Raw genomic sequence first — 55,572 nt, 5'->3', positions numbered from 1 at the left:
CTCGTCTGGTGCGCGTAGCCTGTCGATAAACTCGCGCACGCTGATAACGTCGGGGTACTTCTTCAGGTCGCTGTCCTCCGATACGAGCACAAGGCCGAGCACCCTCGACACGTACAGGTAGGAGGCGTCGTAGAACGAGAGATTCTCCCTGACGGCCAGGCTGAGTATGCTGCTCCAGTACTCCAGCGGGTCTACCCTCCTAAACTCCCCGAGAATACTGCTGAAAAGCTCTACAACGGGCTCCAGCCTCTTGATCCCGCCAGCCCTATACTCCTTCCACACAGCATTTCCGACTTCGTAGGGGGTCAAGGTGAGGATAGACACTCTGCCAGCCACGTCGAGGACACCCTCCCCCAGGGCCAGAACTAGGGGGTAAAGCGCCGACGAGTCCAGCAGGTACACTGTGCCTCACCTTTCAGCCCTGTCCCCCTCCACCGCCCTCACCCACTCCTCCACGCTTACATCCATTGCCTCAAGAGCCTCCCCCAGAAGCCTCCTAAACTTCTCCCTCTTAACACGCCTAACCTCCTCCTCAATAGCCCTCTCCACAACCTCCCTCAAGTTTATCCCCAGAGCCCTAGCCTCCTCCTTCAACTCCCTCCTCACCCTAACAGATACAACTTCTGTCGGAGCCTCTCTCATCCACACCACCCACTATATCGTGCCTAGAGGTTCTGATAAAGTTTACGCAAATATGTATACAAAAACCAGAATACACCGCAGGAGCCCCCGTTGCGGACACTGCCGGTGAAGCACTAAAGCCCCTTATCCCCGCTAGTACCGATCGAGTACGCTGTAGACCAAGCCGGCTCTAGACAACACTTAAAAGGCAGGTGGCCCACATGAGCAGTCCTCGCGTGCCCGAGCTACAACCCGCTCTTCGGGCGGGTCTACAACCAAAAGCCCTGCTCTCGGGGGTCAGCGTGAAGCTTATTATATAAGCCAAATATCGACTTTCGTAAAGAGGGTGCGATGAGTAGCTCGCTTAAGAAAAAGATGCTCGAGTTGCTGGAGAAGGACGTCGAGTTTAGGTACGCGGTGGCGGGGTACCTCGGCGTACTGGAGGTGCTGAAGAGGCTGGACAGCCTGGGGGAGGAGCAGGCCAAGACGTGGGAAAACCTGAACAAGATATGGGAGAACCTGAACAAACTGTGGGAGAACACGAATAAGCTATGGGAGGAAGTGAAGGCTTTGAGAGAAGACCAAAAGAAGCTCTGGGAGGAGGTTAGGTCGCTTAGGGAGGGACAGGAGGCGTTGAAGGCTGACGTGGACTGGGTTAAGTCTGCTATTAGAGAACTTCAACAGGCTTTGGGTGTTGGGCTTGAGTTCTACACGGCCCGGTGGGTTTCAGAGTACTTTGAGGCGCGGGGCTACACCTGCCAGCCCATAGTACACGCCACTCTGCCTGTAGACGGTTTCAGGGAGGTGGACGTGCTGTGCCTGGAGCCCCTGGCCGTGGCTGAGGTGAAGTCTTCCGTGCCCAGCTTGGAGAAGGCTGAGGAGGCTCTAGCCCAGCTGCTGAAGGCCGTGGAGGCCGCCGAGAAGTTCACCGGCAGGAAGGCCGAGTTAAGGGTACTAGCAGTTCAGACAGCGCCAGAGGAGGTGGCAAGACACCTAGCCAAGAGGGCAAGCGAGCTGGGAGTAACGCTAATACTAGGTAGAGAAACCTAACAACCCCCGAGGACAACCGCCCGGCATTTCTGCAGCAAAGTAGCAACCCCACCAAGCTCCTCACGGGCCACTTTCGCTCTAAACCCCTGAACTGGGGTTCTAACGCCTCCTTCAGCCGAAAGGACAGCGGAGAATAGTCTAGAGCAACGTCTAAACTAGCCCCAGGTGACACCTGAAAAACCACTTTAAGGGTATGCTTTTTTTGTATGAGAAGCCTTTGCTAGATTCGCTGATGCCATTGGTATATTCATCAATAAAAAGTTCTGCACCAGCACTCATGGCACAATCACCCGTATCTCAAGCAATTTTAGCTATATATTTGGTTTCATAGGAAAAAACAATGGCCTATCGCTAGGCGGCAGGCCCATCTGCCCTGGACTTGACTTCGAAGCCCAAGCCTAGCTCTGGGATAACAACGTCGACTTCTATCCGGTTCCTCCAGTACCCAGCCCTGTGAGATCCGTAAAATTTAAATAAAAAATTTTAAAATAAAAAATTAAAGTAATAAAGCGGTGGTGTTTATGTCCCCGTACTGGAGGGAGATACTGTTAATAGTTCTGATTGTCCTGGCGCTTGCAGCAGTGGTAATGCTCGTAGCAGGGCCTCCTATCCTTATCCCGGCCTCTGGGTACTGGGACGCATTGCAGAGAGCATCTGAAATGGCAGCGCGCATCGAGGGCCACGTAAACCTCACCGTAAAGATACTTGGAGAGTACAAGTATGAGGATCGCTACGTTCTCCTGCCTGCCGACACACCCCTAGGCGTCACGCCGTCCGAGGGTTACAGGTTGAGCTACGCAGTTCGAGACAAGCATACAGGCACAATCTACGCAGTGTACATAGGCGCAGGTCTCAACCAAACCAAGCTCGCCATAATCCGGGGGTCAACATGGAAGCTAGTAGACCTCAAGTTCAGGAAGGTTGAGGAGAAGCTCTTGAATGGGACTGTCCGCAGCCTGAAGCTACCCACTGAGAGGGGAGTAGAGGAGATGATAGGCTTCTCGCGGTGCAGGGTCGTCACCTATAAGGGCTACGTGGAGGAGCCCCTCACACAAGAGGTACAGCCACTCGAGGCTGCAAGGGCCTACGTTGACTGTACCTATACGACTAGGCTTGGCGTGTTTGACCTCGCGACTACACACGCACGTGCCTGGATCGAGTATATACCCAATAACGTGATCACGGCTATCTATGACTACTCGTACGAGGAACACAACCCCCTTGTATACAAATGCTCGTTTAACTCGTGGAACTACGGCGTCGGCACGAGGGCTGCGACCGTGCGGGCAGAGGGGAAGTTTATGATATGCTATTTACCCATCATCCCCCCCAACATCGTGTACCCGTCAACTCAGTGGACACAATTCAGCCAGTTCCTGTTCGACGTGTCGGGGCAAGTCCTAAACTGTGATGGCCACCACTCTGCCTCTTACAGCCTATTCTGCAGCTGTTAAAAGGTTCTTTTTTCTTTTTCCCACTCCCACAGTAACTATGGGTTGAAGGCTACCCTTGAAGCCTTGTCCCTGGAGCAGTGTTACAACCCGCCTTCCTGGCTAATGTAACCAATTAGTTCTCCTGGCCTGTCGGAGTACACGAGCAGGAGGGGTAGAGGTATACTCCCCCCTCCGACTCCCCGCAGAGTGGCTGTGTACACGTCTATCTTCCCGAGCCTCTTCGGGTAGCCCCCTGCCCTGGACTTGACTTCGAAGCCCAAGCCTAGCTCTGGGATAACAACGTCGACTTCTATCCGGTTCCTCCAGTACCCAGCCCTGTAGCTGCGGGCTATGTGCTCTGCGACGGTAGCCTCTAGCAGTGCGCTTCTGCTTGGTGGCTGGACGTTAGCCCACTTGGACATCACCCTGTAGAGAAGGGGGTCCACGAAGTGGACTTTCCTCTCCTTCTTTACGTCCTCGACGAGCCTGGCGACGTCTACGTAGAGGAGGCTCCTCGCCAGGAATAGTTTCTCGAAGAGGTCGATGTAGGACAGTACTACCTTGTGCGACCTGAGCTCGTACTCGCGCGCGACACTATTCAGGCTGAAGGCATTGGGCGCCTTCTCGATGATGGCGCGGGCAACCCTCTTCGCGAAGACCTCACTGCGTCTAAGCCTGCTAATGTCAAACACTATGGAATTCAGGAGGTCTCTCTCGAAGTAGGCGTCGACCCTGCCCTCGGACAGGCACGAGACAACGCTCCTCGGGAAACCGCCACAGTCGAGGTACTTCTCGAGGAGCTCACCTAGAACCCCCAGCCAGCCCAGAAGCTTGTCTGGCCCGGAGTCCACTGGTACATCGCTCCTGGCTACACGCACGAAGTCGCGGAAGCTGAGCGGGGCCATCAGGAAGTCGCGCCCGTACCCCCTCCTCCCTGGAAACGCCTCTAACTCCCTCCTGGCGACCATTGAGAGCGATCCCGTAGCGATGACGACGTCACTTGAGAGTAGACCACGGTCAACCAGACTCTTAATAGCCCTAAACCACTCCCGTGGGTATGTCACCTCGTCCAGGAGTATGAGGGCGCTCCTAATACCCCAGCTACTCTTGAGCTTCAAGTACCCTCTAACAACCTCCTCTAGCTCCCTGTAGTCGCTGAGCATGTCACAGCTGTAGTAGAAAATACTCCTCGGACCCCGTCCCCCCTCGACTAACGCCTTAACGAGGAGCTTTAGTAGCGTAGTCTTGCCAACCTGCCTCGGCCCGAAGATGAAGTGCAGGGAAAACGGCCTCAACTCCCCCAGTACGTCCCACAGCAGCCTAGGCGTCCACCTGACAGGGCTCTCCCCCCACTTCTGGAGGTCGTAGTCTTCGCGGAGCCCCCCAACACCCCTCCACCAAGGATTGTACTCCTCCATTCCTGGAATTTCAGATTCCAAGAAGTATATAAACTCTTGGAATCCAGAATTCCAAGGACTGCCGGCCGCCAGCACGAGGCCCTTCAAGGGCTAAACTTATAGCAGTGGCTACCCTAGCCCAGACGTGGCAACGTCTTTTGCCAAGTACGCGGCCATAGTGAAGAACTTGAGGGGCGTCGTCCTGGCGGACTTCTCCGAGGAGCGCGTCGGCGAGGAGGTGGGCTGGCTCACGAAGCGCTTCAGGTACCGCGACCTCGGGGTAGTCCCGTGGGTTCTCGAGAACTTTAAGGACAGGCTCAGGGGCAGGCTGGGAGGGAACCCCTTCCGCGAGCTCTACGCCCCAGTGGACGCGGTAGCAGAGGCCGTTGGCGCCTTCCAGGAGGCCCTCGGCGTCAGCAGGGCCGTGGCAGAGCTCCTCGTGTTCGCCTCCACGTACATATCCCCCGGCATACTCGCTGGCGAGAAGTTCCTCGGGGAACTCCGGGGGCTGGCAGAGGACAGCGTCTATGCGTGCAGGAAGATGGACTTGAACTCCTGGAAGCTGCACCTGAGGGTAGCCGACTACACTGTACTGGACTTCTACGAGGAGAGCGTGGAGGAGGCCATAGCCTCCCGCACGGGCGAGGCGGACGTGGAGGCAGTCCTGAGGAAGAGGAGGTCCAGGATATCCAGGGACAAGAAGAGGTACTGGCGCATAGCCTGCGAGGAGGGCGAGCTCTTCCTGCTATACGTGGACAACCTCGCGCTGGCGTACAGGGAGTCCCTCCTGGGAAAACTGAGGGCAGAGGCGTGCCCGGCGCTGAGCATAGTGCCGGTAGTCTACCTCAACCCCGCACTACTACCCTAGCCCTGCGCCGTCCGTGGGAGCCGGCTGGCGGCAGGCCGCCTCGATTATCTCGCTCTTTATTCCGCCAACTTTAACTCTCACCGAAGCCTGTTTACGGCTGATGGCCTCGCCCTCTACGGCAGGGTGGTGGGGGTGTACAAGGGGCTGGCGATAATATTCGGCTTCCTCCTCCTGGGCGAGTTGACGAGCAACATCCTCGCACTGCCGGTGCCAGGTAGCGTCCTAGGCATGGTATACCTCACGCTAGCCCTCCTGGTAGGGCTCGTGAGGCTTGAAGACGTGGAGAGGGAGGCAGAGTTCCTGGTGAGGAACATGAGTGTAATGTTCATCCCGCCGGGCGTGGGGATAATGCTCTACTGGGGTCTAGTCCAGTCGCAACTAGTACCCCTAGCGCTCGCGCTCGTGGCGAGCTTCCTCGCGACGCTACTACTGACCGGCAAGCTGGTCGAGGCGCTCGGCGGTGAAGGGCCTTGACGGCTCTAGGCGCCTTCTTGACGCTGGCAACGTACTACGCGTACACGAAGCTGTACGAGCGCAGGAGAGCGTTCTACCTCAACCCAGTCCTGCTCTCAATACTCACTATATGCCTCCTCCTACACGCCACGGGGGCCAGCTACTCCAGCTACATGGAGAGCGCCGGGCTGATAAGCTACCTACTCGGCCCCGCAGTCGTGAGCCTGGCAGTACCCCTCTACAAGCAGAGGGCGGTGGTAGCGAGGTACTCCAAGCAGATACTAGCCGGCATAGCAGTCGGGGGCATGGTGGCCATCGTGACAGCCGTGCTCCCCCTACGGCTCTCCGGCTCGCCCAGAGAAGTCGTCCTGAGCACAGCCCCCAAGAGCGTGACGACAGCAATAGCCGTGGGGGTCAGCGAGAAGATAGGCGGGCTACCACCCCTGACAGCAGTCCTAGTCATACTCACAGGCATAATGGGGAACGCCGCCGGAGTAGAGCTACTGGACAAGGCCGGGGTAAAGAGCAAGGTGGCGAGAGGCCTAGCAATGGGCGTCTCCTCCCACGGCCTAGGGACAGCCAGGGTAGTCCTAGAAGACGAGCTCGAGGGGGCCGTAAGCGGCCTCGCAATGGCCCTGAACGGCGTCTACACCTCAGTCGTGCTACCGCTAGTCATAGTCTACCTCGCGCCCTAGCCAGAGAGCCAGCACGGCGACACCCACCGTGCCACCACTTCAAACGTGGAACAGGAAGTAGAGCGCAGGGCGACGGAGAACACGGCGTCTTCAGCTACTCGAGAACCCCTCTACGCACGCCACGCCCCCCACGAGGCAAGCTACCGCGAGCTCGCGTACGCAGTGCCGCGCCCGCGCAAGCCTGGAGGCCAGCGCCCCGGAGCCCTCCAGCGCCGCGGCGCCCCACGCACCGAGAGGCTCCGCAAGGTTATTCTTCACTCCGGAACACTACATAGACTGTATAGTGGCGTGTAGTCGCTAAAAAATGGTAGTATCTGTTTAGAAACAGCACCAAAATAAACAAATCTGGAACCAAAGACAAAACAGGGGGAAAAGTATATAAACGTGTCCCCAGCTATAACGTTGTATGGCGAAGAGACAGGCGATAAGCCCGGTCATAGCCACTGTCATAATCGTCGCGGTCACCATAGCGGTCGCAATAGCAGTAGCCTTCTGGATGACAGGCATAATAGGCCTCTTCACGGGCTTCGAGCAACTCACAATAGACGCCATAAACGCAGTTCCAACAATCCTCCCAGGAGGATTCCCAGGCTGGGAGGTAAGCGTAACGGTCACTAACAGGGGTACAAGCCCGACGAGCATAACGCATATATACATTAACGGCTACCTGGCGTGGGACATCGGTGGTATAATTATTGTAGGGTGTCCTGCTCTATTTGGTGTAGATGTAGATCCACCAGCAGGAGCAGGAGCTATTCCGTTCAATCCGGGTGAGTCCAGGACGATTACTCTGACAATTACAAAAGGTGGAACATGCGGGCCGACAACGCTTAATCCTGGTGGTAGCGTGGAGGTCAAGCTCCACACGTCTGGCGGCAAGGATTACCCGAAGCTCGTAGTCCTGCCCTAAAATACTTTTTCTCTTATCTTCTTCTCTACTAGTGCTAGTACCTCAGCGGCCTCCCTGGCCCTAGTCTGGGGCACCGCGCCGAGGTGCCCGCTGCCCTCCTCTACCCTGAGGTATGCTTCCGCGCCGAGGTCGAGTAGCCTGGCTACGAACTTGAGGGCGTGGGAGGGGTGGACTCTGTCGTCCGCCATGCCCGTGTATGCCAGAACTGTGACGCGCCTCGCCTCGGGCTTAAGGTTGTGGAGCGGCGAGTAGGACTCGAGGATCCTCCTGTCCTCCGGTTTCTCCGGGTCGCCGTACTCCGTGATCCAGAGCCTCCCGAGGTAGAGCTTGTGGAAGCGCAGCATGTCCGTGAGGGGGTAGCCGACGAGCGCGACGTCCACGAGGTCAGGCCTCCTCGCCACGGCCGCCGCCACCAGCAGGCCCCCGTTGCTCCTCCCCGTGGCCACCGTGAAGTAGCCCCTGGACTTGTAGTACTCTAGGAAAGCCTCGAAGTCCTCGAACACTCTGGCCTTGTTCTCCCTCATCCCGGCCCTGTGCCACTCCTCCCCGTACTCGCCCCCGCCCCTGAGGTTCGTCGAGACGAAGGTGGCGCCCTCTTCCAGCAGTACGACTGCCTCCGGGTAGAACCTCGGCTTGATTGGCAGCGCGAAGCCCCCGTATCCGTACACGACTGCCACCCTGGCGTCCCTGGCCCTCCTGCTCCTGACTTCGAAGCCGTGGATACTCGTGCCGTCCCGCGAGGCCACCCACATGTCCCTTACCTCGAGGTCTAGGGGCAGGCTAGACCCCTCCACGAGCCTGGCGCTACGGCCCTCGAGGAGGTAGAGCTTGCTCGGAGTGTCGAAGGACTCGTACCTCACCAGCGCCCTCCCCCACCCCCTGGACAGGACTGTCAGGCTCCCGGGCTTCTCCTCGAGCACCACCTCACCCTCCCTCGCGCCGTCCAGGCTGTAGGCCTCCAGCCTGTCCGCGCCGTCGACCAGCCTGACGGCGAGGATCCCTCTGCGGTGCACTACGGCGTCCCCGATGGGGTGCTTCTCGGCCCCCACCACCACCTCCGGGGACTCGCCGAGCCTCAGGATCTGGCCCAGGCCGTTCTCGTAGCTGAGCAGGTACACGCCCCCCTCCCCCCTGCCGACGGGGTAGGCCCTCGAGTCCCCGGGGTCGTAGAGGAGGCTCCACCCGGAGCCCCTGTACTCGTAGACCCTGGACTTCGTCCACCCGTGCATCGCCACGGCGTAGACGGCGCCGTGCTCGTAGTCGGGGCTCAGGGAGACTATCCAGTTCGTCCCGAGGCCCCCGCCGAACACCATCTCCTCGCCGCCGCCCAGCTCCGCGAGGAAGACCCTGCTGGTCGGCGCCTCCACGCCGTCGGGCGCCCTGCCAGACCTGTAAGTCCTCACGTAGAGGAACCTCCCCTGCCCCAGCCACACGGGCGGGGAGACGTAGCCCTCGGGCCCCCTGAGCCTCTCGCCGCTCTCGGCGTCCAGGATCAGGGTGTGCGTGTAGTCTGAGCCAGCCCTGCTGTAGAGCACTGCCAGTAGCCTGCCGTCCGGAGTAGCGGAGATGGACGTGAGCACCACGTCATCCCCTAATTGTCTGGCCTCCAGGACTGTCTCGGCCACCGTCTCCCCGTACTCGTACCTCTTCACAGTGAAAGTGCCCTTCTCGCGCGTGAGCGTGTAGAAGCCCCCGCTGTAGATTGAGGCGTCCACGGTGAAGGGCATGCTGTAGAGCTCGAGTAGCTTGGGGTACAGCCTGTCCGCCTCGTCCCCGACGTACTCCCTGAACCTCCTGTTCTGCTCCTCTATGAACGCCCTAACGCGCGGGTCGTCAAGGTCTTCGAGCCACTCGTAGCCGCTCGACACGTAAGCCTAGGAGCCCGCCGGCAAATAAAAATTGCGTTTTTGGAACACCAGTACGGCTTGAAGGTGGCTGAATGGATAGCACCCACTACTTAGTTACTTCCAGTGCTCCAGGTGCCTCTCTTCGAGCTCGCTCTCCACAAGCCTCTCGAAATCAGCTCTTTCCCCGTGTTTCTCCTTTGTGACTGAGCAGAACTCTTCTACTGCTTGTCCGGGGTCTCTCCCTTGTTATGACGATTTCCCGTCTCTCGCCTCCATGACTACGGCGTCCCCCTCCTTAATGCCCAGGCTCTCCCTCACGGCCTTCGGTATCATAACCCGGCCCCCAGGCCCGACACGCCTTCTAATCCTCAATCTACCCACCTCACACCTCTAGTGAAAACGCCAACTTATATCTTAAGGTTTGAAGCTCCGGGATGTGGCCCAGTTGCTCGGCCCCCTACTCTGCCAGGAGACAACGTTTTCCGCAAAGGCATGCGGGTTGCCCGCCAGCCCTGTCCCGTGGTATTCCTGCCCTAGCCCGCCGACACTGCCCGGCTTCCCGTGGGCCTCGGGCCGAACCCGACTAGGCGAGGAGCATGGTCACACTCTGCGTGTGCAGGCATGGGGACAGTAGCCTTTTAGCCGTGCTTGAAGAGTAGAGTGGGGTCACTGTCCTCAGAGCCACCTCTCAGGCCTCTCGCTCGCCCTGGGCCTGTCCTCGTCCCTGAACCTCCACAGCCCCTCTCCTGGCTCCTCGATCACTATCTTGAGCCTCCCTATGAGCTTGTCGTTCAGTAGAACCTCGTCGGTGACCTCCGAGACTAGGAAGTCCGCAACCACGCTCTCCGAGGATCTGTCCCCCGCGAGGACGGTGACCGTGCCAGCTCTGGGTATCTTCACGACCCTCATGTAGCCGGAGGCCGAGACGTATGTCTCCGTCCTCGCGTCGCTGGGCGGCGGCCAAAGCCCTAGCCTCTCGGCGGCCCTCAGCGGCAGCAGGATTTCGGCGTCGTCGCTCTCGAAGCCCGTGTTCAGCAGGGCTGTCGTGACGAGCTCCCTGCCCCCGCTCTCAACCCTGACTCTGACCCTCACGGCCATCCTTACCACTCGGCTTTAGGGGCCTGAGGTAGCCTATCCTGCCCGAAGGCCTCAGGGGCCTGAGGTAGCCTATCCTCCTCTCCCCAGCCATCCCTGCGTAGTATCCGGCCTCCAGGCATTTAAGCCTGCCGCCTGCGCGGAGGGGGCATAGCCCGAAACAGCGGAGAAAATATTCGGCGGTGTCTAGGTTTTGCCCGGCTTTGCGCCTTGGTGCCACGTAGTCTCGGTACGTAGCGGGAGTGCGTCAGGAATAAGGCTTTACTCGGTACGAGTACTTGATGACGGCCAGGACTATTGTGGTTGCCGCGCTGGCGTTGCTAGCGGCGCTGGCCACCCTGTATACAGCCCTACAGCTCGCAACAGTGGAGGCGCCCAGGACGGGCGCTGCAAGCCCCTCTGTGCAGGAGAGCGCTGGGGGTCTATTCGAGGTGAAGATACACGTGACGCGGGGCAATGGCTCAACAACGGTCAGGCTTGGGCCTGTCAGCTTCTCGAGGCCCACGGAAGTGGCCTTCAGGGTGCTCGTGAAGGCTGATCCGGACGTGGCGTTTAGGCTCAGCGGGGCCTTGCTCCTCGAGGGGCAGAAGAAGTACTCGGTACTCATGCCGTGTATGGCGGCGCACGGTTTTCCGTGCTACAGAGTCCAGGTCGTGATACCGGGCTACGACCAGCCAGTCCTCGTCATGCCCGGAACCTACAATGCTAGCCTGGACGTCGCCTGGGAGTCCAGCGGGGACGCGACTCTAACGCTAGTCATTGTGGCCGTGAACGAAACTGGTAAGCCACTGCCCACTCAAGGCCAGCCCGAAGCACCGGGCAACGAGACAACCAGCCCGGGTAGCCCCCCAGCTGTCCTGCCGTGCGGGGCGGGTGCGGGAACAGACAGGTTGCCGGAGCCCCCAGGCATGCCTTGGCCAGTCCCGCGGGACGGTAACAGTAGTTGCTTCGTGGCGAGGCTACACATGACCCAGGGTAACGGCTCTGCGAGGCTCAGCCTCGGAGTAGTCAACTTCTCGAGGCCCACAGAAGCCGTCTTCGAGCTCTTCGCGTCTGCGAGCCCAGACGTGGCGTACACTCTCAGCGGGACAGTCTACCTCTACGGGCCTGAGAGATACGTAGTTCACATGCCCTGCGCAGTCTCACACGGCCTACCGTGCTACAGGGTACTGGCCGTAATACCGGGCTACGACGCCCCTATAGTCGTGAGGCCCGGGGTCTACAACGTCAGCCTCCACCTAGCCTGGGAGTCCGCGTGGGACTCAACTCTAACCGTAGCCCTGGTAATAGTCACTGACACCGGCAAGAAGCCCCTCACGGCTACCCCGTAGGGGCCTGCGGGCCAGGCTTCCCCTGGAGCTGAGAGTGCTGGGGGCTGGGTGTGCGCTATAGGTGTCGAGTTTTGTCCGTAAACCTGGGGCTCGTGTGCCGGGTTTAGAGGCTTCTACGGATCACCCAGGCCTAGCCCCTAATCCCAGTATCCGGCGGGCGCAGTGCGGCGTTGTTAAAACATCAGGTTGTTTTTCTTCCCAATAAGGGTTGGAATTCTGAAAAGAAATATTTATCTTGCTAACAAGTTTATTTAAAGTGGCAGAAGTGGTATGAACCTTCTAGAGCAGTGGCTTAGCTACCCTGCGGCGCCCGACAGGGTTCTAAGCACCATCGGCATAGAGATCCACTGGCTGATACTGCAATACGTCCTGGGCTTGCCCCTGCTAATCGCAGTTGCACTGCTAGCCTACAAGAAGAGCGGGGACTCGAGGTGGGAGCGCATGGCTAGGACGATGACCAAGGCTCTAGGCTTAGTCTTCGCAGTGGGGGCAGCGTCGGGGACTGCCAGCGAGTTTGGGCTAGTAGTTGTATGGCCTAACGTGCTGGAGGCCGCCGGCAGGTACCTCTTCTTCCCCCTGTACCTCGAGATATTCGCCTTCCTGACAGAGATAGTCTTCATATACCTCCTGGTCTTCGGGTGGGGTAAGCTCTCAACCAACGCGAAGATAGCGGTCGCCTTCCTGGCAATGTTCGGCGCGTGGTTCAGCGGGGCTATGATCACCAGCGTCAACAGCTATATGGTTGCGCCAACCGGCATCGTGCCGGCATACGACCCGTTCTCGGGGTGGAAGTACGACCAGGGCTACCCCAAGGTGCTCCTCGTCGTCCCGAGGGAGATAGTGGGCGTGCTCGACGTGGGCAAGCTGCAGTCTCTCGGCATGGAAGTCGTGGGCGACACCGGGCAGGGCGTGGCTGTGAAGATGCCGTCGAGGATCGTGGCAAGGCTGGCGGCTGAAGCCTGGGGAGGCGTTAGAGTCAGAGACAGCGTCTTGAAGCTCGTCGTCAAGCCCGAGGCTGTGGGCGCTGTGGGAGACCTCCTCGTAAAGGACGTCGTGGACAGGATCCTACTCCTGACAGTCCAGACAGTGGGCTACACTACCGTGACTTTCCAGTCGCCAGTCTACCCCGGCACCCTACTCCACTCTATCGGCGCAGGCCTCACGGTAACGGCCTTCACAGTCCTGGGCGCGTACTCGCTACTCCTGCTCAGGTCTAGGGACGAGAAGAGTAGGGAGTACTACCTGCTAGGCTTGAAGTTTGGAGCTATCGCCTCGCTCCTGACAGTCTTCCTCCAGGGAGCAGTCTTCGGCCACGTCATGGGCGAGGAGATAGCGAAGTACAACCCCGAGAAGCTCGCCGCCATGGAGGGAACTAGCTCCTCCATACTCAGCATATCCAGGCTCCTAGGCCTGGAGAAGCTCATGGCCTTCATAGCCTACGGGAGCTTCGACGCCAGGCTACCGGGCTACGACGGCATACCCGTTGACTACTGCACTCTCCTCGGAGCGCCGCGCGTCACGGACTGCAGGCCGCCGCTCGTGGTGCACTACCTCTACTACGCCAAGGTAGGGCTGTCCGTGCTCTTGGGCTTGTACGCACTGCTACTGGTACTCCTCCTGTACAGGAGGGCGAACCTCCCAGGCTATCTACTGTGGCTCGGGGCTCTGTCCCCTGTTCTAGCGCAGCTCGTCAGCTTCCTCGGCTGGGCTGTACGCGAGATAGGCAGGAAGCCGTGGACCGTGTACGGCGTCATGACCGTCGACGTAGCCCACACGGCGAACCCCGCAGACCCCCTAGCCTACGTCATCGTGGCCTTGCTGTTCCTGGGCGCGCTGGCAGGGCTGGTGTACGCGTCCTGGAAAGTCCTGTACGAGCCGTCGGTTAAAGGGTGAGGGCTGTGGGCATCTCTATTTTCTTCCTTGCACTCGTCTTCGGGATACACATTGTAGCAGTCAACGTGGGTATTGCCCTTGCAACCCTAGTCCCCATCCTCAAGAGGCGGGCCGAGTCCACGGGAGACTCCCAGCTCGTGGAGGCTAGCAGGGGCCTTTTTAGGATCTACGCGGCGACGTACGCGCTAGCGGGAGTCATGGGGACGGCGTTTACAGTCTTCCTGCTGAGCTTCTACCCAGAGTTCGTGGGGGTTGCGGGCAACATAACGATGGTACCCTTTGGGATCGCGATAGTGGCAATAGTCCTCCACTTCTTCGCCATCGTCGCCTACTGGTACGGCTGGGACGCGTTCGACTCCAGGACGCACTTCTACACGGGCGTCCTGCTAACCGTTACTGCATACTTGATCCCCCTGGGCTTCAGGGCTGTGTTCGCGTTCCTGAACACCCCCATCGGACTAGAATTCGACGGGAAGCCGTCGCTGAACGTGCTACAGGCCCTGGCCAACCCGACGTTCCTGCCCCTGTACCTCAAGAGCGTCGTGGGGGCGCTCGCGCTGGGGGCGCTCTTCGTCTCGGCCGTGTTCGCGTTCAAGGGCCTGAGGAGCGGGGAGCTGTCCGGAGCCGAGGAGAGCCTCTACCTGGACGGCTTGAAGTGGGGCACTGTAGGCCTCTTCGCGATGGCTATACTCGGCGCGTGGTATGCCGTGTCGCTGACGAACACCCCGATAAAGTTTAACAACATATTCTCGTCTCTCGGCTGGGCTATCCAGGGGGTACAGAGGTTCTCGGACTACTCCTGGCTCTTCCTGCTTAAGATGGCTCTCGTAGTGCTACAGGCCTACCTGCTCCTAGAGCTAATGGTGCTCAGACCAGGCGAGGCAGCGACGAAGAGAGGCTACACGTACTCGATTCTGGCGGCTGTCCTCGCAGCCCTAACAGTGCTCACAGGCGAGTACCTTAACGCTTTCAGCCAGTACCCCTACTTCGTCGCAAACCTGCCGCTAGTAGCGTCCAGTGTGCCTGAGCCGTGGAGAACTATACTTGGCAGGTCACTAGACCTCAGGAACACCAGCCCCCTGGCGCTAGACCCTGCACTCTATTCCGTAACAATCCTAGCCCTTGTAGTGCTGTTCGCCGCGGCGGGATACTTCCTTTACGTCGTCTTCTTCAAAAAGGAGTAGCTTTCTTTAACTAGTTTTTACTCCAGGTTCCCAGAATATACTCCGCGTAGAGTTCAACAAGCCTGCCGAGGGCTTCACTGCTAACCCTAGCCCTCGGAGAACAGCCATCTTCACGTGCTGGCGGTCGTGGGGGCTCAGTACGCCGCTTTCACCAGAGCTGGCACGTCAGGCTGGAACCTGTGAGCGTACTCTTCCACGTGTAGCCTGAGCGGCGCCTAGAAACATTTAAAGAAAAAGGTTTTTAGAAGCCTTTTCTAGCTTCTCCCTTTTTGACAAACTGGAGAGTGGCGGCTGACAGGAGTAAGAATGCTATGGAGTATGGCATGAGCGTGGAGTACCCGAGCATGTCTATGAAGAGCCCTGCGATGGGAGGGGCTATTATCGCGGCGCTCTGGGAGGCGAAGTAGTACAGCCCCGTGTATGCTCCGAGCCTCTCGCGCGTAGTCATGTCCACGACCGTCGGGAGGCTGTTGACGTTGACGAGCGCCCAGGCGAAGCCGCCGAGGAAGAACAAGGCCTCTACGAGGGCTACTAGCGAGCCCCCGCTAAGGCTGTGAGCCGCTACGTGGACGCCGGCCAGCAGTGAGACTAGTAGCAGGAGCCCCAGCATCATCGTCCTCCTCCTCCCGAGCCTGGCTCCTATGAAGCCCGCAGGTAGGGAGAATATGAGGAAGCCGAGCGCCACGAAGCCCAGGATGAACGAGCCTGTAGCCTCGTCTATGCCCATGTACCACTTAGCGTAGCTCGTGAAGAAGGTCTCGATCGCATTGTAGCCTACGAACCAGAGGAAGATCGATGAGAGCATGAAGAGCAGGCTCCTATCGGGGTCTGTAACCGCTAGCCTGATGTTGCCTGCAAGCTCGCTGAAGCTCTGCCTGAATGTCTTCCTCAGCACCTCCGAGAAGCTCGGCCCGCTCCTCTCCCTGACTTTGAACTCCTCCGGCTCGTCTACGAGCAGTACAACCAGGAGGCTCGAGAGGAGTAGGACAGCCCCGGAGGCGATGAACGGGTAGGACAGATTCATTCTGTACAGCACAGACCCGGCGAAGAACGCCAGCAGAGACCCCACACCGCCCATGAAGTTTATGATTCCATTCGCCTGGCTCCTCTTCTCGCTCGGCGTGATGTCCGGCATGAAGGCTATGACGGGGGATCTGAACAGGGCCATGGAGAGGTTCATCGCTACTATGACAGCCATCATTGGGAGGAGCTCGCCCCTGAAGAGCGGTATAAGGGCAAAAGTCAGGGCCGCCGGCGGGGCGCCTAGGAGGATGTAGGGCTTCCTCCTGCCGATCTTGGTTCTCGTGACGTCGCTTAAGACGCCTAGGTACGGTAGTAGGACGACTGCGAAGAGGTTGTCTATCGTCATTATGAACCCTACGAGCCACGAGGCTAGCCCGAGCTGCTTCAGGAATATCGGGACGTAGGAGTTGTATATGGACCAGATGATGCTTATGCCGAAGAAGCCGAAGCCCAGGAGAAACACTTTGAAGTAGCTGAACTCTTGCCCTTGTGACACGAGTGCTCTTCTCGCTAGTAGGACTTAAACTTTTTGCACAAAGTTTCCATAGATCTAAACTTCAAGGCCTTAAAATAGTTCCTCAAGAGAGTCAGGCCGTGTTCTTCATCACTCCTCAGGGCTCCAGACCTTCCATCATCCCACTCATAACACCTCGAAACTTGCTAAAAAAGTTCGCCCGTCCCTCTATGGAAAAGCTTAAATAGACATGTATATAGACTGTCTATAGACATATATGCAGAGATCCAGGCTCAAGGCTAGGTTTCGGGGGGCCATGAAGCTACTCACCCTCCACATGCTGAGCGAAGGGCCGAACCACGCTTACGGTGTGATGAGGAGGCTCGGCGAGGTCATGGGCTTCATGCCTAGTAGCGGCGCTTTCTTCCCAGTGCTCAAGAGCTTGGTTCGCAACGGGCTTGTCGAGGTCGAGGAGGTTGAGAGAGACGGTAGGCGAGTGAAGGTCTACCGACTAAGCGAGGGGGGCAGGGCTGTCCTGGAGAGCCATCGCAGGCAGGTTGAAGACGCTCTGAGGCTCGCCAGGTCTTTCAAGAGGTTCAGCGAGTCCGGCCTTTCGCGCGTTTTCCGCGTTGTAGAAGACATCATAGAGAGTATGGGTGGGCTGAGCGACAGGCAGGTCGAGGAGCTCAGGAAAGCTATTCTGGACTTCGAGTATAGGGTTCTCGAGATAATAAGGGGTGGTGGGAGTGGGTGAGGCTATCGTTGTAGAAGACCTCGTTAAGAAGTTCAAGGACGTCACAGCTGTAGACCACGTGAGCTTCAGGGTCAAGAGCGGCGAGATATACGGCCTGCTAGGCCCCAACGGCGCCGGCAAGACCACGACGATCCACATCCTGACGACTCTACTGCGCCCCACTAGCGGCAAGGCCCTGGTGGCGGGCTTCGACGTGGTGAAACAGCCGCACGAGGTTAGGAAGCACATAGGCATCGTCTTCCAGGATCCAAGCCTCGACAACCAGCTCACGGCGTACGACAACATGTACATACACGGGAGGCTCTACGGACTGAGCGGGGAGGAGCTCAAGAGGAGGATCTACGAGCTACTAGACTTCGTCGAGCTTAAACAGTACGCCAACAAGCTCGTGAGGTACTTCTCGGGCGGCATGAGGAGGAGGCTCGAGATCGCCCGCTCGCTTCTCCACGAGCCGGAGATACTCTTCCTCGACGAGCCCACAATAGGCCTTGACCCACAGACCAGGGTGAAGATATGGGACTACATCATGGCTATTAAGAGGGAGCACGGGACGACAATACTCCTGACCACGCACTACATGGACGAGGCTGACCAGCTGTGCGAGCGGATAGCCATAATGGATCACGGCAAGATAAAGGCTGAGGGGCCTCCAGAAGAGCTTAAGTCGAAGCTGGGGGGCGAAGTAATATACCTTAAACTCGACGGCTACCAGGCGCCTGCCCCGTGCATAGAGGCCGACTTCGTCGAGAGCTGTAAGCCTGTGGGGAGAGACACTATCCAGCTTGCAGTGAGGAGCGCGTCCACCGCTCTACCCAGGATATTTGAGCTAGCCAACGTGATGGGCTTGAGAATAGTAGAAGTGACCTACAGGAGGCCGACGCTGAACGAGGTCTTCATAAACCTGACTGGGCGCGAGCTGCGCGACTCCCTTGAAGAGGGTGGCTTTAGGCCCCCGCACAGGAGGTGGTGAGCGTGAGAGGAGTAGTGCCGATGGTATACAGGCAGGTTAAGAGGTTCGTCAACGCGCGCTCCAGGCTGGTTATAACTATAGTCCAGCCTCTAATCTGGATAGTGTTCTTCGGTATGGGGTGGAGCAGGGCCTTCAGCTTCCCGGGGGCCAGGGCCTTATTCGGCGGCCTCGACTACCTCACGTACTTGGCGTCGGGCATGGTCGCCATGACGGTCATGACAGGTTCTTTCATGAGCGGCGTCTCCGTGATATGGGACAAGCAGTTCGGCTTCCTGAAAGAGACTCTAGTGGCTCCAGCCTCGCGCTCGGAAGTTATCCTCGGGCGCGCTCTCGGCGACGCGCTGGTAGTGAACATACAGGCGATGATCGTGCTCGCTCTACTGTTCCTCGTAGCCCCGGGCCTTAACCCTGGAGGCGTGTTACCCGCGTTCCTCTACGGCCTACTGCTCTCCCTGGGCTTCGCCTCTCTCGGGATAGCCCTGTCCGTCAAGATCTCGAGCATGGAGGGCTTCCAGATGGTAGTTAACCTCGTGACAATGCCCCTCCTCTTCATGAGCGGTATCTTCTACCCTATATCCACGATGCCGGAGTGGATGAAAGCTGCAGCCTACTTAAACCCCGCGACGTACGCTGTAGACGGCATGAGGTACTGGCTTACCGGAGTGTCGTACTTCAACCCAGCACTAGACACGGCTCTACTGCTAGCCCTCACGGCAACTCTGCTCTTCGTGGGGACTAGAGCCTTCGAGAAGGCAACTGTAGAAGACTAACATTCGACGACCCACGAAGGCTAGGATTTTTATTTACCCTCCCCTAACACTCAAGTATGGCCAGTGTCTCCGCTAGAGCCCCCGACCTGGGCGGCGGACTACAGTACCACATCAGGTGCAGGCCCGGCGACGTCGCCCCATACGTCCTGATGCCTGGCGACCCGGATCGAGTCTCAGTGATCTCCAGTTTCTGGGAGGAGAGGCGCGAAGTGGCTAGACACCGCGAGTACACGACACATACTGGGAGGTACAGGGGCGCCCCCATCTCCGCCACGTCGACGGGGATCGGCGGGCCAGCGGCCTCAATAGCGCTGGAGGAGCTACTCAGGGTCGGCGCGCACACGTTCATAAGAGTGGGCACTACAGGGGCAATCCAGCGGGACATAAGAGTTGGAGACGTCATAATAGCCACTGGGGCTGTCAGGCTCGACGGGGCTAGCGGGGAGTACGTCAGGGTAGAGTACCCCGCCCTCGCGCACTACGAAGTCGTACTCGCCCTAGTAGAGGCCGCGGAGAGCCTGGGGGCGAGGTACCACGTCGGGGTGGTCGCCTCGACAGACACCTTCTACACTGGGCAGTCCAGGCCCGGCTTCAGGGGCTACCAGCCGAGTTGGTCCCCTAGCATAATGGCAGACTTGCAGGCCGCGGGCGTCCTGAGCTTCGAGATGGAGGCCGCGACGATATTCACCATCTCGGGCGTCTACGGGGCGAGGGCTGGAGCCGTACTAGCAGTCATAGCTAACAGGGTTACAGACGAGTTTGTCCCGGAGGCAGGAGTCGAGACAGCCGTGAGAGTCGCGAACGAGGCGGGCAGGATACTCTACGAGTGGGATCAGGCGAAGCAGAAACGCGGGAAGAAGTTCTTCCACCCGTCACTCATCATCTGAGTACGGTGGGCCTGCATGGGCCCCCTGGACGTTGCACTTGTGAGCCTCTTCGCTGCCCTCACGGCTGTGGGAGCCTACGTGGCCATCCCCCTGCCCTTCAGCCCCGTACCCGTCACGCTGCAGACCCTATTCGTGTACCTCTCCGGGCTCGTAGTCGGGAGTAGGAGGGGGGTTCTGTCCCAGCTCGTCTACCTCCTGCTCGGCACCTCTGGCTTGCCGGTCTTCGCCGGCGGTAGAGGCGGCGTGGGCGTGATCTTCGGGCCGACAGGGGGATACCTCTTAGGCTTTGTCGCTGGAGCGTACATAGCGGGGCTCGTCGCGGAGCGTAGACCCCCCAGCTTCAAGAATTTCCTGGTGGCCTCCCTCCTGGCCACAGCCGCGATCTACGCCCTGGGAGTACTCCAGTTGATGCGCGTCACGGGGATAGGCCTCGAGAAAGCCTTACTCCTGGGGGCAGTCCCGTTCCTGCCAGGCGACTCCGCGAAAGTACTCGTAGCAGTATGGGTGGCACTCAGAGTCCGGAAAGCACTACCCTCCATACGCGGAGTCCCATATGTATGAGAACTCGCCTCCAACCACGCCTCTCCTCTTCAGGTTAGATACCTTCACGGTGGCCCCTTCGCGCCTAGACACGTTGCTTAAGAGCCGGTATGGCTAACCCAAAACCCGTGCCGGGCCCCGTCTACTATAGATGTTGAAAGGCGGAGTAGTGCCCCAAAAGTGCATTGACGGTTCCACGACAAAGGCTGCGCTGGCAGAGCCGCCAGTTACCGCGTGTCCTGGCTGCCGGCTTATCCCTCGTTAGCAATCGGCTCCACCTATCCTCAAAGTTACAAGGTAAGTATTTACCTATTCCGGGCACCCCGAGGGTCAAGGCTTCCGTTTTTACGGCGTGCTCTTGCCCTACCTGGGCCTCGCAATGACTGTCTAGCTTACGGCTTCTTCTGTGGCGGAGCCGGGATTGCGTACGCTGGGGTGAAGGCTATTGTCGATGTAGTGGGCAGACGCCCGAGCTCTCAAACTGCTTCCCCATGGGCTCAGTTGGGCGCAGCCTCCTCACCGCTCGGAGGGCTTTGCCTCATCACCTGCATGTACTCCCCTCCTGGCGGTAAAAATCTCTATGCCCGGGTCTTGAAGAAGAGCCAGCCCTCCTTGAACCTCAGTAGCACGTACGTCCCCTTGAGCCTCGAGCCGTAGAACCTCAAGACGAGCTTGTCGCCGGTGGACTCTAGGATCTCGTACTCCCCCCTGTCCCATACCCTCATAGTCCCGGCCCCGTACCCCTCCTTTATCTCGCCCTCGAAGTCGAGCCACATTAAGTCGTGATCCTCCTGCTGGACGCCGTACCTCTTAACCCCAATTTCGAGTGGCGGCTGCTTCCTGAAGGCCCAGTCCTTCAGCACGCCGCCCATCTCGAGCCTCAAGTCGTAGTGGAGGCCTGCGCGCCTGGCGTCGTGCTCGTGGACTACAAACTTCAGCCTAGGCACGTGTACCATGCTCGGTGCCCGTATTTATTCCTTGGGCGCCGTAGCATTTATATTTGGAGTCTGAGACTTTAGAGTCTGAGACTTATGAGTATGTATTTCATCGACAGAGAGGAAGAGCTTGGAGTCCTAGAAGACGCCCTGAGGAGCGGGAGGCCCGAACTAGTAGTAGTGTACGGTAGGCGCAGGGTCGGCAAGACGTACATGTTGATGCAGCTCCTGAGGGAAGCTGGAGGAGTCTACCTTGTCGTGAACTACACGGATCCCGCACTGGCCCTAAACGACCTGGCGAGGCAGTTTACGAGCCAAGTCGAGCTGCCCTACAAGCCCCTCGTGAGGGACTTCGACGACCTCTACGGGCTGTTCGAGGCCTCGGGAGTCGGCGTCGTGGTGATCGACGAGTTCCAGAGGCTGCACGACACTGGGGCCGTGGCGAAGCTCCAGGCGTTCTGGGATCGTGTGAAGGCCCGCTCGAAGCTGAAGATAGTGCTCTCCGGCTCTGCAGTCGGCATGATGGAGCGCATAGGCCTGTCCCACGAGTCACCCCTCTACGGCAGGGCCTCGAGAGTGCTTAAAGTCGGGCAACTCGGCTACAGGGCTGCGAGGCTATTCGTGGAAGACTACTCCGAGGAGGACAAAGTCAGGGCCTACGCCGTCTTCGGCGGGACTCCAGGGTACCTGGCGCTACTAGACGGCAACGTGGCCCTCCAAGAGAACGTTAGGAAGCTCGTACTCTCGCCTGGCGCCCCCCTGAGAGAGGAGCCGCTCACCCTCCTCTCGATGGAGCTCCGAGAGCCCTCGAGGTACATGGGCGTGCTCGAGGCTATCGCCGGTGGTGCTACTAGGCTCGGCGAGATAGCGGACAGGGCTGGCGTGGGGCACAGTGAAGTCGCCAAGTACGTTAGAGTGCTGGAGCGGGATCTGGACGTCGTGGAGAGGAGGTACCCCCTACTGGAGGAGAAGAGGGGGAGGGCGAGGTACTACCTGAAGGACAACTTCCTTAACTTCTGGTTCAGGTTTGTCTTCCCGAACTACCACCTCCTCGAGATCGGGCTACAGGAGAAACTACTGGAGAATATTAACAGGAGCCTGGACGAGTACACTTCACGGGCCTTCGAGAGTATAGCCATTGAGCACTTCGCGCTCCTGGCGAGGGAGGGGGTCGTGAGCTTCAACAAGGTAGGGGAGTGGTGGAGGGGGGACACCGAGATAGACTTCGTTGCTGTCGACGAGAAGACTAGGACAGCCTACTTCGCGGAAGTCAAGTGGTCGTCCCAGCCTCTAGACAGGAGAGTGCTCTACGAGCTCTCTAGGAAGGCAGAAGAGTTCCCCTGGCACAAGGGCACGCGTAGAGAAGTCTACGTGCTGTACTCGAGGTCAGGCTTCAAGTTCACTGGGGACAGCGACGTGTTACTGTACTCGCTCAGGGACGTGGAAGCCCTCTTCGAGAAGTACAGGCCCACAAAGAGGAGACTACACTAGCACTCAAACACGTAGCGGGGGCTCCTACTGTTGCCCCGGAGTTACTGGGAAGTATCTCCTCAGGAACTGCAACGCGGGGGCTATGACCGCTACTCTGTCCTGGACTCGCGCCACGAAATGGCCTGTGTCCGGCAGGATGTGGGCCTCGAAGACGGCCCCCTTCTCCGCTAGGCGCTGCATGTACCTGAGAACAGGCTTGAGCGGCGTCCTCGTGTCGTTAGCAGGGTGTATGATGCAGAGAGGCGCCGAGACCCTGTCCACGTAGGTTATGGGAGACCTCTCGCGCCACAGATCCCTCCTGCCGGCGAACAACGTGTCTATGAACTTCCTGAAGTATGCGTCGCTCAACTGGTACATCTCCTCCCAGTCGACAACCCCCGCTCCAGCCACGCCAGCCTTCCACACCTCCGGGTGCTTGCCGAGCGCCAGGAACGTGGAGAAGCCGCCGTAGCTGTAACCCATGACCGCCAGAGCGCTAGCCAGCCCCCTCTGTACGGCCCACTTCCCGGCGTGGACAATGTCCTCCAAGTCCCCGCCGCCCGGGTCACCGATGTCTAGGGCTCGGAAGGCCTCCCCGTAGCCCGTAGACCCCCTGAAGTTCGGGGCAACCACGTGGTAGCCGGCTACGACGAGGGACGCGATGAAGGGATCCCACGAGTCCATGACTTCGCTCCAGGGGCCCCCGTGTACGTACACGACTGTAGGGCCTGGGATGCTGTTCCCAGCGCTCTCGACGACGAAGGCCGGGATCCTCCTCCCGTCGAATGACGTGTACCTCACGAAGTAGCTCCTCCTGAATGCGCGCTGTAGGCCCCGTGGCAGAGCGTTGCGGACTACAACGCGGATGGCGCCTGTACTAGGATCTACCTCGAATATCTGGGGAGGCCTAGTGAGAGACGAGGCTGTGACGAAGAACCTCCCGTCTACCTCCGCGAAGCTCGTCGTGACGCCCCTCGGCGTGTTCACTCTACGCCCGTCAACAAAGAGGCTTGTCCTGCCGTCGCGTTTCCCAATAGCCCACACCCTCCCGTCGCCCAGCCACCCGAAGCGGACGTGCTCGACCGGCCGGTAGCCGTCGTAGTCGCGGTGGGTGAAGGCAACAGGCCTCAGCTCGCCGCTGCCGATGTCGTAGACGTAGAGCCTCTTCCTGCCCTCGAAGTCGCTCTCGAATAGCACTTGCTCGCCCCTCAAGACAGGGTTCAGGTTTACTGACCCGCGCCTGGGGGTGTAAGTTGCGAGCCTGCCGCTCTCGACGTCGAATATGAACAGCTCGTAGGCCCGGGGGTCGCCCGAGAGTATCCCGTGCCCTACAGCGTAGCGCCCGTTGAAGTCCGTCAGGAAGGCCACTGCCGTGAAGGTCGTCAGCTTCTCCCAGCCCCCGCTGAAGTCTAGCATGTACAGGTCGACGCTCTCCGCGGTGGCGCCTATGTACACGACTCTGCTCCCATAGAAGGAGATCCCGAGCACACGGGCTGGTGGGACGTCAGCTATCACCCTTTCCTCGGGCTTGTCAACAAAGGCTACATAGGGCTTCTGCAACTCCCTGCCCTTAGATACATCACGAGTGAACACGACTTCCCTGCTCTCTGCCCTCGTGAAGGCAAAGCTGTGAATCGCCTCACGCGTCAGCTTGACTCTCTCGTAGGTCTTGGGGTCTAGCACCCAGATACCCGGAACCCCATCGAGGTTGCTGTAGAAGACGAGCCTGCCGAGAGCCGGCCCGAGCAGGTAGAAGTACGGGCGGGAGGCAATAACTTCAACTACACGGGTTATCCGCGACTGCTCTGACACGTCTAACTCAATACACTCTGTATTTTAAATTCTTTTCATTGGGTAGCAAGCCCGCGTGTCAGGCGCGGTACAGGTGGCATGCTACTTTGTGCCCCGGCTCTACTTCTACTAGAGCCGGCTCCCCCCTCCTACACTTCTCCGTGGCGAACGGACAGCGCGGGGGGCCTTCATGGCGTCGTACATAATCGGGTACACTACTGGCCGCATAACGGGTGCCATTGCCCTCTTTCTGGCATCATACTTCCTTGCCGCGCTGGCAACAGTACAGCTGATTAGGACATCTCTAGACATCTTCCTGGGAACATTCTCAGGGGATCTCGCCGCCCTAGTCGTTGAGAAGAACTTGGCATTCGCCAGCCTCGTCGTAGTTATCCCCCTAAACCTCATATTCCTAGTCATCGGGGTATACCAGGGTGAAACTCTACGGAGAAGAAGTCGGTTGCGCTCCTCCTAGAGGCCATAGCCGCAGCCCTGTCACTCTCCTACGTCTACGGCGTGTATACCAGCTGGTACCGCGAGGTTCGAGCAGTAAAGACGCTGGAAGTGGTGCTAGACAACTGGACTCAGGGGGTTGGCGAGAGGCCCTACGTTAGCGCCAGCTTCAAGTTGTCCTGCCTTGAGCGAGGCGCCCTTAGGGTAAGCTACATAACTGTAGCCCTCTACCAGGGCCCCTCGCTTATACGCGAAGTCACTTTCAGCTACCCCCAAGCCCTAACGATCTCCGACGACTACTCGCTCTCCACGCGCCTCGACCTGCCCCTGAGCGCTGACCCGAACTGCCTGAAGACGCGGGCCTGCTACTTCCGCGTAGAGGTTGGAGTATTGAGCAAGTTTGGGATAGTACCAATAACTTTTACCCTGAAGCCCTAAACCGCGCTGAGTGGTGGACAGGGGTGTCACGAGTACAACTCGAGTACCCCTCAAGCCGCAGAGCTGTAGTGCTCGAGGCCTCCCTATCAGCGGGCACCACGCTCACAACAATATTCCTAGCATCCCGGTCGCCGAGCCACGTGCTAGAGTTCAGCGGAGCCTTTATAACATCCTTCCTGGCCCTCTTTACTACCCTCACCGTATGGAAAATCCTGAAGACAGAGAAGGCACTGGCCATCATATTCTCCAAGGGCGAGTATGAGGAGCTCCGCCGTGGGGGCCTCCAGGAGTTCCTGAGAGGCCTCGCAGTAGTCTACGCCGCGCTAGCGCTCTTTGTAGTCCTACCCCCAGTGGTTGCACTGGGCCTCGTAATGGGTGCCCTAACGGCGAAGGGCTTCGCCGACTCCATCCACTACCTCTACGTCAGAAGGCTTGAGAAAGCCCATGGCACCCGGATGGTAGCCTACATAGAGAGTACTGACCGCGAAGGGTGGTACAAACTATGCATTTCCACGGCGTAGGCGGCGGGGCTGGGCTCACGCCTAAGCTTTAAACTCTCCTGCCGGGTTATTACCCGATGCCAGTTATAGTGGACGAGAGACCCCTCCTATACGCAGTGCCCAGAGCCAGGAGCCTACGGGAGCTCGCCAGGATCGCGGGGGTAGCCGCTACGACTGCTATCAAGTTCTACCAGTCTAGGTCCCGCAGGGGCAGGTTCTTCATAGTGCCCGACGACGCCTACTACGGCCTAGCTAGAGTGGTTTTCATAGCGGAGAGGGCCAGGTGGCCGGGCTCGCTCCCGCACGGCTCCCTCTCGCTGCATGTTCTCAGCTCCCCCTCCGGGGAGCATGCGCTAGTCGTAGGCCTCGTGCCGCGAGTGCTCGCGGATAGGTTCGTAGACGACCTCCACGAGGCCCTGGGAGAGGGGAAGGCTTTCATAGCGCAGGAGGTGCAGCACTGGCTCCCCCTAGAGGAGCTACAGGGCCTCAGGCCCGAGAAGGTTGCAAAGCTACCCGGTATCGTAGACTCTATCATGCCGAAGTTCGAGAAGCCGGAGCCCCTCAAAATGCCCGACTTCTACGACCTCGTCTACCTAACCGGGAAGATGATGCTAGGCCCCTACCCCAGGCCTAAAACTATACTGGAGAAGCTCCAGCACCTACACTGGGCCGGCATCCCGTCGCAGACTGTCATAAGCTACCACTACCGCGTCCACTTCCTCCCGGGCTGGCTCTACACGACCTACCACGAGTACTGCGACCCCGGCAAGACTCCAGTAATAGCCCTAGAGCTGGAGGGCAAGGACGCACCTAGAGTGGCGAAGACCCTGGCCCTCCTGCCGGCGTGGGGCTCCTCCTACATCGCGGGACGCTGGGCCCTCTACGTGGGGCAGGTCGACGGCAGCTTCCTCCCCTCTGTATACGAGTTGCTACACGAGTGGAGGGCCGAGGCCACGAGAGGCCTCATGTTCGCCAAGGCCTCGGTAGAGCTAGGCACGCCCCTACTCTGGAAGTTCCTGAGCGACGACGAGAAGACGTGGGTCTGGGTTGAGGAGAGAGTAAGAGTTCCGAGCCACGCCTAGCCCCAGGCAGACGCTACAGCCGTCGCCACCGTCGCCAGCACTGCCCCGAGCATGTACCTCGGCTCTACCCTCTCGCCCAGCAAGGGGGCCGCCAGCAGTACTGCGAACACGGGGGCCCCGGAGGAGACCACAGCCGGGCCCACAGCGTCAGACATCTTGATGGAGGTGAACAGGGCCAGGGGCCCGAGGCCTATCCCGAGCAGCCCCCCGAGCAACAGCCACCCAAGCCTGGCTTCCCCGAGCCTAGCCCCCTGCTTCGCCAGCACAGGGGCTGTTGCCGCCAGCAGGAACCCAGTCCTGTACAGGTTCAGTTCTACGGGTGAAGCGTACTTGAGGGCGAGGGACGCCAGCGTTATCCCAAGCCCCCAGCCGGCGCCAGCCCCCACGCCGGCCAGGAGCCCTCTAACCGCGAAGCCCCCGCCGTTGCCGTAGACAGCCCACGTGCCGGCCGCCATGAGGGCAGCTGCTACGAGCGAGGCGGGACGCGGGGCTTTCCCGGTGAACAGGAAGCTGAACAACGCGACGAACAGGGGGTACGTGTATGCGACTGGGTACACGACCCCGACAGGCGCCTGCGAGAGGCCGTATATGAAGAGAGAGTCGCCCACGAAGAAGGCTGAAAGCGCCGAGGCCGTAGCGATCGCATAGAACTCGAGCGGCCTGTCGAGGCTCCCACCTGTAGCCAGGAAGGCCAGCAACATCACCATGAAGGCCGGGCCCGCCCTAAGGCCGCTGGCGAGCAGGGGGCTAATACTAGACCCCGATACGCCCTTCCTGTACAAGACACCCGCTAGCGCGAAGAGCAGCGCAGCAGCCAGCGCGAAGAGGCTCCAAAGCATATTTTTTGCACAACTCGAAAAATAATATATTATTTTCGCCCTAGGGAATAGTTATACTAAAAACCCTTCAAGTATCTAGCGTGAATAGATTATAATAAATAATGAGACCAACTATGATTCTACTAATGAGAGGATGAAAAACAGGACTCTCGCTCTAGGAGTAGTGCTCCTAGCACTCTTCTACACGACTTACTCACAGCCAAAGTACAAGAACTTCTTCTCTGGAGCATTTCCATACGAGGGTTCCCTAGGGCCACTTTAACACATTCGTGGTTGGCGCTATAACCCTCGGCATATACTACGACCTTATACAGGCTCCACCTGCCATGTATATTTGGCACAACAATACGTGGATCAAGCCTTCCTAAAACTCTGCTTCAGCTCTTCAGATGCACTTGCATAGAAGCTGTCTAGAGCTATCCACTCGTCACCAATTAAATGTCTCTCTGTAAAGCCGAGTAGGAATCCCTTAAGGTTGTCCGCTATAACTCCCACCCCCAGCTTCTTTCTGCAGTTCAGCACTCTCTCGCTCTCTCCCGTGAGAGCCATCCATGAAAACTCCCACTTCCCATCGCCTTCAGCGTACTCCATCGAGGCGACTAGAAGAGGGTATAGAAGCCTAAAGAAGCATTCCTCACCGTTGTCACCCCAAGCTGTCACCATAAACCCGTGGACTCCTGCTTTCTTCACGGCTTCTAGGAAGTTACTTACATTTTCCAGGACTCTCTCGAAGTTCGGGTAGTACCTGTTCCAGTTCCAGAGACCAGGAGCGACTATCTGAGTGTAGCCTCTACTCTTGAAGTACTCTATTAGCGACGTATAGTAGCTCGCTGGTCGGGGGTAGTAGTACCAGTTCACTATCACTGCCTTCTTCAGAAACTCAGCCTGCGATACACTATGCCAAATCGCGCGCTGTCTCTCCTTGGTGTGCCAAACCTCGAGACATTTAAAGAGGTTCTGCGCTACCTGTTCTTACTGAAGTACAATCACTTCGGCATTTACTTCGAGGATCTTTTCCCGTGGCCACGTCATCCAGACATAGGAGCCACCCGGGGGAGGCTGACCTTAAGTGAGCTCTCACGGATAATTGAGTATGGCCGGTCGCTCGGCATAGAAGTTTTCCCGTCTCTCGAGCTCGTAGGCCACATGGAGAACATACTAAGTCTGCCTAACTACAGGAAGTACAGTGAGTGGTGGTCACCTCGGGAGGGGTGCATTAACCTCTCGGATCCAGATACTCGGCGCCTCGCTCTAGAACTTCCGGCGGAAGCCGCCGACCTTTCCCCCTCGAAGTACATTCTCATAGGTGGAGACGAGACGTAGGCGCTAGGCCGTGGAAAAAGCCTTGAAGGCGACTAGACATTCAAAGGACACCAACTGTACCTGGACTTTTACCGCGAAACTGTAGAGCTTGTAGCTCTCCGTGGCCCCCTGCAGCGATGTCACGCGAAGGCAGGCTCGTGCAGAACATCGGCGGGATAGCGAACTACGACATGCTCATTCTCCCGAGAGTTGACGCCAGCGTCGTGATTCTCAGCGGTGGAGGCGCCAGGAACAAAACCCTTGTAAAGTGGCTCGAGAAGGAGCTCAAGTCAAGGGGGCTGAGGCTCGCCATGAGCGAGGAATACCGACTCTAAGTTCAAGGAGGCGCTAGGCATGGCGGTACTGGCCCACGAGGCGCTAAACTCCACACCCACAAGCGTCCCAGGCGCTACCGGGGCGAAGAAACAAGTAGTACTGGGGTCTATAGCCCCGTGAGCCAGAAGGGCTTAGCGCCGGGCTCAGAGCGGGAGGACGGGCGATGCCCCGAGGGAACCCTCCAGGCTTGGGAGGACGCTGGGAACCACAGGTAGCCCTGCGCGAAACGGTTTTATGCTTCCCCGTTCCTAGGGAGCTGTAGCCATGTACGTTGTCGTCTCCTGCCCGAGGTGCGGCCAGCTCAAGATTGCGAGAGCCGGGACGAAGACCACGCAGTGCCCGCGCTGCGGCTCGAGGTTCAGCGTGGAGAAGAACCTCTACACGAGGCGCGTCTTCGAGAGGCTCGAGGACGCCAGGGAGTTCCTCAGGAGCGTAACTGTCTAGGTATGCTGGCGTGCCCCCGCGTGCCCGGGGCCTAAAGTCTTATACGGCGCGGCGGCGCCGCCGAAGGGGAAACGCGGTGCTGGCGCGATGGAGCCGGACATTGAGAGGGTGGTTCGAGCCCTGAGGGAGGAGGTGGGGAAGCTATCGAGGATGGTGGACGCGCTGTGCGCGATGTACGGGTTGATCAGCGAGGAGGAGTTCCGCGAGGAGATAAGGAGGGCGCTCAGAGAGGAGCACGGGTTGGTGGTTGAGAAGTGGGAGTACTTTGACAGCGAGGGCTACGTGTACTCGGTGCCCTTCCACGTCGAGGTCTACGTCGTGGCGTGCGGCCCAGGGGTAGTGCTCGTGGAGGTTCTACCCCACGCGAGGCGGGGCGACGTGGCGGCGTTCAAGAGGAAGGCTGAGCTCTACGAGAGGGTGACTGGACGCAAGCCGTACAAGCTGGTGATCGCGAGCCCGCACTTCGAGGACAGGGCCATCGAGACTTGCAAGGTGCTAGGCATCGAGCCGTGCACAGGCGCTTAGGCTGGGCTCCCCCGGGCCACCCCCGGCGTGAAGGCCTTTTAGCGGGTGTCGTGGTACTTCCGCGTGGGATAGCCGGGGCAGTGCACGGGGGACAGGAGTAGGCGCGAGCGCGGGAAGGCGCCGGCGCAGTCTCCTCCTCTGTACTACTACGGGCTACTGTGAGTGCCGTAGCTGGGGCAATAGTATTTTAGGCCCGGAGTGTTCTCCTATTGGGCTACATGCTCATATACAGGCTCGCCGACATCGCGCCTGACACCCCCACCCTCCCACGCGACCCCTGCGTCTACGCGGTTCTGTGGTTCAGAGGGGGCAGGCCAGTCCCGATACCCAGGATGCTGGGGGTGGATTACAGGGGTGTACTCTACGTAGAGGCTACGGAGAACCTCAGGAGGAGGGTTGTCTCAGATCTCCTGAGACACCTCAAGGCGGCCAGGAGTGGTGGGAAGCCGCGGGCAAACAGGCACGCCCTGGTAGTAGTCGCAGAGTACTTCGGCCTCCTGGACAAGATCAGGGACGAGGAGCTGTACATCACTTTCAAGGCGTACCCCGACACGCTGACGGCGTGGCGGCACGGGTGGGCCGTGCTCAGAACCTACGCCGAGCACTACGGCGAGCCACCGCCGCTCAACATCTACTTTGACAGGAAGCAACTCCTCGTAGAGCCTGCAGAGCCAGACCCCGAGCTCCTAGAGGCACTGGGGCTCCGCAAAGCCAACAGAGGGCAGGCGCTAGGCGTCGAGTAGCCCGCCAGCCGCCTCACCCCCACAGCACCCGCTGGCTAGCAGGTTTATAAACAACTCTAGCTACTATATCGTGGCAATGCAGGCCGAAGAAGTAGTCAAAGCCATAGTCGAAGACCCCAAAGCCCTCAGGATGCTCGCAGGGGCTATTGTATCAGACCCAGAAGTCAGGCTAGTGCTCCTGCAGGGCGTCATACGCGAGGCCGCCACAAAGCAAGACATAAAGGAGCTCAGAGCCGACCTCGAAGCCAGGATCAGTGAATCAGAGGCTGCCACGAGACAAGAGTTTCAGCGCCTTAGAGCTGAACTAGAGGCTAAGATCAGTGAATCAGAGGCTGCCACGAGACAAGAGTTTCAGCGCCTTAGAGCTGAACTAGAGGCTAAGATCAGTGAATCAGAGGCTGCCACGAGACAAGAGTTTCAGCGCCTTAGAGCTGAACTAGAGGCTAAGATCAGTGAATCAGAGGCTGCCACGAGACAAGAGTTTCAGCGCCTTAGAGCTGAACTAGAGGCTAAGATCAGTGAATCAGAGGCTGCCACGAGACAAGAGTTTCAGCGCCTTAGAGCTGAACTAGAGAATAGAATAGACAGCTTGAAGAGCGACCTCATGCACTACATGGACGCCCACATAGAGGGCATCAACAAGAGCGTTGACCGCCTCACAACCCTAGTCAGTGCAAGCCTCGTAGCTATAGTCGCCACACTGATCACAACTATACTAGTGCCACTCCTCCTAAAAACACTGTCACTCTGGCCCTAAGCCAGCGGCACAGCACACCCGCACAAGCCACAGGCAGACACTAGAAGCCCGCGGAGCGCCAGGTGCGGTGACCCGCAGAGGCTTCTGCTCGCACGCGGAGTAAACAATAAATGATAGCACATACTGTTAACAGTGATGGGCACAGTCACTATAGGCGTCCGCGTACCCAGGAGGCTGAAGGAGGAGCTGAAGGCCCTGGGCATTGACTACGCGAGGGAGATCAGGGAGTACCTGGAGATGCGCGTGCGGCAGGAGAAGGCCAGGAGGCTGGTCGAGGAGATGGAGGGCCTCTCGAGGGAGGTAGGCCCCGTAAGCGGGAACCTGGCCGCGGAGCTCGTGAGGGAGAGCAGAGATGAGGGCTAGCCCGGTAGTGGCGGACGCGAGCGTTGTGCTCAAGTGGTTCATAGAGGAGGACTACTCCAAGCACGCGAGGATGCTGCGAGACGACCACCTCTACGGCAGGGTAACGGTACACGCCCCCAGCACCCTAATGGTGGAAGTCGCCAACGCCCTCCGAAAGTACGTCGCCAGGAGCGTGCTGACGAGGGAGCAGGCCCTGAGGGGCCTACGCGTGCTCTACGAGGCCGGCATAGAGCTGGAGGAGGTGGGCTCGGAGCTACTCCTGGAGGCGCTGGGGTACAGCATCGACAACAACGTCACAGTCTACGACGCGCTCTACGTAGCCCTTGCCAGGAAGCTCGGAACCACAGCCTACACGGCCGACGAGAAGCTACTCGGCGCGCTACGGGGCAGGGACGACGCAGTAGCGCACATACAGTCCTACACTCCCGCGAGGTAGCGCCGCCCAGACTACTTTATAAGCTCCGAGAGTAGATACTACGTGGGGCGCTTAGTGGCCGAGGAGCCCCCCAGGCAGCTGAGAGAGGAGCCCAAATACAGGCGCGAGCTCGCCGAGACAACAGTCTCAGGCCCCGAGGCTAGACTCGTACTCTTACAACTGAAAGCCTCGCCCTTCAGGGCGGGGATGTCGGCGATAGGCTTAAAAGTGCTAGGTAATCATCAATTAATGACGAGATTTGGGAATTGGTGTGTGGCCCACGCTGTGAGTTCCGAGCATGGGCCAACCGTGGTAGGCCAACCACCAATGAATATGTGTGGCGTCCCCATCCCGCTCACTATGCCTACCACGGGATCCATAGCCCCGAGTCCCGTGGGGGATAGGGGTAATGGGCCGGAGACCCGGCCCGGGGCTGAACCCGACGGGGTGTAGCCCCGAACCTCCCTGCCCAAGGAACCCTCGCCCTTTAGGGCAGGGAGGAGGTCAGAGGGCGTTATACGCGGGGTCGCCACTAAACAGGATCTCCAGGACTTGAAGAGGGAACTAGTAGGCTACATCGACGCCCGTATCGGCGATATCAACAAGAGGATAGACGACCTAAACGGGAGAGTCGGCGACCTCTCGGCACTACTCAGGGCGAGCCTACTAGCGATAATAGTGACACTAGCATCAACCATACTAGTACCGCTGGCACTAAAGCTACTAGCGCAGTGAACAGGCCCCCGGAGGCGAAAGAAATTATAGGAGCCGGCCCAGACTATAGCGGGATGGAGAAGCAGTTCATCGGCCTAATAAGAGACCACAAGACGAGGATAGGCCTCATAAGGGCCGGGGCGAGGGAGGCTGGTCGTAAGAGTGAGAGTGAGGGTGAGAGTCGGGGACAGGGCCGAGGAGACACCGGCCCTAGCCAATAGCGGCTACAGCTCCGAGACCCCACAGCTACTAGTACCAGTCGAGCTAGCGAGGAGGCTGGGGCTCTGGCCGCCCGAGAGGGCAGAGGAGACAGTGTTCGAGACAGCGGGAGGCCCTCTAAGGGTCTGGATCCTGCCAGGGGTAGCGAGAGTCACAGTAGCCGAGCCCGACGCAACACCCCCAGAAGTCGTTACAGACATCGTGATCTCACAGCTCGCGGACGAGCCCCTAATCAGCGACGCGCTGATCAGCGAGCTGGGCATAGCGCTCGAAGACCCTAAGCGCGGCCTCTGGAGGTTCAGGTGGGAGCCCCCAGACAAGACCAGGAGGAGTGCCCCGCCGAAGTACTGGCGGGCATAGACCTACTCTGAGTGGATCGGTGCGTGCCCCAGGAACGTGAACTCAGGCCACCTAGCACCGGGGCGCCGCTCGTTGAAGTTAAGCTACTTCCAGACGAGCCTCCTCAGCGGCCTACCAACGGCGTGTTTAGCTATCTCCAGGTTGCAGCTCCTGTGCCGCCTACACCAGGCCTCGCAGCTTTCGGCAAGTTCCCTACTCTCGTACTTGAGGCCACAGTACTCGCAGACCCATAACCCACCTACTTCTTTAACCACAGCCACTACACACGACCCCCCACTAATAAGCTTTCATCGCCGGGAACCCCCGGCAGTCCGAGGCGCCCTGCTCCCGTTTTTCGCTCGAAGAGCCCGCTCTCGTTGCAGTAGGATAGGCTATACTCTGTTGCCACCCCAACCCAAAACACCGCCCACTCGGGCACGGCCAAGCACTTCCCCCGGGGCCCACCCACAGCTACGCCTGTCCCCCACGACTCTTTTAAAGGGGAAGCCCCCGGCGCTGGAGCCTTCAGGCCACCATCCCTGTATACAGCCTTCGCAGCTACGAGCTGCCAGCTACCTACCTTCACGCCTCTCGAAGTGGTCGGGCCGGCGCTGTTAGTGGCGGCGGCCCAGTGGAGTGTCGAGGAAATTCCCGTCAGAGCCTACGCGGTCGCGCCCACTTGATACTCAGCTGTACGTGAGAGGTGAACATATAACTGGGAATACATGCTATTTTTGATACTATGAAGTACCTCAAGGTTATTTCGCGCACATGTCCCAGAGTGCCCCCGGACGCTTACGCCCACCTCGGCTTTCGCCTGCAAGGGGGGAGAGTCGTCCATCTGGTGGCTACCTCCAGGGGAGTAGAGCAAGTATCGTTGTATTGTGACGAGTGCCTGTTCTTCAGGCTGTCTACGTGCGGATACGTCTACAACGTTAAGGTGAGCAGGGGGCTGGTAACCTTCGTGGTGGCGAAGAACAGTGCTGTAAGAAAACTGTTGAGGAACACGCAAGTGCTGAGAGTAGAGGAGGTGTCCCACAAGGACTTGCTACTCACCGAGAAACAGAGGGACGCCCTCCTCCAAGTGGCCATGGGCAGAAAGCTAGGGGATCTGGCCCGGGAGCTCAGCGTAAGCAAAGTAGCAGTACATAAACTAGTTAAGAGGGCACTGAGGAAAGTGGCCCTCCTTATTTAGCCCCGCCGCACTGCGGCCACGCTGGCGCCCACCGAGGCCAGCCATGCCAGCGTGGGGAGTGGACACGGGCACTCGGGTATTACTGCCAGGGCTAAGGGGGAAGGCGCTAGGCTCCAGCCTAGGCCCCCGGTTAACGCCGTTAACCTAAAAGTTAGTATGGAGGATCGACGGTGAATAAGGCGTGACAGCCCTCTGGGTTGCAGGAGTAGTAGGTCTCGCGCTTGGCGGCTACCTGGGGTTTAGAGGGGTTGCGAGGAAGGATCTGGACGACGTGAGCTTTGGTCTAGGCTTGCTCGTGCTGGGGGCTCTATCGCTTGTACTGGCCGTGGCCGGGTACGGGGCCCTCGGCTCTCCAGTAGTGCCGGTCTTGGGCTCCCTGCCCCCGCTGATCCTGTCACTGGGGACTGTACACGCCGTGACCCCCAGGTACTGGAGGTGGTACCTAATCTTCGTGGTCATCGGAGTCATCGTGGCCGCTACGTTTAGGCAGGCGGTCGTGGCGTTCCACTCGGTGGCCGGCCTAATCCTCTTAGTGTTACCTATATACGCCGTAGCTAGAAAGGCGGCACCACCCTACTTTGCCCTCGTCTCAGTAGGCGCGTTGCTCATAGGCATCGGCGGTGTAGCCCTCGCCACAATAGCCGCGGGGCGCCCCCTGCTACCCCTCGACTTAGTATTGACAATACTGCCATACGTGCTCCTCGGAACTATAGTCTTCGTGGGGGCCGGCGCCCTGCTGAGGAGGAAGTAAAGGGTATGTTATCTATGACGAGGGCTGAAAAGGCACTACTAGTCGCCACTTCCCTTGCCATCGCCTTCTTGGCGACGCTCTCGGGCCCGCTAGCCGAGTCCCTCCCAGTTAAAAAGGCAATTCTCTCGCTGGGCCAGGCCAAGGCCACCTTTGAGGACTTCGAGGCAAGGGCGATAATGGCGTACCACGTGGCCGCCGTTGTGGTCATGTCAGCCCTGGCCTACCTGGCTTTGAGGTACGTGGACATGGATCAGTCGTACAAGCCCGGAGTCTCCGAGCTGGTGACTGCAGGCTGGTCTCTCGCGATCCCCTCGGGAATAGTCTTCGCCTACTTCTGGAGGTCGCCGCTCGTCCACACAGTGTGGATAGTCGGCCTGGCGCTGGTGTTCGCGGGCGCCGTGGCGTTGCTGTACGCCATGTCCCCGCTCAAGACCAGCTGGAGGGACAACACCCTTGAGAAAGCCGCGTTCTTCACGACAGGCCTCTGCCTCGTGCTGTCGATCACGCTCGGCGGCGTGTATGCCTCCTACTTCGGCTTCGACAGGGGGGCCAGGCCCGTGCTACTGGAGCACCACTCCACCCTCGAGTACAGGGATCTGGGGCCCGTGGCCACCCCGCTCCAACTAGTCGCTACGGGCCACGCCCACGGCGCAGTGGCGCTCTGGGGAGCGGCGCTCATGCTCATAGGCTTTAAGTGGGTGGGGGCTAGCGGCAGGCTGTACAGGTGGGCCCTGGCGTTCACAACCATCGGCTCGGTGATAACCCTCGCGGGCATCCTGGCAGTAGTGCCCCTGAGGCCTATCGCCCACCAGGTAATATACTTCGGCGTGGCCCCCCTCCACGCGTCGCTCTTCATCCTCTGGCTCTACCTACTCAAGCAGGTGGCGGGAGGCGGGTGGAGGGATTCAGTGAAGTTCGGCTTGTTCCTCTCTCCAGTACTGACAGTGGCCCTCGTGACTTCGACGGGGCCCCTAGTCGCGGCGCAGTTGAGAGACGTGGTGAGAGTCGTGTGGCCCCTGAGAGACGAGATCTCGTACAACGTGGCGCACTGGCACATGCTGGCGCTAATCTTCGCGTACACGACCTTCCTGCTTTACGCGGACGCCCTCCGAGGCCTCCCGAGAAGGCTGATATGGCTCTTCGTGGCCGGCGCCGCAGTCGCGCTAGTGGGAGCCTTCGTGTACGAGCTGTCACCCATGCTCGCCGGGGCCAGGAAGGGGATCCCGCCGGAACTGGCCGCCGCAGTCGCCGACAAGTCGCGGGCGATCAAAGAAGCAGCGCTCGCGCCCATAGAAGTCGGCCTCACCATGCTATTCATCGGCTTCACAGCCGGCCTCGCGGGGCTATTAAGAGCCAAAGAACAATAAAAGTAGAAACTTTCTCCCCCGACGCCGCCGAGCACTCCCGGCTCCAGCCCCCTTCCAGTCAGCTCCGGAGTACTGCGGAGAACACGCCGGCAAGCGTCAAAGGATCCCTCGTGTGAACCGGGATGACGCCCCTCGACCTCAGGGACTTGGCGACCTCCCACACGTCGACTGGAGAGTAGTGGCCCGACACCCTCAGCCTCGCCGTGAGGAAGCCGAAGCCCGAGAGCCACCTACGCAGAGCCGACTCCTCAACCTCGGCCGGAGCCTCCCTGGGCTCGGGATCCGTTAAAAGGACAAGTCCCCGTCCCTCCAGGCACCGTTATTGCCACAGCCGGGTATACACCGGAGAAGCTAGGATACTGTTGAGTACAGAAGGTAAAAAATGGAGAATAAGGCTACAAGCCATGTAGTGGCTTTTTATTCAAGGTACTCCTGTGTAATGTGCAGTCCAGCGAAATAGGGCGTATACAGCCGAGAGAACTTAGAGTGAAGGTGCCTGCAGCTATACTCGTCGGCGAGAACATCTCCTTCTACTCGTATCAATACTCCCTAGTGGTTCACTTGATCGATACCCTGAAGACGGTAGCCGTCTACTACAACACCGGCATAAGAACCAGTGAGAAATTATCACTCATGTGTAACCTGGCGAGCAAGCCCCGCGGCAAATACGTATACTTCAGGTTAAGAGCCGTGGAGAACACGTGGAGCGTTGTCCTAGAGGAAAACGGGACAATACTTGAGTGCCAGGCAGAAGAGCCAATCTACGAGGACGAGCTCGAAAGAAAATACTTCCAGAAAGGCTCCGAGAAATCGGTTCTGACAGCCAGTGACGTGAAAAAGCTACTCCATGGAGTAGTGGAAGACGAGGTCTTAAAGCTCCTTAACTATTCTCCAGCGTGGGTTCTGGAGAGATCAAATTGCCACCAAACCACAGTTCTGAAGATACACTCGGGAAGGATTAGAGTATACCTAGCAGTATAGCGTCTCTTGGAAGCTTAGCCCCTAATACTGAATGACAGGGTATTTAGTGGAAACTCCTCCGGCGACAGCTTGTGCAACCAATCTCTCACTCTCTGCCTCATCTCGACGGCTATCTCAACCACCTGTTTTAATTCTTTCTTATCGAAGGCTTCATCTGGGAAGAGAAGTTTTAGTAAGGCGCTGACGGTCTTCTTGACGGACTTTTCATCCCTCACCGTGATGCTTCCTTGCAATTCCACGTATTTCTCAATTTCTGTGGCATAACTTATTTTCCTCATAGTATGCATTGCTTCTGAAAAGTAGTCTGATGCTATACCATACCCTTTAGATAGGAAGGCTTTCGAGCGACCTATTTTTGGAATTTCCCATCCCGGCAGTACTCCATGAATCCTATCTATGAATGCCGATTCCCTCATAAATTTTGGTAGTTCATAGGTTAGGTCTTCTACAGGCACGTATCCTTCAGGCCTCTTCTCCACCTCGACATTACCCATGAACACTAATGAACAACCCGAAGATCCCTTCTGCCTCCCCCTCTCAAACTGACTGCTCTCCATGTAATCCTTAAGCTTAGCCATCATTTCATCAGGATTTTGAAACCTCACCCTGCTTATCTCATCAAAAACAACACAATCCCTGACGGCTATCTCACCGGGCATGCCTGTCCTCAAGTTGTATATGAGCGCTGCCGGAGATATTAGACCACCAGCTATTATCCTCGTATACGCGCTCACATTCCTGTAAGTATATGTTTTCCCTGTAGCTCTGGGACCGAACTCCATAAGGTTCACATTCTCCTCCACCAGCGGAATAAGCCTCGACAATATCAACAACTTCTGTCTGAGACTGTAGATCTCATGGTTAAGCCCTAAAGTATTCACGAGCACATCAACCCACTCTTCAAAAGTAAAGTATTGCCTAGCCTCCCTGAGAACATTTAAATCTGCTGAAGCTGTCTGAAGAGGCTTAAACTCGGATACGATAATCGGCGATGCCAAAGCCTCCCCCCTCCTGTTCCTTGGGATCTTTGAAGGGTCATAAACCAATGTTAAAAGGCCCCAAGCACCGGTAACCATAGTTATTGGATACGCATTCGCTATCTCCCTAGGAACTACAGCGTCGCTGACGTCTAAAGCCCTTATAATCCCTCTATACTCACCACTCCCAAGCTCCACCCACACCCTCAACTCATCAAGTATCCTAACGACCTTATCCTCGACCAACCTCGACTTTAACAACTCCTTCTCGCCAACATCATAATAATACTCACTTACGAACTCCCGCAACCTCCTTTCCCAATCACCAGGATATTTATGAGAAAAGTACGTAGCAAGATATTCAGCCACAAACCTCGGGAGCTTCGACAACTCTACAACACTAGCTATATTTTTATCCGTAGCATAGTCACCAAAGTACCTCCTAATCTTCGCAAAAAGATCCGAAGACATTAAATATCACCCAAAAATTGCTGAGAAAAACCCCTCTTAGGACTCTTTAGCTCGCCAACGACAATATCGACAGAGCCCTCACCAGAATACTCCCCACAAACCCAACTATACCCTACACTATAATTACCCCTCTCGAGAGGCGGAACCTCAATCTTATGCTCGCCATCAGGCAACACAAGCTCTTTCATACCCCACGGAGCCTTAAGAGAGAGCTTGAGCTTTCCAAGACCTTCAGTAGACACTCTGACAGTTATATAATCCCTCACGCCCGGCCTCACATCAGTTTTAACAAAATAAACGCTTGGACGAGCGAAAACTTCCTCCTCTTCCTCACTCTCTTCCTCAGAGAACTCACCTCTAAGAATGTTGTAAACCCTCTTAATCTCCTCGAGCTCCTCCTCGGTTATACCGTAGAGCTGTGCAACAGCCCTGTCAAGCTCGCTCTCAACTCTTGACAACTCACTTGTTAAATAGTTTCTACCCTTGCCGTAAATCTCCTCAGCAAGTTCATGGGCCTTTTTGCTCAGCTCAGCGATACGTTTCTGAACGTCATCGCCAGCATACTTTGGTATTTTAACGTTCTCTACAATATGTGTTTCCTGTCTCAACTCGTAAGTATATGATGCGATTATGGCTCTAGCGATAGTCGAGTTGAGTACTCCAGCTATATAGTATGCTTCATCAGCATTATCCAACGGTATGAGTATAGTTCCATCGTCAGGTATAACGGGCTTAGGAACATCCAAGATACTTTTAGGCCCCGCTACGGCACAAGCAAACTCTGTAGCTTTCCCAGTTATTGCGCCAGCAATTCTTTTCCAAACAACCTTATATAGAGCAAATGTATAAGCACCAATATCATATACACTATAAAATGGGTTGTCTTTACCCCAAAGCCTATGTATAGAACGATTTTCTAACTCACTTTTGTATGTGTAAAAGTATTCGTATGTTTTTGGACAATTCATTTTAATATTTTCTTCAGGTATCGGCTTGCCTGTCTTCGGATCATGAGGAACGATTGCATATCTATCTTTATAACTTACCCTCCACTTTTTCACGTCTCTCCCTCTAATGAGCGGGTAAACCAGGTCGGGCTCTATTTTGACTGTAACCTGTTTAGCACTCTTTTTCTGCCCAGGCTCTGGCGGATTAGTTATTATTAAGTAACCATCCTTATCTAGCACCTTTACATAATATATTTGGTTAAATGCCGTATAGACACCTGCATGAGCCTCATAAGTCCTGGGTGCCGGATAGTTCAGGACTTTTTCCACAGCTCTTTTAGCTTTCTCCGTAATCTGCATCCATGGTGCGTCTGGAGTTTTACCTAACGGCATCATAACCATCTCTTCTCTCCTTGTTACTTTAAGGACTTCCTCAAGAGGCATGTTTGTGGGTATAGGCCCACCATACTTGTTTATCCATACTACATGTCTAACCTTTAGTTCTCTCGACGGAGTTGTTGGCCTTGATTTTTCAACCACTATGGCTGATGCCCTGTTCACCGCGCCTTCAAATGGATACAGTGTTACCGTATCGTGAATCATATTAATCTTCCACGACGCTATGTAGCTTCTGAAACCTGCACCAGCCTGTGTCTTAAAAACAGTGAATGGTATTAGAAATCCTAAGATACCACCATCTCTTAAGTAGAGGTCAAAGCATCTTGCTAGGAAGAGCATTGCTAGGTCTCTTTTTACTTTTCCAAGTCCTCGTCCTCTACCTAAAAGTCCATATTTTTTCCACAGGAATTCACTTATTTTTCTGTATTCTTCTGGCAGGTTCTCCCAGTTGACCCATGGCGGGTTCCCGACAACGTAGTCGAACTTGCCCTTGACCAGCGGCGCGAAAGTGTTCCTCAGTATTGAGGCCCACACCCTATCCTTGCCCTCCTCCTCCAGTTTCCTAAACGTCCTGTAGAGATCCTTTAGAGCGGAAACTATGTTGCTGTCTTTGCCGAGCTTCCTCCTGAGCCTCGAGGCGAACTCCTCCTCGCTGTACTTGAGCGGAACTGTTTCCTCGATTATGCCTAGAATCTCGTTTAGTAGATTTCCCTCGACTACTTCAACTGGGATCTCGAAGTGGCCGGCCGCTGTCCTCAGCACGTAAACCTGTCCGACGAGCGTGCTCCTGGCCTCAACCATTATGGAGTCAGCTAAGTAAACTGGTAGCTCGTGCTCTCCTTTAACGTGTGCGAGTAGGTCACCTATTGCTAGCAGGTAGTTCGCCCTCGCAGTGAGGACAGCCAGGGGGTTCAGGTCGTAGCCCACGACGTTCTTCAAAGCATACTCGGCAAGCACGTCGAGAAGGAAGTGTTTCTCGGCGTACATTCTCAGCCTTTTCAGATAGGCGATCAAGAAAGTCCCAGAACCGCAGGCAGGATCCAAGACCCTGATGCCTAGCGGCTTCAGGGGGTCGTCTCTTCCCATCTCCTCCAGCTTTTCGTCGGTAAGCCCCACCTCATCTAGGACAAGCTCGGCGAGCCAGTCGGGTGTGTAGTACTCGCCTAGGTGGTGGCGTAGGTCGCCCGGTATGAGGTTCTGGTAGAGCCTCTTGAACAAGTCCCTGGTGAACTCTGGCTCCAGGTGCGGCGTCGCGGGCTCGTAGTTCTCCAGTGTCCTCAAGACCAGCGCTACGGCGTCCGCGAGCTCCTCGTCGAGAACCTCAAGATACCACGCGAAGTAGTCCCCCTCCAGGAAGTTCGTTATCCCCAGGAGTTTCCTGAAGAGGCCTCCCCCCTCGAGCTCTGTCATCATATTCCGTAATGCCTCCGAGCCACCCTGCATGTAGGCGTCTTCGAGCTCAGCTACGTAGGACTTGAGGAACTTCCCCCGGCCATACAGGTACACCACCTCGGCCGCCAGTAGCTTCATGATGAGAGCGAAGTAGGTGTGCACTGAGAAGAGCAACCTGTCATAGTTGACTTTCCCGGCCAGGCTGTAGAGCTCTGCGAGCTCCTTTATCTCTTTGAGCTTCTCGGGGTCGTAGCCGGTAGCTTGCCTAAAGAGCCTGAGCCAGTCCTGGAAGAGAACCTCTACCTTCGCGTGTTTCTTGTCGTTGAGCGCCTCGGAGAGCTTTCTGTAAAGCACCCTGACTACCTGCCTCGCGACGGGGCTTTTAGAGCCGAAGTCCTCGAGCAGGTGGTCGGCGTCCAGGCTCTTCCTTGAGAGGCCCCTGATGGCCTCGATGACCTTGATTAGGGTTTCCCTGGAGATCTCGTATGGGCCGCGCAGTATCCACTGGTTCCTGGGCCTGTCGTACCTCACAAAAGCAATCCTATCGCTTATTATGATCCCCAAGTACCTGCCCCACTCTTCCTTGGAGCGGGCCTCCTTCATTATGTAATTGATTACCTGCTCCTTGGCTCTGGCTATATCTCCCTCTCTTGAAAGCTTTCCCGGCGCCTTGTACTCCACTATGACGTGCCCGTAGAGAGCGTCAGGGCGGACGCCCGAGACGAGAGTGTACTCGTATTTCCCGTAGGTCGTGATCCCGAGAGGCTTTATTATCTTTTCCTCGATACAGGCCGACACACGAACCCTTAAGTCCTCCTCGGTGTGTGCACTGTGCACGGAATCTCGAATACAGTGGATAATGTTATCAATGTCTATGCCTTTAAACGACATAGTCAACATCTTTTTAATATTTTTAGCTATAAATTTTTCACATAAAGAGACTGCGAAAGGAGTCCCATGGTGCACATTCTCGGAGATATTCTCGCACAACAAGCTTGAGTAGCTATTTGGCCCCTGTAGAGATAGACAACTAGAGTCTCTTTTCGGGCTCAATGGACACCTTGACGGAGCAGGCTTATCAGTACTTGCCGTGGTGCTCACTTACGAAGCACATAAGAAAGTCGGGTCTGGTTAGCGACTTCGGTTCTTAGCAGAAGTGAATTCCTAGGGACTCGACTGCCTGCTTTATGCCCGTGTTTCTCTCCGAGAGGCTCTTCAGAGTCCCCAGGCTTTTAGTGCCTTCTTCGAGGGCTTCCAGTGTTTTCCTAGCGGCTTTGAGAATTTCTCCCTGCGTGTCGCGCTTGAGGAGCTTCTCGGGGATCTCTCCTTCATCCGGGTACCTTGTGGCCATGTAGTAGACTTCAACGATGAGGGCGACTGGTATGAGGTTCGCGCAGAGTACATGGGTACTACCTGTGTTAATAGCGGCGCTAACTAGAGTCTTAGTCTTTATACCTTCTTCGTCGAGAGCGAATCCTACTTGTTTTCTCGCCACCTTCATGCATTCCTTAAGGTTAGCGGAAATATCTTCCATGTTCTTTGCTAATGATTGTTTGATGGACTCAACTTCCCTGCTAATTTGAGTAAACCACTGGAGCGTCGAAGACAGCATGTCGTCTATGTCGAGCTTGGGGATAATCTCATCGGCCCCTCTATTCAGCACATCTATCATCTTCTTCCTATCTTCAGGAGAAGAAATCACGGAGTCACGTAGGATAGCCGTATACTCGTCAAAGCTACGTGGAAGGTGCTCGTAGAGCATACTAGTAACTATTTCCAATATACTTTAACACAGGGCCTGAATCGTGGATCATAAGAAGAAAGTTTCTCCAGTTTCATAGTTACGTCCTCTAAGCCTTTGCGTGTTAGGCTCTTCAGGTTTGATTTTTCCCACTCGACATCGAGGAGTTCTATGAGTATTTCTCTCGCCGGTTTATGGCCGAGCTCCCGCAGAACTCTCTTTATCTCTTCGGGGCTCTTGGGGCAGGGTGTCTCGCCGTGTTCGGCTCGGCTTAGCACCCGATTAATGGCGCTGCGTACTTGTGGGAAGTAGAGGAGGTAGTAGGACTTTAGTTCCTTCTCGATGGCCTCTGCTAGTAGGCGTAGGGTGACTCTCGTGTCTACCTGCTCGCTGGAGCTCAGTAGGATTTCTACGGCTTCTAGCTCGCCTCTCGCTTGGTTCAGCAGTTTCTCAGCGTAGCTTATGTACTCGTCGTGTATACATTTACACACATGGGTGTGCTTCTCCATTCTGCTTCGTGATATAAACTGAAAAATAAGAAAATATTGTTAATTTTTCCATGATAAGCCTTATAATAACTAGTAAAATTTAAAAAGACATTAGAAAATATTGCTAGTAATATGTGGCGTCTTGATAGAAGATATGTTACACAACTCTTACTCCACCTCTCACTTTACTGTCTCATTCTTTTATTTCTCATTTTTATATTTCTCCTTTACTATTTCATTTGTTATCTCATTTTTATATTTTTCCCGAAGTGGCCTCTAGAGCTACTTGTGTATTTCGCCGCTAAGCTAAACCCGTGGTGGTTTTCCTACCCCCAATTAGAGATCCTTCGGCAATTATACCCCATTCTACTCGCAGCTCTACTCACAGCTGCGCATCTTACCAGACTGAATCTTTCTGAGTTTAGGTTTGGCGGGAGGCAAACAGCAGGTCTTATACTACAAGTGGTATTCAAGGCATTTAAAACAACGCTGATTAAAGACCTCAGCCTGGTTTTTGTTATTTTCTTCCTTCTGTCGATTGTTCTTATCCCCCTCTTTCTCCAGCCTGTCGACAGTGAGCTGAAAATGTTCATTGCCGAACTAAGGCAGTCTTATGCTCTAACAGACTTCAGGGGAATAGCCCACAAGGTTGCAGGCTTCATCGATACTCACGTAAGAAACTCCTACATGAAGCCAGAGAGCGTGTTTGAATTAGATAACCACTTGTCGTTGCTCGATAACCGCCTACTAAAGAAGTTTGGTTTCAGCAGGGCTCACGTTATAGTTTTCCAGGGCTGGGGCTCCTGTGGCCAGTATGCCGAGGTAGCGTGGTACATTTTCAGCAGTCTTGGGCTCGAGGCCCGCCAGGTCAAGTTTAGGGAGAGGGATCACCGGTGGGCCGAGGTCAGGCTGAACGGGACGTGGTATATATTTGACCCGTGGTATATAGGCCTCCACTATAACGATAAGTATATGGTTCCCGCCAGTGAACTTGCAAAGATACCGAGGTTTTCTGGGAGCTACACTGTTGTCGAGATACGCCCCGAGGGGACAGAGGTAGACGTGTCGCTGGAGCACGGTTACACGAGGGGAGGCTTTGGCGTTATACGCACAGTAGTAGACCTCGCGACGGGTTAAGCAACGTACACGCTAGCTGGTAGAGGCGCGGCATAATGCACTGGCGGGCTCCTAAGTGATCAGCTGCCGGGCGCGGCTCTAGTGAGCTGTCCGGGGACTGTAGGGCTTGCACCGCTTGAGCCGCGTGTAGAGTGTTGCCAGGCCACTGTGGAGGTTGGCTGTGCTTCTCCCAGGTAGTGCTGTCAGGGTGCGTGAGGAAGTCTTTTCCCTCGGGGCGGCTGTGGTGTCGGCATGCAGTTTTGCGCATGCAAAAACGCGTAGAGGAGGGCGGGACGGGTGGGGGTGTATGGGCTATTGAACTTTTTCTTTGTTTTCTTCACGTCTGCTAGTGTGGGAGTTTGGACGGGCTACGGGTTTTGTTTGTCTTTGGGTAATGTTTATTTTGATGTTTCATGCTTTTTCTGTTGATGGGCTTGCTGGGGGAGCTTGCGTCGCTTTTCCGGGATCCGCGCTTCCGCGCCCTGGTGGGGCAGGTTAGGGGTGAGAGGGACTTGAACTCCTTCTTGGCGAACACTGTGGGGGGCTCGGGGAACGCTGTCGTGGGGGGTGCAGGTGGACGTGCACAGGGGGTCTAGCGGGGTCGAGGTAAAAGAAGAATTTGAGAAAGAAGAGGGAATTTCGAGAAGGAGAAAATTAGCACTACTGCTTGTAGGACTATTACTAAGTGGGATAGTTGGGGGAATGTTATGGTTCTATTTTTCTCAAAGAGGAAATCAAACTACAGATCAAACAACTACACAAAACCAGGGGACAAACCAAACAGTTACTGTGCCGCCTAGTGCAACTACACCAGCTGAAGATGCAAAAACTTTACAGCTTTTGAAAATTGGTTTCTCGAAAGAAGAGGCAAACCAATTTAATTCTTTATTTTCAAACTATGCTCAACAAGAATACAATCAAACACACTTAGATTTTGCGAAACATTACCAGAAGAACAAAGATTTGAGCATTGCAGTTTTTAACATAACTGAAAACTTCAGAGACTCAAATTCAGTTTTGAATAAAACTATTGATAAGCCAAATGCCTTGGAGTTTGTTCAAAAATATCCTCCTTTGATAAAAAACTTGAACTTTGAAAACTCTCTATCACTTTATTCAAGAAATTCAACGGTTTTCAACGAGCTTTATAGAAATGTTTTGAATGATCCGAGAGTGACTATGGATAGAGGCAAGCTAACCGAGCTAGCTTCTAAATTGTTTTTGGACTTAGGCTATGGAGACAAAGTAAAAGTCCTTGACCCTAGCAGCGGGAACTACAAAGAAGAACATTTGAAAAAATCTACAATTCAAGCCCTTGGGAATTATAGCGTAGCTATTTATCAGTCGGGCTTGCCAAAACACGACAGAAATTCCTTGTTTTTGCTTGGAAATGCAACTCAAATAAATACCGATATTGTAGATTTTTCGCCTATAGTTTTTAAGAGTGTAGACGGAAAGCACTTCTACTTAACTCCAAATGCTTCGAGAGAAACTTGGCTAACTGCTGAAATGCTTAAAAGGATAAATACTACTGGTTTTAACATTTTAAAACATCCTGAGATGTTTTTAGGGCTAAATGGAAAAATTATAACAAATGCTTACAATTTGTTTGATGAGCCCTATGGGGGTAGCTACTTGGAAAAAAATTAAACAACAGGACCATTTCACCGACTGATGAAGATGTTTTAGATTTGATGATGCTTCAATGGGAAGTATATTCTCGATTTGCTCCTCAGCTTGGCGGAGGGGATAAGCTTTATAATAGAGATTTTCCATGGTACAATTCTACTCAATTGAAAGCACTATATCCTGACAAAAATGAACTGAGAGCTGCTCTATACTTTTTGTTCTATATGCCATTTAGAACTTACCATATAACTGATGAAAGCCGTCCTTTCGATGGAGTATTTATTTATGGGATAGAAGGAGCGAGAGTTGGCTTGCTAGATGGGTTGAAATATTATCAAAAAATTGCTGGTTTATATCCAAATGGAACGATAGGAAAATGGAACGAAGACCCAAGATTAGGGTATTATGGTTGGTTAGATGATAGATTTCATCATAGGGTACATACTATTGTTGGAAAATATCTTGGTTTCTCCGAAGATTTTATAAGGAAACATTTAGTATCTGTGGGGGAGTTGCATAGTTTTCCTGAGTTTTTAGAAGAAGTTAATAAAACATTTGGTATGGATCAATTCCTAACAAGAAACTGGAAGTATTGGGATTTGTTAAAGTTCGTATGTGGATACTGGTATTACACAACTGGTGATAATATTTCGACCGACTTTACAATCCCACAAACTCTCAGAATATTTGGTTTTCCAACCGCTCATATTAATATTGAACCTAGTCCTAAAGGGGCAGGTCCTAGCGACTGGGCTGTTAGTTTGCCTTACCCAATAGCTAAATCTTTACAAGAAGAATTTCCAAACAACAAAATATTGTATGGTCCTGGATATACTTTTGGTTTATTCAATTGTAGCGAAGAAGGATTGATTAAAGATGGTATTAAAAAAGTTTATGTTTTTTACTTTGGAGATGTACCTGTTTACCTCATGAAAAAATCTTAAACAAGTTTGAGAAAAAGTTGTAAATTACATTAAAAACATCTTGAGGTTGGGATTTTATTGTTACTTTATTTGTATCTTGGAACGTCCATCCATTTGGCGGATCACACAAGTATGTTGAAGAATAAATTCCCGTCGCCTAGGACGCTTAGCTAGAGCCCGGCAGTGGATCTAGGTCGACAAGCAGCAGGCGCTTCCTCTGGAGCCTCCCGTAGAGGTGGGCCGCGAGCCCCAGGGCCAGCGTGGTCTTCCCGACCGATCTGGCTATGCTTGAGGGCGAGGCAGTTGCGGGCTCTACGGTAGAGTTCTACGAGTGCTTCATTGCAGTCTTCAACCTCGTGCGCTCGACAGATGAGGGAAAACTTGTCAAGGCTTTCCTCGGCGGAGAAGAGCTTGTGAAGGAGAAGGAACACCTGAAGGATATGCACCGCTATGCAGAGGATCTCAAGAGGATAATAGAAGTCTTACCCGAGTACCTGTCAGAGAGAGTCGAGTATGCTAGGCTGAAGTTTCTGGAAGGGTCTGCGAAGAGTGACGAGATGTCGGGGCTGATGGAGAGGATACATGAGTGGCTCGGGGGCACTCAGTAAAACAACGGTTCTTTTGAATGTAATAATGTTATACTCCAAGTAAACAATATTTTATTGAAGAATAACAGCGTTTTAAAGTAATATAACGCCGTGCTTTAGTACTTGCCGTTTTATCTAGACTTGATCCTGTATTTCGCGCAAAAAATAAATACTCCAATGGGAAGGTAGTATTGTGGCCTACTGGACTCTCAGCGGTACCTACGAGAACTGGCAGTTGGGGGTCAGGCGGGGCGTCTGGGGCGTCAAGGAGAGGGCTAGGCCCCTCTGGGAGAAGGTCGGGCTCGGCGACACTGTCGTGTTCTACGCCGTGAGGAGGGGTGTCGTGGGCTACGGGGTCGTGAGGGAGAAGTTCGAGAGCGGCGAGCCCCTGTGGCCCGAGGAGCTCAAGTCGGGGAAGGCTATCTGGCCCCTGAGGCTCAGGATAGAGGTTCTCGGGGTCTTCGACCCGCCTAGGCCTAGGCCGAGGGGCATGCTCGTCGCGTTCCCGATAAACAGGCTCGAGGAGGGCGTGTTCCGCGAGCTGGTGGGCGAGTAGCCGGCTCTACTGGGGCTCTGCTGGACTCGTGGCCGTGGGGCCTCGGCCCGCCCCAGCGCCTGGGGCTCAGGGGCTGTACAGGTAGCACGGTACTGCAGCCAGGGAGCCTACAGTCAGACGACCGCCTGGAGGCATGACAGGCCGAGGAGTGCCAGGAGGAAGGCCGCGGCCACTAGGCCCTAGATGTTACACACTGCGCCAGCGACGCGCGTGTTCCCGTGCACCCCCACCCTTTCTCCTCTCCCACTCCTCCACGTCCTCTCGCGTATCCTCCCTGCCGCCTCGTGCGCTAGTAGCGCTGCATGGATTTCTCCCGCGTCCGCCCCGCCACCCCCACGCCCCCATTCTGTTAATAAATACAACTTTTAGTATATTGGGCTACCTCACGTGCCGGCCTCTGCTGGGCGACACGTTTAAAAAACGCTCGTGGGTGTGTACTCTTGGGTACTTGATGGCTATCTCTGCGGAGCTCTACGAGTTCATTGTCAAAGTCGTCGAGGACAAAGTCAGGGACATCAAGGTCACGCGGGAGGAGTTTGACAAGCTAGCGGCTAGAGTCGGCGAGCTCGCAGAGGCCCAAAAGAGGACTGAGGAGAGGCTCGAGGTACTCACGGCTAGACTTGACTCGCTGGCTAAGAGAGTAGAAGAGCTTGCTGAGGCCCAGAGGAGGACCGAGGAGAGGCTAGAGGCGCTTGCTAGGAGAGTAGAAGAGCTCGCTGAGGCCCAGAGGAGGACTGAGGAGAGGCTGGAGAAGCTTGTCGAGGCCGTGGATGCTCTCAGGGTTCAGGTTGGTAGGCTCTCCGAGGCCGTGGGTTTCGGGCTCGAGGACATAGCGAGGGTCGTGTTGCCCGGCTGGCTGTACAGGCACATAGGCGTCGAAGTAGAGCTGGAGAGGGGCTTCGTCGAGGTGGACGGCAGGCTGGTCGAGGTGGACTTGTACGGGGAGGGCACTAGGGGAGGCGAGAGAGTCCTAGTAGTGGGCGAGTGCAAGTCAAGGATAGACGGGCGGGACGTCGAGAAGTTCTACAGGGAAGTGTACAAGCCGCTCTCGGAGCAGCGGGCTGGAGTCGTGGGAGTGTTGTTCGGCTACGTGATCTACCCTGACGCCAGCAGGAGGGCCAGGGAGCTCGGGCTCCACGTAGTAGCGTCGTACGAGAGGTAGCCTGTCGGGCCACAATGGCCGTGATGGGGCCTCCAGGCAAAGTTTTTATTCATTATGAGTGATGTCGCAAATCGTTGTTCTCCCGGCGGGTCTCCACTTACTGGAGGGCGAGCAGCCGCTCTGGTACGGGAGGATGAGCTGGAAGGCTAACTGGCTTCTACTGTTATTGTTCGTGCTCACTGCGTGGACTTTTGGGCTGGGCGTGGTGTTCCTCCTTTGGGCCTTCCTGCGCGTGAAGTCTGCAGAATACCTAGTGACGAACATGAGTGTCTACCGGCAAGTACGGCCTGATCGGCAGGAGGGTGTGCGAGGCTAAGCTCGACAGCATAGCGAGCTCCATAGTCACCCAGGGGCTCTTCGGCAGGTTGCTGAATTACGGCAATATCATACTCAGTGTCCCGGGCCACTACGCCGGCTCGGTGCCCCTCTTAGGTGTTGCAGACCCAATAAGGGTTAGGGCGATAATCGAGGACGCCTGCGTGAGGAAGGCTGGGCAAGCGAAATAATACAATACCAGTATTAAGGCCTCCAGGGCAGTCGGTCGGTGGAGCTAGTCATCACTCCTCAGCCGAAACTTCCCTCCTCATCCACTAATACTGGCGCGGGTCGCGGTAAAAAGCCTTCCTCCGGGCGCTAGAAGGAGGCGGGTACACTAGGGGTGAAAAGGTAGCTACCTCTGCAGGCACTCGCGCACCAAGTGTCTAGCCACACATCAACTCCTCTGTTCTCATGCCCGCTACTCTACCCTGACCCTGTCCTTGTACATCTTTTCCAGCCTCGCGAAGGAGCTGGGGCTCAGGAGGTGCACGTTCACCCCCTCCTCGTCTACGAGCCTCCTGGCCACGTCGTAGTACCACTCGAAGTCCACTCTATCCGGTATGCCCTCGGCGACCACGAGCACGTCAAAGTCTGACGACAGCCTATGCTCCCCCCTCGCGAAGCTCCCGACTACGTAGACCTCGCACCTCCCGAACATGGCCTCAGCCCTCCTCTTCACCTCTCTAGCCACCTCCATGGCCCTCCTGAACAGCCCCCCTGAGCTTCTCGAAGTAGTCCTCGTAGACGCCTGTCATACCACCTCCCTGAACCTCCTGGCCAGCCCGACAGCCCTCCTCGCCACGCCCTCGCTGTACTCCACGTCGAAGTATCTGGACGCCACGTGCGAGAGCTTTATCTCCCTGAGCAGGTCCAGGTTCTCCCTGTAGAACTCGGTGTACCTCTCCTCCTTCGTCAGCTCGAACAGGATCCTCAGGCTGTGCGTCTTCGGGAAGTCGCCGTACTTCCTGTAGAGGACGTACTTGAGGGAGAGCTGGAAGAACTGCTCCACGAAGAACATGGCTAGCCCGTAGTCCCCCCTTTCCAGCATCTCCTCGGCGAGCCCCAGGAACTTCAGAGCGTTCCCTCTCAGGAACTCCACGAGTCTACTGGGCACGCGGGCGCAATAAATCTTCCGTGCCTGTAGGCCGAGTTCCACAGGGAGTACCTGAACCTGCGCAGGCTCTCGTCTACCCTCACCCGAGAGGGTGGGATGTTTCTATAGTGATTTGATTATTCTGCTGTATCTTCAAGTAGTGCGCAGCAACAAGCTTGTAATATTTATGTAAATGATGCATGCAATTAGTACTCTTATTCATAAACTTTAACTCTCCTTCTACTCTAGGAACCTATACCTATCAGGGAAGATGCCATGCAGCTTCAAGCTATGATACTTCAAAGTGTGCATATGTGGATAATTCTGTTAGCTGCGACGTACAAGTTGTTGAATGTTTAAAAGATGATGATTGTAGTGGCTACGATCCTGGTACACATACAAAATATGTTTGTGAATGTCCTATACACCAACACGAACTTGCTACTTTACTGGCTCTAGTTATACTTATAGGCCTAAAAAAGCATGTTTAAGCAACGCAGAATGTGATTCGGGATATTGTTGTTTGTATGAAATTGGTCTTGGGTATTCTTGTGTTGGTAAGGGAATTTATTCTTCAACATATTTGTGCGATCCGCCAAATGGATGGACGTTGGAAGATACAAATAAAGCAACAATAAAATCTCAGCCTCGAGGTGTTTTCAACATAATTCATACTTTTTTCTTAAGTAAAGACGTCAATCTATCAGTACGTTTCTTCCCGGGGAAGCTCGATTACTCAAGCGTCGAGGCGGTTCGCGCGCCACGTAGCGCCGCTACTTTAAGCTTTTAAGCCGCGCAGTCAGTGGGCTGTTATGGATGTAAGGCTAGTGCTCCTCGCCTCAACGGCAGCGGTCTTCCTGGTAGTAGCGGTGTTCCTCTCTGGCACGGCACGGGCGAGAGCACTCTTCGCCTACAGGGTCACCGGGGGCCTCGCAGGCCTCGACAGGGAGTACGTCTTCTGCGAGGACGGGGGCGTCCTCCTCCGCGACTTGAAGCTCGGCCAGGAGAGGAGGATCCAGCTCGACCCAGAATCCCTAGGCCTCGTACACGGCATCTACGAGCTACTGAAGACACTCCCGGACACTAGCGTCCAGGCGAAGCAGGGGGCCGCAGACTTCTTCACCTACAGCCTCGACTTCGACGGGAGGCGCCTCGAGTGGGTTGACCCCGGAGTCGCCTCTAGCAGGGTACCCGGGGGCCTCCTCAGCGCCCACAGGCTGCTAGCCGCCCTAGTCGAAGACAAGGTCTCCGGCACGAGCGCAACGTACCAGGTAGCCGTCAGGGAGGGGCCAGTCGAGCTCCGCGTAGAGCTCCCGAGGTACTACGCTAAAGTGGGGGAGCCCCTCACGCTGAGAGTAGCCGTAGCCAACGTGGGTAGCAGTACTCTAGCCTACTACGCGCCCACCCCGTGCGACCCAGACGTGTCTGTGTCGTCAGACCTATCGAGCAGCATAACCTTCGTCGAGCCGGCCCAGCGGGACGTGTGCGCACAGGTCTTGCAGGAGAGGCGCCTCGACCCAGGCGGCGTTGTCGAGAACACTCTCACTGTCGTGTTCCACGAGGGAGGCTTAGCCAGGCTAGAAGTCACGTTCCCCAGAACCGCCCCAGGGAGCGTGCACGCCAGCGCCACAGTACTCGTGCACGTGAGGAGCTAGCGCCACGCCCTCCGGGCAGTAAGCCTAATACCTCTCCGCCGGGTTAGAGCACGGGATGCCGCGGGGGGTCTACCAGCACCTCGGGAGGCGCGACCCGGAAGGCTACTACGTGATCGCCGCCAAGGCAGGCGCAGTGAACCTCCTGCCGCCGGGCGTCGAGTACTCGGTAGCAGGCGACAGGGTGATCATCAGGGTGAAGTCCCGGTCACAGGCAGTGAGGATCCTGAAGCTCCTCCACGAGAAAGGCCTCCTGGCGTAGGAGACGGGGTAACAATTTAGGCGTAGTGCTCGTAGTAGCGATACTTGAAGCATAGGAGCATAAAGAAAGTTATTTAAAATATGACTAATAATGAATTAATTGTGGCGGTGTTAGGTTCTAAAGTCAAGGCCAGACTAAACGTGTGCCTGAACTACACCAAGCCTTCTACAGCACGTGGGCCCGGGCCGGGTATTCACCAGGAACACGAGAACCTCAAGTTTCAGGTAAGCCGGGTATTTGAGGGGATGGGCTACGAGTGTGAGTTAGAGGCAGGAGTTAAGCGCGAAGGCGAGAGCACAGGCCGTGTCGACGTTCTCTGCACAAAGGGCGACGAAATACTAGTGGTAGAGTGTAAGGGCTACTCCTCGGCTGGCCTTAGCCTCGTAGACCTGATGCAGCTCGCGGAATACTATTATAGCTATATTAGGGAGAAACCCAGGGGGAGGAATGCAAAGATCAAAGCCTTTTTAGCCTATCGCGCAGCACCAGGTAAAGTCTTGCTAATCGAGGTTTCTGAACGCGTGCTCAAAGAGTCTAAACCCGATAAAGTCATGAAGGGCTTCAGGGGGCCTGGAGTCTTCGTAGTGGGCGACTACTGTAACTACTGCGTCAACAAGGGGTGCATAGTGCATGCATAGCTGGAGGGGTACCCAGGAGAGCAGGCAGGGACTCAGCCTAGAGGAGACCCCGGAGCTTCTCGACATTTACCACGAGATACTCCTGAACGAGATAGCTGTAGTTCGCGGTAACAGCATTTTTGCTAAGACTATCCCGAGCAGTATCGGCTACATTGCCTACTCCGACTTCCCAAACTACACGTACACTAACGTTGAGAGAGCACTAGACTACGCTACGCTGCTGTACGCTATCCTCAACGCAGTAAGGCGCAGAACCACCGGGTACGATCTGCGGGATCTAACCCGCGTCGAGGAAGAAGACGCTAAGAGAGTGCGGGAGGAGCTCGGGAGGCTCGTAGAGAAGATAAAGTCTAAGGCTGGGTACATAGACGGGTGCGCCGAGGGGCTCCCGACACGACTTGCTGGCACCGGGCACGACCTCCTAGACGGCCTTAACTGCATAGTGCTCGTGTTACTGTATACAGGCCTGGTAAAACCCGTTTTCACGGTGCCAGACGATAACTTGAACTACTTAGAAGTCTCGGAGAAACTAATTAGAGAAGCTAGCGCGGAGAGCGGCAATAGTGTAAAGACCGTTAAAGCTGAGTCGGTCAGTGACTTGATAGGCATTAAGCACTACCACCAACTTGAGCGGTTTTTCTCGTCCTTTGGCCTGAGATCCAGCGATATCTCAAAAGCTTATCAGGATTTAAAGCAAAAGCTTGAGGTCAACAGATACGTCTTCTTCAAGACAATGCACGGCGAGCTCTTCCGAATGGTGTCGTTCGCGCGCTCTCTTCCCGACCGTATTACGAATTACGAGGCACACGTGCTACCGTTCATTGCTAACCCCCGGAGGGACGTTGAAGGTGACGAGGCACCGGATCTGAGCAGACAGGTAGATGAGCTGAAAGGGCTTCTGAAGCAGTACTTTGAAAGCAATAAAGTCACCCGCGCCGATGAAATTGCCAGCGCTGTTGTGAGTAGCTTGAAAGAGGCGGGTTACGGTAGGCTGCGGCTTTTCCAGTACAAGTACCTGAGCGATATCCTGGAGAAGGCTTCTAGAAGCAGTGCGGCCAGCGGCATGGATATAGTGTTATCGTCGCCT

67 protein-coding genes and 1 pseudogene (2 of these 68 cut by a window edge) are annotated in these 55,572 nt (G+C 56.2%); 47 read left to right on the top strand and 21 right to left on the bottom strand.

Features of this window, described 5'->3' with window-relative positions:
- Positions 1–402, bottom strand: the 5' portion of a protein-coding gene (locus IG193_RS00970; protein ID WP_192819042.1) for a type II toxin-antitoxin system VapC family toxin. The gene continues 9 nt to the left of window position 1, outside the view; only the first 402 of its 411 coding nucleotides appear in the window; the start codon lies at positions 400–402; its stop codon lies beyond the left edge, outside the window.
- A 6-nt stretch (positions 403–408) separates the two neighbouring features.
- A complete protein-coding gene (locus IG193_RS00965; RefSeq protein WP_192819041.1) occupies positions 409–642 on the bottom strand; it encodes a type II toxin-antitoxin system CcdA family antitoxin in 234 nt (77 codons plus the stop codon).
- Between the two features lie 330 nt (positions 643–972).
- Here IG193_RS00965 and IG193_RS00960 point away from each other — a divergent pair, with 330 nt between their 5' ends.
- Both IG193_RS00960 and IG193_RS00955 read left to right on the top strand, forming a co-directional pair.
- Complete coding sequence (locus IG193_RS00960) at positions 973–1,671, top strand: hypothetical protein (RefSeq protein WP_192819040.1); 699 nt, start codon at positions 973–975, stop codon at positions 1,669–1,671.
- A 521-nt stretch (positions 1,672–2,192) separates the two neighbouring features.
- The gene (locus IG193_RS00955) at positions 2,193–3,125 is read left to right on the top strand and encodes a hypothetical protein (protein ID WP_192819039.1); all 933 of its coding nucleotides are present in this window, start codon (positions 2,193–2,195) and stop codon (positions 3,123–3,125) included.
- 80 nt (positions 3,126–3,205) lie between these two features.
- Here the strand turns inward: IG193_RS00955 and IG193_RS00950 are convergent, their stop codons facing one another.
- Positions 3,206–4,522 (bottom strand): ATP-binding protein, encoded by a 1,317-nt coding sequence (locus IG193_RS00950; protein ID WP_192819038.1) that lies wholly within the window; start codon positions 4,520–4,522, stop codon positions 3,206–3,208.
- 124 nt (positions 4,523–4,646) lie between these two features.
- On the opposite strand from IG193_RS00950, the gene IG193_RS00945 reads away from it, so the two are divergent.
- The 3 genes from IG193_RS00945 to IG193_RS00935 all read left to right on the top strand — a co-directional run bounded on the left by IG193_RS00945 (position 4,647) and on the right by IG193_RS00935 (position 6,517).
- A complete protein-coding gene (locus IG193_RS00945) occupies positions 4,647–5,369 on the top strand; it encodes a hypothetical protein (protein WP_192819037.1) in 723 nt (240 codons plus the stop codon).
- Between the two features lie 132 nt (positions 5,370–5,501).
- Positions 5,502–5,843, top strand: coding sequence for a CidA/LrgA family protein (locus IG193_RS00940; protein ID WP_192819036.1), 342 nt, complete (start codon positions 5,502–5,504; stop codon positions 5,841–5,843).
- Positions 5,840–6,517 carry a CidB/LrgB family autolysis modulator gene (locus IG193_RS00935; protein WP_192819035.1) on the top strand — a complete coding sequence of 226 codons (678 nt, stop codon included), beginning with the start codon at positions 5,840–5,842 and terminating at the stop codon, positions 6,515–6,517. The genes IG193_RS00940 and IG193_RS00935 overlap by 4 nt, the downstream gene beginning before the upstream one ends.
- Positions 6,518–6,607: 90 nt before the next feature.
- Here the strand turns inward: IG193_RS00935 and IG193_RS00930 are convergent, their stop codons facing one another.
- Positions 6,608–6,775 carry a hypothetical protein gene (locus IG193_RS00930; protein WP_192819034.1) on the bottom strand — a complete coding sequence of 56 codons (168 nt, stop codon included), beginning with the start codon at positions 6,773–6,775 and terminating at the stop codon, positions 6,608–6,610.
- Positions 6,776–6,923: 148 nt separating this feature from the next.
- On the opposite strand from IG193_RS00930, the gene IG193_RS00925 reads away from it, so the two are divergent.
- Complete coding sequence (locus tag IG193_RS00925; protein ID WP_192819033.1) at positions 6,924–7,427, top strand: archaellin/type IV pilin N-terminal domain-containing protein; 504 nt, start codon at positions 6,924–6,926, stop codon at positions 7,425–7,427.
- On the opposite strand, the gene IG193_RS00920 is transcribed toward IG193_RS00925, so the two are convergent.
- From IG193_RS00920 to IG193_RS00910, 3 genes are all read right to left on the bottom strand, one after another.
- Positions 7,424–9,295, bottom strand: a complete 1,872-nt coding sequence (locus IG193_RS00920) for a prolyl oligopeptidase family serine peptidase (protein ID WP_192819032.1) — start codon at positions 9,293–9,295, stop codon at positions 7,424–7,426. The two genes, IG193_RS00925 and IG193_RS00920, sit on opposite strands and share 4 nt — an antisense overlap.
- Before the next feature lie 225 nt (positions 9,296–9,520).
- Positions 9,521–9,646 carry an AbrB/MazE/SpoVT family DNA-binding domain-containing protein gene (locus IG193_RS00915; RefSeq protein ID WP_192819031.1) on the bottom strand — a complete coding sequence of 42 codons (126 nt, stop codon included), beginning with the start codon at positions 9,644–9,646 and terminating at the stop codon, positions 9,521–9,523.
- Positions 9,647–9,949: 303 nt separating this feature from the next.
- Positions 9,950–10,372: a pepsin/retropepsin-like aspartic protease family protein gene (locus IG193_RS00910; protein ID WP_192819030.1), complete on the bottom strand. Its 423-nt coding sequence runs from the start codon at positions 10,370–10,372 to the stop codon at positions 9,950–9,952.
- 278 nt (positions 10,373–10,650) lie between these two features.
- Here IG193_RS00910 and IG193_RS00905 point away from each other — a divergent pair, with 278 nt between their 5' ends.
- From IG193_RS00905 to IG193_RS00895, 3 genes are all read left to right on the top strand, one after another.
- Positions 10,651–11,700, top strand: coding sequence for a hypothetical protein (locus IG193_RS00905; protein ID WP_192819029.1), 1,050 nt, complete (start codon positions 10,651–10,653; stop codon positions 11,698–11,700).
- A gap of 270 nt (positions 11,701–11,970) precedes the next feature.
- The gene (locus IG193_RS00900; RefSeq protein ID WP_192819028.1) at positions 11,971–13,593 is read left to right on the top strand and encodes a cytochrome ubiquinol oxidase subunit I; all 1,623 of its coding nucleotides are present in this window, start codon (positions 11,971–11,973) and stop codon (positions 13,591–13,593) included.
- Positions 13,594–13,598: 5 nt separating this feature from the next.
- A complete protein-coding gene (locus tag IG193_RS00895) occupies positions 13,599–14,777 on the top strand; it encodes a cytochrome ubiquinol oxidase subunit I (protein ID WP_192819027.1) in 1,179 nt (392 codons plus the stop codon).
- A 241-nt stretch (positions 14,778–15,018) separates the two neighbouring features.
- Here the strand turns inward: IG193_RS00895 and IG193_RS00890 are convergent, their stop codons facing one another.
- Positions 15,019–16,296, bottom strand: a complete 1,278-nt coding sequence (locus tag IG193_RS00890; protein ID WP_192819026.1) for an MFS transporter — start codon at positions 16,294–16,296, stop codon at positions 15,019–15,021.
- Between the two features lie 235 nt (positions 16,297–16,531).
- Between IG193_RS00890 and IG193_RS00885 the strand changes: the two genes are divergently transcribed.
- Genes IG193_RS00885 through IG193_RS00865 form a run of 5 tightly spaced genes read left to right on the top strand, consistent with a single transcriptional unit; the run spans position 16,532 to position 20,196 of the window.
- The gene (locus IG193_RS00885; RefSeq protein ID WP_192819025.1) at positions 16,532–17,008 is read left to right on the top strand and encodes a PadR family transcriptional regulator; all 477 of its coding nucleotides are present in this window, start codon (positions 16,532–16,534) and stop codon (positions 17,006–17,008) included.
- Positions 17,001–17,978 (top strand): ATP-binding cassette domain-containing protein, encoded by a 978-nt coding sequence (locus tag IG193_RS00880; RefSeq protein ID WP_192819024.1) that lies wholly within the window; start codon positions 17,001–17,003, stop codon positions 17,976–17,978. The genes IG193_RS00885 and IG193_RS00880 overlap by 8 nt, the downstream gene beginning before the upstream one ends.
- Positions 17,979–17,980: 2 nt before the next feature.
- Positions 17,981–18,748: an ABC transporter permease gene (locus IG193_RS00875; protein WP_218042153.1), complete on the top strand. Its 768-nt coding sequence runs from the start codon at positions 17,981–17,983 to the stop codon at positions 18,746–18,748.
- A 56-nt stretch (positions 18,749–18,804) separates the two neighbouring features.
- Positions 18,805–19,635: a uridine phosphorylase gene (udp, locus tag IG193_RS00870; protein ID WP_192819023.1), complete on the top strand. Its 831-nt coding sequence runs from the start codon at positions 18,805–18,807 to the stop codon at positions 19,633–19,635.
- Positions 19,636–19,650: 15 nt separating this feature from the next.
- Complete coding sequence (locus IG193_RS00865) at positions 19,651–20,196, top strand: biotin transporter BioY (protein ID WP_192819022.1); 546 nt, start codon at positions 19,651–19,653, stop codon at positions 20,194–20,196.
- A gap of 557 nt (positions 20,197–20,753) precedes the next feature.
- On the opposite strand, the gene IG193_RS00860 is transcribed toward IG193_RS00865, so the two are convergent.
- The gene (locus IG193_RS00860; RefSeq protein ID WP_192819021.1) at positions 20,754–21,122 is read right to left on the bottom strand and encodes a DNA polymerase ligase N-terminal domain-containing protein; all 369 of its coding nucleotides are present in this window, start codon (positions 21,120–21,122) and stop codon (positions 20,754–20,756) included.
- Positions 21,123–21,206: 84 nt separating this feature from the next.
- Between IG193_RS00860 and IG193_RS00855 the strand changes: the two genes are divergently transcribed.
- A complete protein-coding gene (locus tag IG193_RS00855; protein WP_192819020.1) occupies positions 21,207–22,601 on the top strand; it encodes an ATP-binding protein in 1,395 nt (464 codons plus the stop codon).
- Positions 22,602–22,625: 24 nt separating this feature from the next.
- On the opposite strand, the gene IG193_RS00850 is transcribed toward IG193_RS00855, so the two are convergent.
- A complete protein-coding gene (locus IG193_RS00850) occupies positions 22,626–24,392 on the bottom strand; it encodes a S9 family peptidase (RefSeq protein WP_192819019.1) in 1,767 nt (588 codons plus the stop codon).
- A 169-nt stretch (positions 24,393–24,561) separates the two neighbouring features.
- Between IG193_RS00850 and IG193_RS00845 the strand changes: the two genes are divergently transcribed.
- The 4 genes from IG193_RS00845 to IG193_RS00830 are packed head-to-tail and all read left to right on the top strand — an operon-like array spanning position 24,562 to position 26,844.
- On the top strand, positions 24,562–24,846 hold the full coding sequence (locus IG193_RS00845) for a hypothetical protein (protein ID WP_192819018.1): 285 nt from the start codon (positions 24,562–24,564) through the stop codon (positions 24,844–24,846).
- 41 nt (positions 24,847–24,887) lie between these two features.
- Positions 24,888–25,262, top strand: coding sequence for a hypothetical protein (locus IG193_RS00840; RefSeq protein ID WP_192819017.1), 375 nt, complete (start codon positions 24,888–24,890; stop codon positions 25,260–25,262).
- Between the two features lie 23 nt (positions 25,263–25,285).
- Complete coding sequence (locus IG193_RS00835) at positions 25,286–25,783, top strand: hypothetical protein (protein ID WP_192819016.1); 498 nt, start codon at positions 25,286–25,288, stop codon at positions 25,781–25,783.
- A gap of 56 nt (positions 25,784–25,839) precedes the next feature.
- Entirely contained in the window at positions 25,840–26,844 is a 1,005-nt protein-coding gene (locus tag IG193_RS00830; RefSeq protein WP_192819015.1) for a hypothetical protein, read from the top strand.
- Here IG193_RS00830 and IG193_RS00825 read toward each other — a convergent pair.
- Together IG193_RS00825 and IG193_RS00820 are read right to left on the bottom strand one after the other, a co-directional pair.
- Positions 26,841–27,683, bottom strand: a complete 843-nt coding sequence (locus IG193_RS00825; RefSeq protein ID WP_192819014.1) for a DMT family transporter — start codon at positions 27,681–27,683, stop codon at positions 26,841–26,843. The genes IG193_RS00830 and IG193_RS00825 overlap by 4 nt on opposite strands.
- A 354-nt stretch (positions 27,684–28,037) precedes the next feature.
- On the bottom strand, positions 28,038–28,541 hold the full coding sequence (locus tag IG193_RS00820; protein ID WP_192819013.1) for a hypothetical protein: 504 nt from the start codon (positions 28,539–28,541) through the stop codon (positions 28,038–28,040).
- 39 nt (positions 28,542–28,580) lie between these two features.
- On the opposite strand from IG193_RS00820, the gene IG193_RS00815 reads away from it, so the two are divergent.
- The 12 genes from IG193_RS00815 (at position 28,581) to IG193_RS09155 (ending at position 33,861) form a co-directional block, all read left to right on the top strand.
- Positions 28,581–29,006: a family 20 glycosylhydrolase gene (locus tag IG193_RS00815; RefSeq protein WP_218042152.1), complete on the top strand. Its 426-nt coding sequence runs from the start codon at positions 28,581–28,583 to the stop codon at positions 29,004–29,006.
- 116 nt (positions 29,007–29,122) lie between these two features.
- Positions 29,123–29,320, top strand: a complete 198-nt coding sequence (locus tag IG193_RS00810; RefSeq protein WP_192819012.1) for a hypothetical protein — start codon at positions 29,123–29,125, stop codon at positions 29,318–29,320.
- Positions 29,321–29,339: 19 nt separating this feature from the next.
- Positions 29,340–29,441, top strand: a complete 102-nt coding sequence (locus tag IG193_RS00805) for an anhydro-N-acetylmuramic acid kinase (RefSeq protein ID WP_192819011.1) — start codon at positions 29,340–29,342, stop codon at positions 29,439–29,441.
- 144 nt (positions 29,442–29,585) lie between these two features.
- Complete coding sequence (locus tag IG193_RS00800) at positions 29,586–29,765, top strand: DUF5817 domain-containing protein (protein ID WP_192819010.1); 180 nt, start codon at positions 29,586–29,588, stop codon at positions 29,763–29,765.
- Between the two features lie 87 nt (positions 29,766–29,852).
- Entirely contained in the window at positions 29,853–30,290 is a 438-nt protein-coding gene (locus IG193_RS00795) for a DUF3782 domain-containing protein (protein WP_192819009.1), read from the top strand.
- Between the two features lie 209 nt (positions 30,291–30,499).
- On the top strand, positions 30,500–31,033 hold the full coding sequence (locus tag IG193_RS00790) for a hypothetical protein (RefSeq protein ID WP_192819008.1): 534 nt from the start codon (positions 30,500–30,502) through the stop codon (positions 31,031–31,033).
- 76 nt (positions 31,034–31,109) lie between these two features.
- Complete coding sequence (locus IG193_RS00785) at positions 31,110–31,790, top strand: hypothetical protein (RefSeq protein WP_192819007.1); 681 nt, start codon at positions 31,110–31,112, stop codon at positions 31,788–31,790.
- Positions 31,791–31,925: 135 nt separating this feature from the next.
- Positions 31,926–32,153 carry a type II toxin-antitoxin system VapB family antitoxin gene (gene vapB, locus IG193_RS00780; RefSeq protein ID WP_192819006.1) on the top strand — a complete coding sequence of 76 codons (228 nt, stop codon included), beginning with the start codon at positions 31,926–31,928 and terminating at the stop codon, positions 32,151–32,153.
- Positions 32,143–32,589: a type II toxin-antitoxin system VapC family toxin gene (locus IG193_RS00775; RefSeq protein WP_192819005.1), complete on the top strand. Its 447-nt coding sequence runs from the start codon at positions 32,143–32,145 to the stop codon at positions 32,587–32,589. The genes vapB and IG193_RS00775 overlap by 11 nt, the downstream gene beginning before the upstream one ends.
- 42 nt (positions 32,590–32,631) lie before the next feature.
- Positions 32,632–33,021, top strand: a complete 390-nt coding sequence (locus tag IG193_RS00770) for a hypothetical protein (RefSeq protein WP_192819004.1) — start codon at positions 32,632–32,634, stop codon at positions 33,019–33,021.
- A 99-nt stretch (positions 33,022–33,120) separates the two neighbouring features.
- Positions 33,121–33,303 carry a hypothetical protein gene (locus tag IG193_RS00765; protein WP_192819003.1) on the top strand — a complete coding sequence of 61 codons (183 nt, stop codon included), beginning with the start codon at positions 33,121–33,123 and terminating at the stop codon, positions 33,301–33,303.
- A gap of 141 nt (positions 33,304–33,444) precedes the next feature.
- On the top strand, positions 33,445–33,861 hold the full coding sequence (locus IG193_RS09155; RefSeq protein WP_225876096.1) for a hypothetical protein: 417 nt from the start codon (positions 33,445–33,447) through the stop codon (positions 33,859–33,861).
- 83 nt (positions 33,862–33,944) lie between these two features.
- Here the strand turns inward: IG193_RS09155 and IG193_RS00755 are convergent, their stop codons facing one another.
- Positions 33,945–34,121, bottom strand: a complete 177-nt coding sequence (locus tag IG193_RS00755; RefSeq protein WP_192819002.1) for a hypothetical protein — start codon at positions 34,119–34,121, stop codon at positions 33,945–33,947.
- A 461-nt stretch (positions 34,122–34,582) separates the two neighbouring features.
- Between IG193_RS00755 and IG193_RS00750 the strand changes: the two genes are divergently transcribed.
- From IG193_RS00750 to IG193_RS00740, 3 genes are all read left to right on the top strand, one after another.
- On the top strand, positions 34,583–35,035 hold the full coding sequence (locus tag IG193_RS00750; protein ID WP_192819001.1) for a LuxR family transcriptional regulator: 453 nt from the start codon (positions 34,583–34,585) through the stop codon (positions 35,033–35,035).
- Between the two features lie 181 nt (positions 35,036–35,216).
- Positions 35,217–35,786, top strand: a complete 570-nt coding sequence (locus IG193_RS09150; RefSeq protein ID WP_225876095.1) for a hypothetical protein — start codon at positions 35,217–35,219, stop codon at positions 35,784–35,786.
- A gap of 14 nt (positions 35,787–35,800) precedes the next feature.
- The gene (locus tag IG193_RS00740; protein ID WP_192819000.1) at positions 35,801–37,153 is read left to right on the top strand and encodes a hypothetical protein; all 1,353 of its coding nucleotides are present in this window, start codon (positions 35,801–35,803) and stop codon (positions 37,151–37,153) included.
- Between the two features lie 58 nt (positions 37,154–37,211).
- On the opposite strand, the gene IG193_RS09235 is transcribed toward IG193_RS00740, so the two are convergent.
- Entirely contained in the window at positions 37,212–37,343 is a 132-nt protein-coding gene (locus tag IG193_RS09235; RefSeq protein ID WP_263971721.1) for a hypothetical protein, read from the bottom strand.
- Positions 37,344–37,594: 251 nt separating this feature from the next.
- Between IG193_RS09235 and IG193_RS00735 the strand changes: the two genes are divergently transcribed.
- Positions 37,595–38,134 carry a hypothetical protein gene (locus IG193_RS00735; protein ID WP_192818999.1) on the top strand — a complete coding sequence of 180 codons (540 nt, stop codon included), beginning with the start codon at positions 37,595–37,597 and terminating at the stop codon, positions 38,132–38,134.
- 14 nt (positions 38,135–38,148) lie between these two features.
- On the opposite strand, the gene brxL is transcribed toward IG193_RS00735, so the two are convergent.
- From brxL to IG193_RS00715, 4 genes are all read right to left on the bottom strand, one after another.
- Positions 38,149–39,582 carry a BREX system Lon protease-like protein BrxL gene (gene brxL / locus IG193_RS00730; protein WP_192818998.1) on the bottom strand — a complete coding sequence of 478 codons (1,434 nt, stop codon included), beginning with the start codon at positions 39,580–39,582 and terminating at the stop codon, positions 38,149–38,151.
- Complete coding sequence (locus IG193_RS00725; RefSeq protein ID WP_218042151.1) at positions 39,582–43,211, bottom strand: Eco57I restriction-modification methylase domain-containing protein; 3,630 nt, start codon at positions 43,209–43,211, stop codon at positions 39,582–39,584. The genes brxL and IG193_RS00725 overlap by 1 nt, the downstream gene beginning before the upstream one ends.
- Positions 43,212–43,467: 256 nt before the next feature.
- Complete coding sequence (locus IG193_RS00720; protein WP_192818996.1) at positions 43,468–44,082, bottom strand: hypothetical protein; 615 nt, start codon at positions 44,080–44,082, stop codon at positions 43,468–43,470.
- Between the two features lie 8 nt (positions 44,083–44,090).
- Positions 44,091–44,570, bottom strand: a complete 480-nt coding sequence (locus IG193_RS00715) for a hypothetical protein (RefSeq protein ID WP_192818995.1) — start codon at positions 44,568–44,570, stop codon at positions 44,091–44,093.
- A gap of 267 nt (positions 44,571–44,837) precedes the next feature.
- On the opposite strand from IG193_RS00715, the gene IG193_RS00710 reads away from it, so the two are divergent.
- The 7 genes from IG193_RS00710 (at position 44,838) to IG193_RS00680 (ending at position 50,522) form a co-directional block, all read left to right on the top strand.
- Positions 44,838–45,686, top strand: a complete 849-nt coding sequence (locus IG193_RS00710; protein ID WP_192818994.1) for a transglutaminase domain-containing protein — start codon at positions 44,838–44,840, stop codon at positions 45,684–45,686.
- 407 nt (positions 45,687–46,093) lie between these two features.
- A complete protein-coding gene (locus tag IG193_RS00705; protein WP_192818993.1) occupies positions 46,094–46,261 on the top strand; it encodes a hypothetical protein in 168 nt (55 codons plus the stop codon).
- The gene (locus tag IG193_RS00700) at positions 46,239–47,315 is read left to right on the top strand and encodes a ribosome-binding factor A (protein ID WP_192818992.1); all 1,077 of its coding nucleotides are present in this window, start codon (positions 46,239–46,241) and stop codon (positions 47,313–47,315) included. The genes IG193_RS00705 and IG193_RS00700 overlap by 23 nt, the downstream gene beginning before the upstream one ends.
- 44 nt (positions 47,316–47,359) lie before the next feature.
- The gene (locus IG193_RS00695) at positions 47,360–48,238 is read left to right on the top strand and encodes a hypothetical protein (protein WP_192818991.1); all 879 of its coding nucleotides are present in this window, start codon (positions 47,360–47,362) and stop codon (positions 48,236–48,238) included.
- A gap of 239 nt (positions 48,239–48,477) precedes the next feature.
- Positions 48,478–48,825, top strand: a complete 348-nt coding sequence (locus tag IG193_RS00690; protein ID WP_192818990.1) for a hypothetical protein — start codon at positions 48,478–48,480, stop codon at positions 48,823–48,825.
- A gap of 172 nt (positions 48,826–48,997) precedes the next feature.
- Entirely contained in the window at positions 48,998–49,360 is a 363-nt protein-coding gene (locus tag IG193_RS00685; protein WP_192818989.1) for an EVE domain-containing protein, read from the top strand.
- A gap of 451 nt (positions 49,361–49,811) precedes the next feature.
- Positions 49,812–50,522 (top strand): coiled-coil domain-containing protein, encoded by a 711-nt coding sequence (locus IG193_RS00680; protein ID WP_192818988.1) that lies wholly within the window; start codon positions 49,812–49,814, stop codon positions 50,520–50,522.
- A 45-nt stretch (positions 50,523–50,567) separates the two neighbouring features.
- On the opposite strand, the gene IG193_RS00675 is transcribed toward IG193_RS00680, so the two are convergent.
- Entirely contained in the window at positions 50,568–50,786 is a 219-nt protein-coding gene (locus IG193_RS00675; protein ID WP_192818987.1) for a hypothetical protein, read from the bottom strand.
- A gap of 2 nt (positions 50,787–50,788) precedes the next feature.
- Between IG193_RS00675 and IG193_RS00670 the strand changes: the two genes are divergently transcribed.
- Positions 50,789–51,028, top strand: a complete 240-nt coding sequence (locus IG193_RS00670; protein WP_192818986.1) for a PH domain-containing protein — start codon at positions 50,789–50,791, stop codon at positions 51,026–51,028.
- Between the two features lie 230 nt (positions 51,029–51,258).
- Here IG193_RS00670 and IG193_RS00665 read toward each other — a convergent pair.
- Positions 51,259–51,567, bottom strand: a pseudogene (locus tag IG193_RS00665) (nucleotidyltransferase domain-containing protein); the annotation flags it as partial.
- Between the two features lie 24 nt (positions 51,568–51,591).
- Complete coding sequence (locus IG193_RS00660; protein ID WP_192818984.1) at positions 51,592–51,939, bottom strand: HEPN domain-containing protein; 348 nt, start codon at positions 51,937–51,939, stop codon at positions 51,592–51,594.
- 806 nt (positions 51,940–52,745) lie between these two features.
- Here IG193_RS00660 and IG193_RS00655 point away from each other — a divergent pair.
- From IG193_RS00655 to IG193_RS00640, 4 genes are all read left to right on the top strand, one after another.
- Positions 52,746–53,588: a hypothetical protein gene (locus tag IG193_RS00655; RefSeq protein WP_192818983.1), complete on the top strand. Its 843-nt coding sequence runs from the start codon at positions 52,746–52,748 to the stop codon at positions 53,586–53,588.
- Positions 53,589–53,643: 55 nt separating this feature from the next.
- Positions 53,644–53,847, top strand: a complete 204-nt coding sequence (locus IG193_RS00650) for a hypothetical protein (RefSeq protein ID WP_192818982.1) — start codon at positions 53,644–53,646, stop codon at positions 53,845–53,847.
- 101 nt (positions 53,848–53,948) lie between these two features.
- Positions 53,949–54,485, top strand: a complete 537-nt coding sequence (locus tag IG193_RS00645) for a PD-(D/E)XK nuclease family protein (RefSeq protein ID WP_192818981.1) — start codon at positions 53,949–53,951, stop codon at positions 54,483–54,485.
- Positions 54,478–55,572: the 5' end (the start) of a DEAD/DEAH box helicase gene (locus tag IG193_RS00640; RefSeq protein WP_192818980.1), read on the top strand. The gene runs 2,511 nt beyond the window's last position; 1,095 of the gene's 3,606 nt are visible here — the first part of the coding sequence; it begins with the start codon at positions 54,478–54,480; its stop codon lies off the right edge, out of view. The genes IG193_RS00645 and IG193_RS00640 overlap by 8 nt, the downstream gene beginning before the upstream one ends.

The organism is Infirmifilum lucidum, from assembly GCF_014876775.1.
Lineage (GTDB): Archaea > Thermoproteota > Thermoprotei > Thermofilales > Thermofilaceae > Thermofilum > Thermofilum lucidum.
Note: the sequence above shows the minus strand (reverse complement) of the source record. Positions and strands in the feature narration are given on the sequence as shown.

Coding starts and splice junctions, on each gene's coding strand:
- IG193_RS00785 (WP_192819007.1), top strand. CDS start 31,110: ATGCAGGCCGAAGAAGTAGTCAAAGCCATAGTCGAAGACCCCAAAGCC.
- IG193_RS00815 (WP_218042152.1), top strand. CDS start 28,581: ATGCCAAATCGCGCGCTGTCTCTCCTTGGTGTGCCAAACCTCGAGACA.
- IG193_RS00800 (WP_192819010.1), top strand. CDS start 29,586: ATGTACGTTGTCGTCTCCTGCCCGAGGTGCGGCCAGCTCAAGATTGCG.
- IG193_RS00865 (WP_192819022.1), top strand. CDS start 19,651: ATGGGCCCCCTGGACGTTGCACTTGTGAGCCTCTTCGCTGCCCTCACG.
- IG193_RS00775 (WP_192819005.1), top strand. CDS start 32,143: ATGAGGGCTAGCCCGGTAGTGGCGGACGCGAGCGTTGTGCTCAAGTGG.
- IG193_RS00825 (WP_192819014.1), bottom strand. CDS start 27,683: ATGCTTTGGAGCCTCTTCGCGCTGGCTGCTGCGCTGCTCTTCGCGCTA.
- IG193_RS00810 (WP_192819012.1), top strand. CDS start 29,123: ATGTCACGCGAAGGCAGGCTCGTGCAGAACATCGGCGGGATAGCGAAC.
- IG193_RS00675 (WP_192818987.1), bottom strand. CDS start 50,786: ATGTTCGTCACTAGGTATTCTGCAGACTTCACGCGCAGGAAGGCCCAA.
- IG193_RS00900 (WP_192819028.1), top strand. CDS start 11,971: ATGAACCTTCTAGAGCAGTGGCTTAGCTACCCTGCGGCGCCCGACAGG.
- IG193_RS00855 (WP_192819020.1), top strand. CDS start 21,207: ATGAGTATGTATTTCATCGACAGAGAGGAAGAGCTTGGAGTCCTAGAA.
- IG193_RS00885 (WP_192819025.1), top strand. CDS start 16,532: ATGCAGAGATCCAGGCTCAAGGCTAGGTTTCGGGGGGCCATGAAGCTA.
- udp (WP_192819023.1), top strand. CDS start 18,805: ATGGCCAGTGTCTCCGCTAGAGCCCCCGACCTGGGCGGCGGACTACAG.
- IG193_RS00805 (WP_192819011.1), top strand. CDS start 29,340: ATGGCGGTACTGGCCCACGAGGCGCTAAACTCCACACCCACAAGCGTC.
- IG193_RS00910 (WP_192819030.1), bottom strand. CDS start 10,372: ATGGCCGTGAGGGTCAGAGTCAGGGTTGAGAGCGGGGGCAGGGAGCTC.
- IG193_RS00655 (WP_192818983.1), top strand. CDS start 52,746: ATGGATGTAAGGCTAGTGCTCCTCGCCTCAACGGCAGCGGTCTTCCTG.
- IG193_RS00960 (WP_192819040.1), top strand. CDS start 973: ATGAGTAGCTCGCTTAAGAAAAAGATGCTCGAGTTGCTGGAGAAGGAC.
- vapB (WP_192819006.1), top strand. CDS start 31,926: ATGGGCACAGTCACTATAGGCGTCCGCGTACCCAGGAGGCTGAAGGAG.
- IG193_RS00925 (WP_192819033.1), top strand. CDS start 6,924: ATGGCGAAGAGACAGGCGATAAGCCCGGTCATAGCCACTGTCATAATC.
- IG193_RS00695 (WP_192818991.1), top strand. CDS start 47,360: ATGATGCTTCAATGGGAAGTATATTCTCGATTTGCTCCTCAGCTTGGC.
- IG193_RS00750 (WP_192819001.1), top strand. CDS start 34,583: ATGAAGTACCTCAAGGTTATTTCGCGCACATGTCCCAGAGTGCCCCCG.
- IG193_RS00955 (WP_192819039.1), top strand. CDS start 2,193: ATGTCCCCGTACTGGAGGGAGATACTGTTAATAGTTCTGATTGTCCTG.
- IG193_RS00725 (WP_218042151.1), bottom strand. CDS start 43,211: ATGTCGTTTAAAGGCATAGACATTGATAACATTATCCACTGTATTCGA.
- IG193_RS00950 (WP_192819038.1), bottom strand. CDS start 4,522: ATGGAGGAGTACAATCCTTGGTGGAGGGGTGTTGGGGGGCTCCGCGAA.
- IG193_RS00965 (WP_192819041.1), bottom strand. CDS start 642: ATGAGAGAGGCTCCGACAGAAGTTGTATCTGTTAGGGTGAGGAGGGAG.
- IG193_RS00830 (WP_192819015.1), top strand. CDS start 25,840: ATGCCAGTTATAGTGGACGAGAGACCCCTCCTATACGCAGTGCCCAGA.
- IG193_RS00720 (WP_192818996.1), bottom strand. CDS start 44,082: ATGCTCTACGAGCACCTTCCACGTAGCTTTGACGAGTATACGGCTATC.
- IG193_RS00845 (WP_192819018.1), top strand. CDS start 24,562: ATGGCGTCGTACATAATCGGGTACACTACTGGCCGCATAACGGGTGCC.
- IG193_RS00680 (WP_192818988.1), top strand. CDS start 49,812: ATGGCTATCTCTGCGGAGCTCTACGAGTTCATTGTCAAAGTCGTCGAG.
- IG193_RS00740 (WP_192819000.1), top strand. CDS start 35,801: ATGACGAGGGCTGAAAAGGCACTACTAGTCGCCACTTCCCTTGCCATC.
- brxL (WP_192818998.1), bottom strand. CDS start 39,582: ATGTCTTCGGATCTTTTTGCGAAGATTAGGAGGTACTTTGGTGACTAT.
- IG193_RS00705 (WP_192818993.1), top strand. CDS start 46,094: ATGGGCTTGCTGGGGGAGCTTGCGTCGCTTTTCCGGGATCCGCGCTTC.
- IG193_RS00650 (WP_192818982.1), top strand. CDS start 53,644: ATGCCGCGGGGGGTCTACCAGCACCTCGGGAGGCGCGACCCGGAAGGC.
- IG193_RS00905 (WP_192819029.1), top strand. CDS start 10,651: ATGACGGCCAGGACTATTGTGGTTGCCGCGCTGGCGTTGCTAGCGGCG.
- IG193_RS00715 (WP_192818995.1), bottom strand. CDS start 44,570: ATGGAGAAGCACACCCATGTGTGTAAATGTATACACGACGAGTACATA.
- IG193_RS00795 (WP_192819009.1), top strand. CDS start 29,853: ATGGAGCCGGACATTGAGAGGGTGGTTCGAGCCCTGAGGGAGGAGGTG.